At 61.0% G+C, this 56,145-nt stretch carries 56 protein-coding genes and 1 pseudogene (1 of these 57 only partly in view); 35 read left to right on the top strand and 22 right to left on the bottom strand.

Annotated elements, in window-relative coordinates; translation table 11 throughout:
* Window positions 1-303: the start of a methyltransferase domain-containing protein gene (locus tag CAL20_RS24750; RefSeq protein WP_094839322.1), read on the bottom strand. It extends 630 nt beyond the left edge of the window; only the first 303 of its 933 coding nucleotides appear in the window; the start codon lies at window positions 301-303; its stop codon lies beyond the left edge, outside the window.
* A gap of 312 nt (window positions 304-615) precedes the next feature.
* Here CAL20_RS24750 and CAL20_RS24745 point away from each other — a divergent pair, with 312 nt between their 5' ends.
* Both CAL20_RS24745 and CAL20_RS24740 read left to right on the top strand, forming a co-directional pair.
* Complete coding sequence (locus CAL20_RS24745) at window positions 616-1,209, top strand: ComF family protein (protein WP_256981762.1); 594 nt, start codon at window positions 616-618, stop codon at window positions 1,207-1,209.
* A gap of 105 nt (window positions 1,210-1,314) precedes the next feature.
* Window positions 1,315-1,785, top strand: a complete 471-nt coding sequence (locus CAL20_RS24740) for a tRNA (cytidine(34)-2'-O)-methyltransferase (RefSeq protein ID WP_094839320.1) — start codon at window positions 1,315-1,317, stop codon at window positions 1,783-1,785.
* 117 nt (window positions 1,786-1,902) lie between these two features.
* On the opposite strand, the gene CAL20_RS24735 is transcribed toward CAL20_RS24740, so the two are convergent.
* From CAL20_RS24735 to CAL20_RS24715, 5 genes are read right to left on the bottom strand one after another with little or no spacing between them, the layout of a single operon-like run.
* A complete protein-coding gene (locus tag CAL20_RS24735) occupies window positions 1,903-2,898 on the bottom strand; it encodes a Bug family tripartite tricarboxylate transporter substrate binding protein (RefSeq protein ID WP_094839319.1) in 996 nt (331 codons plus the stop codon).
* Between the two features lie 60 nt (window positions 2,899-2,958).
* The gene (locus tag CAL20_RS24730; protein WP_094824229.1) at window positions 2,959-3,999 is read right to left on the bottom strand and encodes an NAD(P)H-dependent glycerol-3-phosphate dehydrogenase; all 1,041 of its coding nucleotides are present in this window, start codon (window positions 3,997-3,999) and stop codon (window positions 2,959-2,961) included.
* An 18-nt stretch (window positions 4,000-4,017) separates the two neighbouring features.
* On the bottom strand, window positions 4,018-4,545 hold the full coding sequence (gene secB / locus CAL20_RS24725; RefSeq protein ID WP_094839318.1) for a protein-export chaperone SecB: 528 nt from the start codon (window positions 4,543-4,545) through the stop codon (window positions 4,018-4,020).
* Window positions 4,546-4,600: 55 nt separating this feature from the next.
* The gene (gene grxC / locus CAL20_RS24720; RefSeq protein ID WP_094824231.1) at window positions 4,601-4,858 is read right to left on the bottom strand and encodes a glutaredoxin 3; all 258 of its coding nucleotides are present in this window, start codon (window positions 4,856-4,858) and stop codon (window positions 4,601-4,603) included.
* 13 nt (window positions 4,859-4,871) lie between these two features.
* The gene (locus CAL20_RS24715) at window positions 4,872-5,294 is read right to left on the bottom strand and encodes a rhodanese-like domain-containing protein (RefSeq protein WP_179266738.1); all 423 of its coding nucleotides are present in this window, start codon (window positions 5,292-5,294) and stop codon (window positions 4,872-4,874) included.
* Between the two features lie 227 nt (window positions 5,295-5,521).
* Between CAL20_RS24715 and gpmA the strand changes: the two genes are divergently transcribed.
* From gpmA to CAL20_RS24685, 6 genes are all read left to right on the top strand, one after another.
* On the top strand, window positions 5,522-6,274 hold the full coding sequence (gpmA, locus tag CAL20_RS24710) for a 2,3-diphosphoglycerate-dependent phosphoglycerate mutase (RefSeq protein WP_094824302.1): 753 nt from the start codon (window positions 5,522-5,524) through the stop codon (window positions 6,272-6,274).
* Window positions 6,275-6,277: 3 nt separating this feature from the next.
* The gene (locus tag CAL20_RS24705) at window positions 6,278-7,936 is read left to right on the top strand and encodes a murein hydrolase activator EnvC family protein (protein ID WP_094839317.1); all 1,659 of its coding nucleotides are present in this window, start codon (window positions 6,278-6,280) and stop codon (window positions 7,934-7,936) included.
* A gap of 27 nt (window positions 7,937-7,963) precedes the next feature.
* Complete coding sequence (locus tag CAL20_RS24700; protein WP_094824233.1) at window positions 7,964-9,409, top strand: S41 family peptidase; 1,446 nt, start codon at window positions 7,964-7,966, stop codon at window positions 9,407-9,409.
* Window positions 9,406-10,179, top strand: a complete 774-nt coding sequence (locus CAL20_RS24695) for a HesA/MoeB/ThiF family protein (RefSeq protein ID WP_094824234.1) — start codon at window positions 9,406-9,408, stop codon at window positions 10,177-10,179. The genes CAL20_RS24700 and CAL20_RS24695 overlap by 4 nt, the downstream gene beginning before the upstream one ends.
* A 103-nt stretch (window positions 10,180-10,282) precedes the next feature.
* Window positions 10,283-11,062 carry a FadR/GntR family transcriptional regulator gene (locus CAL20_RS24690; RefSeq protein WP_094824235.1) on the top strand — a complete coding sequence of 260 codons (780 nt, stop codon included), beginning with the start codon at window positions 10,283-10,285 and terminating at the stop codon, window positions 11,060-11,062.
* 46 nt (window positions 11,063-11,108) lie between these two features.
* Complete coding sequence (locus CAL20_RS24685) at window positions 11,109-12,521, top strand: FAD-binding oxidoreductase (RefSeq protein WP_094824236.1); 1,413 nt, start codon at window positions 11,109-11,111, stop codon at window positions 12,519-12,521.
* A 580-nt stretch (window positions 12,522-13,101) separates the two neighbouring features.
* On the opposite strand, the gene thiC is transcribed toward CAL20_RS24685, so the two are convergent.
* Window positions 13,102-15,015 (bottom strand): phosphomethylpyrimidine synthase ThiC, encoded by a 1,914-nt coding sequence (thiC, locus tag CAL20_RS24680; RefSeq protein ID WP_094824237.1) that lies wholly within the window; start codon window positions 15,013-15,015, stop codon window positions 13,102-13,104.
* A gap of 354 nt (window positions 15,016-15,369) precedes the next feature.
* Here thiC and CAL20_RS24675 point away from each other — a divergent pair, with 354 nt between their 5' ends.
* Window positions 15,370-15,969, top strand: coding sequence for a SecDF P1 head subdomain-containing protein (locus CAL20_RS24675; protein ID WP_094824238.1), 600 nt, complete (start codon window positions 15,370-15,372; stop codon window positions 15,967-15,969).
* Between the two features lie 188 nt (window positions 15,970-16,157).
* On the opposite strand, the gene CAL20_RS24670 is transcribed toward CAL20_RS24675, so the two are convergent.
* Complete coding sequence (locus CAL20_RS24670) at window positions 16,158-17,663, bottom strand: tripartite tricarboxylate transporter permease (protein ID WP_094839316.1); 1,506 nt, start codon at window positions 17,661-17,663, stop codon at window positions 16,158-16,160.
* Between the two features lie 18 nt (window positions 17,664-17,681).
* Complete coding sequence (locus CAL20_RS24665) at window positions 17,682-18,146, bottom strand: tripartite tricarboxylate transporter TctB family protein (RefSeq protein WP_094839315.1); 465 nt, start codon at window positions 18,144-18,146, stop codon at window positions 17,682-17,684.
* A 222-nt stretch (window positions 18,147-18,368) separates the two neighbouring features.
* Between CAL20_RS24665 and CAL20_RS24660 the strand changes: the two genes are divergently transcribed.
* A complete protein-coding gene (locus CAL20_RS24660) occupies window positions 18,369-18,818 on the top strand; it encodes a MarR family winged helix-turn-helix transcriptional regulator (protein WP_254924462.1) in 450 nt (149 codons plus the stop codon).
* 15 nt (window positions 18,819-18,833) lie between these two features.
* Window positions 18,834-19,574: an ABC transporter substrate-binding protein gene (locus tag CAL20_RS24655; RefSeq protein ID WP_094824241.1), complete on the top strand. Its 741-nt coding sequence runs from the start codon at window positions 18,834-18,836 to the stop codon at window positions 19,572-19,574.
* Window positions 19,575-19,734: 160 nt separating this feature from the next.
* Here CAL20_RS24655 and CAL20_RS24650 read toward each other — a convergent pair whose 3' ends face one another.
* On the bottom strand, window positions 19,735-20,244 hold the full coding sequence (locus CAL20_RS24650) for an acyl-CoA thioesterase (RefSeq protein ID WP_094839388.1): 510 nt from the start codon (window positions 20,242-20,244) through the stop codon (window positions 19,735-19,737).
* Window positions 20,245-20,368: 124 nt separating this feature from the next.
* Here CAL20_RS24650 and aqpZ point away from each other — a divergent pair, with 124 nt between their 5' ends.
* Both aqpZ and CAL20_RS24640 read left to right on the top strand, forming a co-directional pair.
* Window positions 20,369-21,076, top strand: a complete 708-nt coding sequence (aqpZ, locus tag CAL20_RS24645) for an aquaporin Z (RefSeq protein ID WP_094824242.1) — start codon at window positions 20,369-20,371, stop codon at window positions 21,074-21,076.
* 52 nt (window positions 21,077-21,128) lie between these two features.
* The gene (locus CAL20_RS24640; RefSeq protein WP_094824243.1) at window positions 21,129-21,863 is read left to right on the top strand and encodes an SDR family oxidoreductase; all 735 of its coding nucleotides are present in this window, start codon (window positions 21,129-21,131) and stop codon (window positions 21,861-21,863) included.
* Between the two features lie 499 nt (window positions 21,864-22,362).
* On the opposite strand, the gene CAL20_RS24635 is transcribed toward CAL20_RS24640, so the two are convergent.
* The 7 genes from CAL20_RS24635 to rpe form a co-directional block, all read right to left on the bottom strand.
* Entirely contained in the window at window positions 22,363-22,548 is a 186-nt protein-coding gene (locus CAL20_RS24635) for a hypothetical protein (RefSeq protein WP_094839314.1), read from the bottom strand.
* A 53-nt stretch (window positions 22,549-22,601) separates the two neighbouring features.
* Window positions 22,602-23,390, bottom strand: coding sequence for an indole-3-glycerol phosphate synthase TrpC (gene trpC, locus CAL20_RS24630; protein WP_094824245.1), 789 nt, complete (start codon window positions 23,388-23,390; stop codon window positions 22,602-22,604).
* On the bottom strand, window positions 23,387-24,418 hold the full coding sequence (trpD, locus tag CAL20_RS24625) for an anthranilate phosphoribosyltransferase (RefSeq protein ID WP_094839313.1): 1,032 nt from the start codon (window positions 24,416-24,418) through the stop codon (window positions 23,387-23,389). Before trpD ends, trpC begins: the two co-directional genes overlap by 4 nt.
* A gap of 19 nt (window positions 24,419-24,437) precedes the next feature.
* Window positions 24,438-25,001: an aminodeoxychorismate/anthranilate synthase component II gene (locus CAL20_RS24620; protein WP_094824247.1), complete on the bottom strand. Its 564-nt coding sequence runs from the start codon at window positions 24,999-25,001 to the stop codon at window positions 24,438-24,440.
* 134 nt (window positions 25,002-25,135) lie between these two features.
* Window positions 25,136-26,656, bottom strand: a complete 1,521-nt coding sequence (gene trpE / locus CAL20_RS24615) for an anthranilate synthase component I (RefSeq protein ID WP_094824248.1) — start codon at window positions 26,654-26,656, stop codon at window positions 25,136-25,138.
* Between the two features lie 226 nt (window positions 26,657-26,882).
* Window positions 26,883-27,578: a phosphoglycolate phosphatase gene (locus tag CAL20_RS24610; protein ID WP_094824249.1), complete on the bottom strand. Its 696-nt coding sequence runs from the start codon at window positions 27,576-27,578 to the stop codon at window positions 26,883-26,885.
* 415 nt (window positions 27,579-27,993) lie between these two features.
* Window positions 27,994-28,701 carry a ribulose-phosphate 3-epimerase gene (rpe, locus tag CAL20_RS24605; RefSeq protein ID WP_094824305.1) on the bottom strand — a complete coding sequence of 236 codons (708 nt, stop codon included), beginning with the start codon at window positions 28,699-28,701 and terminating at the stop codon, window positions 27,994-27,996.
* A 126-nt stretch (window positions 28,702-28,827) separates the two neighbouring features.
* On the opposite strand from rpe, the gene apaG reads away from it, so the two are divergent.
* Genes apaG through CAL20_RS24580 form a run of 5 tightly spaced genes read left to right on the top strand, consistent with a single transcriptional unit; the run spans window position 28,828 to window position 33,481 of the window.
* Complete coding sequence (gene apaG, locus CAL20_RS24600; RefSeq protein WP_094824250.1) at window positions 28,828-29,202, top strand: Co2+/Mg2+ efflux protein ApaG; 375 nt, start codon at window positions 28,828-28,830, stop codon at window positions 29,200-29,202.
* 27 nt (window positions 29,203-29,229) lie between these two features.
* Complete coding sequence (mltA, locus tag CAL20_RS24595; RefSeq protein ID WP_094824251.1) at window positions 29,230-30,528, top strand: murein transglycosylase A; 1,299 nt, start codon at window positions 29,230-29,232, stop codon at window positions 30,526-30,528.
* Window positions 30,525-31,694, top strand: a complete 1,170-nt coding sequence (locus CAL20_RS24590) for a UbiH/UbiF family hydroxylase (RefSeq protein ID WP_094824306.1) — start codon at window positions 30,525-30,527, stop codon at window positions 31,692-31,694. The genes mltA and CAL20_RS24590 overlap by 4 nt, the downstream gene beginning before the upstream one ends.
* A 19-nt stretch (window positions 31,695-31,713) precedes the next feature.
* Complete coding sequence (locus tag CAL20_RS24585) at window positions 31,714-32,496, top strand: DsbC family protein (protein WP_094824252.1); 783 nt, start codon at window positions 31,714-31,716, stop codon at window positions 32,494-32,496.
* Window positions 32,497-32,524: 28 nt separating this feature from the next.
* Window positions 32,525-33,481: a D-2-hydroxyacid dehydrogenase family protein gene (locus tag CAL20_RS24580; RefSeq protein WP_094824307.1), complete on the top strand. Its 957-nt coding sequence runs from the start codon at window positions 32,525-32,527 to the stop codon at window positions 33,479-33,481.
* Window positions 33,482-33,670: 189 nt separating this feature from the next.
* Here the strand turns inward: CAL20_RS24580 and ttcA are convergent, their stop codons facing one another.
* Complete coding sequence (ttcA, locus tag CAL20_RS24575; RefSeq protein WP_094839312.1) at window positions 33,671-34,675, bottom strand: tRNA 2-thiocytidine(32) synthetase TtcA; 1,005 nt, start codon at window positions 34,673-34,675, stop codon at window positions 33,671-33,673.
* A 24-nt stretch (window positions 34,676-34,699) separates the two neighbouring features.
* The gene (gene folB / locus CAL20_RS24570; protein WP_094824254.1) at window positions 34,700-35,059 is read right to left on the bottom strand and encodes a dihydroneopterin aldolase; all 360 of its coding nucleotides are present in this window, start codon (window positions 35,057-35,059) and stop codon (window positions 34,700-34,702) included.
* Between the two features lie 125 nt (window positions 35,060-35,184).
* On the opposite strand from folB, the gene CAL20_RS24565 reads away from it, so the two are divergent.
* The gene (locus tag CAL20_RS24565) at window positions 35,185-36,084 is read left to right on the top strand and encodes an NAD(P)/FAD-dependent oxidoreductase (RefSeq protein ID WP_094839311.1); all 900 of its coding nucleotides are present in this window, start codon (window positions 35,185-35,187) and stop codon (window positions 36,082-36,084) included.
* Between the two features lie 92 nt (window positions 36,085-36,176).
* Here CAL20_RS24565 and CAL20_RS24560 read toward each other — a convergent pair whose 3' ends face one another.
* Entirely contained in the window at window positions 36,177-36,938 is a 762-nt protein-coding gene (locus CAL20_RS24560) for a maleate cis-trans isomerase family protein (RefSeq protein WP_094824256.1), read from the bottom strand.
* 103 nt (window positions 36,939-37,041) lie between these two features.
* Complete coding sequence (locus CAL20_RS24555; RefSeq protein ID WP_094824257.1) at window positions 37,042-38,004, bottom strand: Bug family tripartite tricarboxylate transporter substrate binding protein; 963 nt, start codon at window positions 38,002-38,004, stop codon at window positions 37,042-37,044.
* Window positions 38,005-38,133: 129 nt separating this feature from the next.
* Here CAL20_RS24555 and CAL20_RS24550 point away from each other — a divergent pair, with 129 nt between their 5' ends.
* Window positions 38,134-39,093 (top strand): LysR substrate-binding domain-containing protein, encoded by a 960-nt coding sequence (locus tag CAL20_RS24550; RefSeq protein ID WP_256981755.1) that lies wholly within the window; start codon window positions 38,134-38,136, stop codon window positions 39,091-39,093.
* 41 nt (window positions 39,094-39,134) lie between these two features.
* On the opposite strand, the gene CAL20_RS24545 is transcribed toward CAL20_RS24550, so the two are convergent.
* The gene (locus CAL20_RS24545) at window positions 39,135-40,901 is read right to left on the bottom strand and encodes a M61 family metallopeptidase (protein WP_094839310.1); all 1,767 of its coding nucleotides are present in this window, start codon (window positions 40,899-40,901) and stop codon (window positions 39,135-39,137) included.
* A 37-nt stretch (window positions 40,902-40,938) separates the two neighbouring features.
* On the opposite strand from CAL20_RS24545, the gene CAL20_RS24540 reads away from it, so the two are divergent.
* The 15 genes and pseudogenes from CAL20_RS24540 to CAL20_RS25810 form a co-directional block, all read left to right on the top strand.
* On the top strand, window positions 40,939-41,715 hold the full coding sequence (locus CAL20_RS24540) for an enoyl-CoA hydratase (RefSeq protein ID WP_094824259.1): 777 nt from the start codon (window positions 40,939-40,941) through the stop codon (window positions 41,713-41,715).
* 148 nt (window positions 41,716-41,863) lie between these two features.
* Window positions 41,864-43,432 carry a DUF1254 domain-containing protein gene (locus CAL20_RS24535; RefSeq protein ID WP_094824260.1) on the top strand — a complete coding sequence of 523 codons (1,569 nt, stop codon included), beginning with the start codon at window positions 41,864-41,866 and terminating at the stop codon, window positions 43,430-43,432.
* Window positions 43,433-43,612: 180 nt separating this feature from the next.
* Entirely contained in the window at window positions 43,613-44,044 is a 432-nt protein-coding gene (locus CAL20_RS24530) for an ATP synthase subunit I (RefSeq protein WP_094824261.1), read from the top strand.
* Between the two features lie 68 nt (window positions 44,045-44,112).
* Window positions 44,113-44,994, top strand: coding sequence for a F0F1 ATP synthase subunit A (gene atpB / locus CAL20_RS24525; protein WP_094824262.1), 882 nt, complete (start codon window positions 44,113-44,115; stop codon window positions 44,992-44,994).
* Window positions 44,995-45,110: 116 nt separating this feature from the next.
* Complete coding sequence (atpE, locus tag CAL20_RS24520; RefSeq protein ID WP_003815363.1) at window positions 45,111-45,353, top strand: F0F1 ATP synthase subunit C; 243 nt, start codon at window positions 45,111-45,113, stop codon at window positions 45,351-45,353.
* 149 nt (window positions 45,354-45,502) lie between these two features.
* Window positions 45,503-45,973 carry a F0F1 ATP synthase subunit B gene (locus CAL20_RS24515; RefSeq protein WP_094824263.1) on the top strand — a complete coding sequence of 157 codons (471 nt, stop codon included), beginning with the start codon at window positions 45,503-45,505 and terminating at the stop codon, window positions 45,971-45,973.
* 12 nt (window positions 45,974-45,985) lie between these two features.
* Window positions 45,986-46,525, top strand: coding sequence for a F0F1 ATP synthase subunit delta (locus CAL20_RS24510; RefSeq protein ID WP_094824264.1), 540 nt, complete (start codon window positions 45,986-45,988; stop codon window positions 46,523-46,525).
* A 39-nt stretch (window positions 46,526-46,564) separates the two neighbouring features.
* Entirely contained in the window at window positions 46,565-48,106 is a 1,542-nt protein-coding gene (atpA, locus tag CAL20_RS24505) for a F0F1 ATP synthase subunit alpha (protein ID WP_094824265.1), read from the top strand.
* A 100-nt stretch (window positions 48,107-48,206) separates the two neighbouring features.
* Window positions 48,207-49,112 (top strand): F0F1 ATP synthase subunit gamma, encoded by a 906-nt coding sequence (atpG, locus tag CAL20_RS24500; protein WP_094824266.1) that lies wholly within the window; start codon window positions 48,207-48,209, stop codon window positions 49,110-49,112.
* 43 nt (window positions 49,113-49,155) lie between these two features.
* Window positions 49,156-50,556 (top strand): F0F1 ATP synthase subunit beta, encoded by a 1,401-nt coding sequence (gene atpD, locus CAL20_RS24495; protein ID WP_094824267.1) that lies wholly within the window; start codon window positions 49,156-49,158, stop codon window positions 50,554-50,556.
* Window positions 50,557-50,565: 9 nt separating this feature from the next.
* Window positions 50,566-50,991, top strand: coding sequence for a F0F1 ATP synthase subunit epsilon (locus CAL20_RS24490; RefSeq protein WP_094824268.1), 426 nt, complete (start codon window positions 50,566-50,568; stop codon window positions 50,989-50,991).
* A 252-nt stretch (window positions 50,992-51,243) separates the two neighbouring features.
* Window positions 51,244-51,954, top strand: coding sequence for a response regulator (locus tag CAL20_RS24485; RefSeq protein ID WP_303396045.1), 711 nt, complete (start codon window positions 51,244-51,246; stop codon window positions 51,952-51,954).
* Window positions 51,951-53,336, top strand: a complete 1,386-nt coding sequence (locus tag CAL20_RS24480) for an ATP-binding protein (protein ID WP_094824270.1) — start codon at window positions 51,951-51,953, stop codon at window positions 53,334-53,336. Before CAL20_RS24485 ends, CAL20_RS24480 begins: the two co-directional genes overlap by 4 nt.
* A gap of 163 nt (window positions 53,337-53,499) precedes the next feature.
* On the top strand, window positions 53,500-55,272 hold the full coding sequence (dld, locus tag CAL20_RS24475) for a D-lactate dehydrogenase (RefSeq protein ID WP_094839309.1): 1,773 nt from the start codon (window positions 53,500-53,502) through the stop codon (window positions 55,270-55,272).
* Window positions 55,273-56,036: 764 nt separating this feature from the next.
* Window positions 56,037-56,145 (top strand): annotated as a pseudogene (locus CAL20_RS25810) (IS110 family transposase); the annotation flags it as partial.

The following is a 56,145-nucleotide window of genomic DNA, read 5'->3' as shown; positions in this document are numbered from 1 at the left end:
GCCTGCCGCGGCATAGCGCTCACGCGCATGGGTGAGCAGTGTTTCGCTGATGTCGAGGCCCTGGTACGCGGCATCGGGATAGCGTTCCCGCAGCAGAGGCAAATTGTCCCCGGCACCGCAGCCGGCATCGAGCAGGGCCTCGGGTTGCAGGCGAATGTATTGCAAGCGGCCAAGCATGCGGCGGGCGACTTCGCCATAGAGAAATTGTGCGTCGGCCAGGTCGCCGCGGCGTGAAAACTGTCGTGCGACGTGCGCGGGGTTCAGCGGCAAGCTCGGAGGGGCGGCGGATGTGGGGTGTGACATGAATGTCGCGCTGCTGCGTGGCAGCGCAGGAAAAGCATGGTGTGATAGCGGCTCTTGCGACTTGCATGAGCCCGAATGCTATCCATTATGGCCGATTCGCGTTTTCTCTTCCGTCTGCGGGGTGTTGCCCGGCGGATGTTCTCCCTGGTGGCGACGGATTGTCCTCTATGCGAGGGCCGGGCGGCCGGAGGCGGCCTATGCCTCGGTTGTCGCGATGACATTACGCATACGATGCGAAACAAAGCATCCCGTTGCACGCGCTGTGCACAGCGCATGACGTTCGGCGGGCAGGCATGTCGGGGCTGCCCCGATATGCGCCCGGCTTTTACACAGGCCATCGCTGCGTTCGATTATGAGCCGCCGTTCGACAGCTTGATCGGCCGTTACAAGGCAGAGCATCGTTTTGGGTTGAGTACGACCCTGGCGCAACTGCTGGCCGAGGCTGTTGCACGCGCAGGTGGCATAGCGCAGACTGGGCCGGGATCGGCGCCTTGTCAGCCAGAGCAGAGGGAAGGCAGCGGGTCGTACGCACTAAAGGCGAGTACGGTCCTGATCCCGATTCCCTCCAGCGGCGCCTCATTGCGTCGGCGAGGCTTCAATCCCGCCGCCGAGTTGGCTGCCAGCTTGGGCGATTATCTGCAATTACCGGTGCGGCGCGGGGTGTTGCGCCGGCTGCGCGAGGGGCCGCGCCAGGCATACAGCGGCCGTCTGGCGCGCCAGCGAGGGGCTCAAGGCTTGTTCGCCTGCATCGCGCCAGTTCATGGCCTGTCTATCGGTCTGGTCGATGACGTGATGACGACGGGCAGTACTGTCAACGCTGCAGCACATGCGCTGCTACACGCCGGGGCCGCGGACGTCACGGTGCTGGTGGCGGCGCGCACGCCGGTGCGGGATCGCCACGGCTAGTGCTTTGAGGCGGCTGGTTTTCCGCATTTTTCGCAGGGTGGATGAGCTCCCTGGCAAAATAGCGTCTTCGCGTGCCGCGTGTGCGGGTGCGCCAGGATGATATTCATGTTTCACGTCGTACTCGTTTGCCCTGAGATTCCTCCCAATACCGGTAACGTCATTCGGTTGTGCGCCAATACCGGGGCGCAACTGCACTTGGTGCGGCCGCTGGGATTTGAGCTGGACGACACGCGTCTGCGGCGCGCGGGGCTGGATTATCACGAGTGGCAGCCCGTGCAGGTCCACGACACCTTGGCGCAGGCGCTGGCTGCTACGGGCGCTCCGCCCGACCATTGTTATGCCATGACCACGCGTGCGACGCGCAAGGTGTCAGAGGTGGCGTTCGTGCCGGGCGATGTGTTTGTGTTTGGGCGCGAGACGGCAGGGTTGTCGGCCGAGCACATGGCCATGTTTGCGCCATCGCAGCAGATCCGCTTGCCCATGCGCGAGGGGCAGCGCAGCTTGAATCTGTCCAACTCGGTGGCGATTACGGTGTTCGAGGCATGGCGGCAGAACGGCTACGCTGGCGGATCATAGTGCCCACGCGATGCCGTATAGTCTTTCGGCATTGAGCGATGCCTGCCAGGGTTGGCGGCATGAGGGGGTGCCGCCATGTGCCGTGTTTCGTCGCGACTCGCCTTCGCGGCTTGTCTGTCAATCCAGCGATAGTCCCAGCCGTTTGATCACCGCATTCCAGCGCGTCTGGTCTTTTTGAATGCGATCGGTCAATTCCGCCGGGGTGGATGGAGCGGGCGTGAAATATTGCTGCGCCAGTTGTTTGCGCACGGCGTCGCTGTTGATGATCTGCGCCAATTCCTTGTTCAGGCGATCCACAATCGGAGCCGGCGTGCCCGCCGGAGCGAAGATAGCATTCCAGGAGATGGCTTCAAAGCCCGGATAGCCTTGTTTGTCCATGGTGGGGATACCCGCCAGGGACTCGCTGGGCTGCAGGCTGGTGATGGCCAGGGCTTTGACTTTGCCGCTTTGGACTTGCGGCATCGTGATGGCAGGCACCATGAATCCAGCTTGGACATCGCCGGCGATGATGGCGCTGATGACCTGCGGAAAGCCCGAATACGGAATCTGCACGAGGTCGATGTTTGCCTCGCTTTTGAACATTTCCATGGCCAGATGCGCAGAGCTGCCGGGGCCGACGGAACCGTAATTCAGCGCGCCCTTGCGTTCGCGCGCGAGTTTGACGAAATCCTCGACGTTTTCGACGGGTAACGCCGCCGGAACCGTCAGCACATTGGGGCTGGTGGCGACCAATGTAATGGGCTGCAGGTCTTTGAGCGGGTCGTAGCCCAGGGTTTTCTTGTACAGCTCGGGGGCGGTGACCATCGGGCCGTTGATGGTGTAGACCAAGGTATAGCCATCGGGCGTGGCCTTGGCGACCATGCGGGTACCGATGTTGCCGCCTGCGCCGGGTTTGTTGTCGATGACGACGGGCTGGCCCAGTGCTTGCGACAGCGGTTCGGAAATGGTCCGCGCCAGCAGGTCCGGCGACGAGCCCGGCGGAAAGGGCACCACCATATGAATGGGCCGCTCAGGCCAATCGGCCATGGCAGTTGCGGGCAGCAGGGCGGCAGTCAATAGCAGGGGCAGGCAGCGCAGCAGAGCGCCTGCGCGAAATGGGCGGGCAAATGACATGGTGAACTCGTTGGCTTGTCTCGATGTTGATATGGTTTTGTGGAGCGTATTGTGAGGGGGCTAGATTTCCAGTCGCGCCTCGCGAGCCAGGAGGGCAGAAACCGCGGTCACCGGAGCGACACCTTCGAACAGTACGGCGCAGACCGCCTCGGTAATAGGCAATTCCACACCCAGTGTGCGAGCGCGTTGCAACGCTGCGCGCGCACAGCGTACGCCCTCTGCGGTGACGCCGCTGGCCAGGATATCGGCCAATTTACGCCCTGCGCCAATTTCCAGGCCGACACGGCGGTTACGCGATAGCTCGCCGGTGGCGGTCAGGACCAAGTCTCCCAGTCCGGTTAGGCCGGCAAAGGTTTCGGCCTGAGCGCCCAGCGCAACACCAAAACGGCTCATTTCCGCCAGGCCGCGCGTGATCAGCGCCGCACGGGCATTGGTGCCCAGGGCCAGGCCATCGGAAATACCGCAGGCGACCGCGATCACATTCTTCAAGGCGCCGCCGACCTCCACGCCTGCAACGTCGGTGCTGGCGTAGACGCGTACGGCGCCGCCATGCAGGGCGGTGGTCGTGGCGGTACGCACACTCTCGTATTTGCTGGCGATGGTGAGGGCAACCGGCAGACCTTGCGCGACTTCGCGCGCGAACGACGGGCCGGACAGGACGCCACCGGGGATGGTCGTACCGTTCAAGGCTTCGGCCACGATCTCATGCGGCAGGCGAGCCGTGTCGGCTTCAAAGCCTTTACAAGTCCAGACGACGGGGGTGTGCGCCAAGCCCAATGCGGGCAGGCGGGTGGCCAAATCGCGGCAAATCGCATCCAGGCCCGCGACAGGCACGCCCAGAATGATCAAGGTCTGCGACGGCGCAGCGGCCAAAGGCGCAAGAGCCTCTGCCAGATCACTGGTGATGCCCAGGGTATTGGGCAATGCGATGTCTGGCAGATAGCGTGTGTTCTCGTGGGATTTTGCCATCGCAGCGGCCTGGGCGGCATCTCGTGCCCACAGCATTGTGCGATGGCGGCGGCTGGCCGCGGCGGCCAGCGCCGTGCCCCAGCTGCCCGCGCCGAGAACGGCAATGTTCAAAGGTGCGGGCGCTCGGGTCATACGTGCGAACGCAGTCGATTACTGGCGAGTCGCGCCGGGCGGCAGGATGATGCCCGAGTCTGCGCCGTTGGCGTTGCCTTCCTGCTGCTGGGCCAGCTCGGCCAGGCGTTGTTCGTACAGCGCCTGGAAGTTGACTTCGGCCAAATGCAGCGCCGGCAGCGAAGTGCGCGTGATCGCATCGGCGATGTTGGCGCGCAGGTACGGATACAGCATCGTGGGGCAGACGATGCCCAACAGCGGGTCCATTTGTTCAGCGGGAATGTTGGCCAGTTCGAAAATGCCGGCTTGCGTGCCTTCGACCAGATACAGGACCTTGTCGTTGACGCGGGTCGTCACGGTGGCCGTCACGGTGGATTCGAAAATCGATTCGGCCAGGCGCTGGCCGCCGACGTTGATGCTGACTTCGACTTGCGGCTGCTCTTGTTCCAGGAACACGTGAGGCGCATTGGGCATTTCCAGCGACAGGTCTTTCAGGTAGACGCGTTGCAGATTGAACGCAGGCGATTCGCCGCCTGCCTGCTGGTTGTTTTGATCCTGTTCAGCCATGAGAATTTCCGGGTTGTAGGTGGGCAAAAATAAAAAGCGGGCGGCGCGCGCACCGTCAGCCGTTGAGCAGCGGCAACAAGCCGCCTGAACGATCCAGCGCGATCAGGTCGTCGCAGCCGCCAACGTGTTTGTCGCCGATAAAGATCTGCGGCACGGTGCGACGGCCGGTGCGTTCAATCATGACGTCGCGCTGGGCCGGATCTTGATCGATGCGGATGATGTCCAGATCAGTCACGCCACGCTCGGTCAACAGCGCCTTTGCGCGCGCGCAATAGGGACAATAATCCTTTGAGTACATGACAACTTTATTCATGCCGGGCTCCAGATCAGGGTTTCTGAGTGATGGGCAGGCCAGCCGAGGACCAGGCACGCATGCCGCCTTCGAGCACGGAGACTTCGGCAAAGCCCTGCGTGCGCAGGCGTGCGGCGATGCGATTGGAGTCGCGGCCGGTCTCGCAAACCAGCAACAGCGGCTTGTTTTTGGGCAGCGCGCTGGCTTTTTGCTCGACTTCGGCGGCCGGCAAGCTGCGTGCCTGGGCGATGTGGCCCGCACGGAACTGTTCGGTCGGGCGAACATCCACCCAGACGCCTTGGCGCTGGTTGATCAGTTGGATGGCTTCGGCGGTGCTGAGGCCTTTGCCGCCTCGGCCCTTGCGCAGCGCCGGGACGGCGAGCATGATGCCCGACACCACCACCACGGCGACGATGAAGATGTTTTCTTTAGCTACCAAGAATTGCAGAAGATCCACAGAGGTTCCTGAAAGGGGGACAAGCCTGCACAATACGCATCGCTCGTCTGGACACGGCGGCCTGATTCGGACCCGCATCATACTGGGTTAGCCTGCGGTCGGGTCGAAATGCCCGCCGCTTACGGTAAGAAACCCAGAGTTGCCGGGAAAAACCAGGAGCAAAATCGCTCAATTATAAAATGAGCGCATTCGTCAACTTCAAGCCAGCCCTCGGGCGGCCAAAAACCATGTACAAACTCGTTCTGATGCGTCACGGCGAAAGCCAATGGAATCTGGAAAACCGCTTCACAGGATGGACCGATGTCGACCTGACCGACACCGGCCGCGAACAGGCCCGCAAGGCAGGCGAGCTGCTCAAAAAAGAGGGCTACGAATTTGATCTGGCGTACACCTCGGTGCTCAAGCGCGCAATCCGCACGCTCTGGATTGCACTGGACGCCATGGACGCGATGTACACCCCGGTGGGAATCAGCTGGCGCCTGAACGAACGCCACTACGGCAACCTGCAAGGCTTGAACAAGGCCGAAACCGCCGCCAAATACGGCGATGAGCAAGTCCTGATCTGGCGCCGTGCCTACGCGATCGCTCCCGAGCCCCTGGCGCTGGACGACAAGCGTCATCCTCGTTTCGACGATCGTTATGCCAAAATCCCGGCTGATCAATTGCCCGCGACCGAATGCCTGCAAGACACCGTCGCCCGCGTGCTGCCTTTCTGGAATGATTCCATCGCACCGGCGATCCGCGCCGGCCGCCGAGTGCTGGTGGCGGCCCACGGCAACAGCCTGCGTGCCTTGATCAAGCACCTGGATAATATCTCTGATGACGACATCGTGAGCCTGAATATTCCGACGGGTCAGCCTCTCGTTTACGAGTTGGATGCAGACCTGCGCCCGATCCGCCATTATTATCTGGGCGATGCAGCGGAAATCGAAGCCGCGATGGCCGCGGTTGCCGCCCAAGGCAAGGCGAAAAAGGACTGATTCATGCGGTTTGTGGCAGGTTTGCTGTTGACGGTGGCTGTGGCGGCGACGCCATGGCCCGGCGTTGCGGCGTCGTCGGATCTGGCAGACCGCCAGTCCGATGCCGAGCGGCAGCAAGCCGAGCTGCGTGAGCGTATCGATTCCTTGCAGAAATCGCTCGAGGATCGAGAAGCCGCACGCAGCGAAGCCGCCGACGCGCTAAAGGCGTCGGAATCGGCGATCTCGCGCATCAACCGCCGGCTGCGCGACTTGGCGGCAGACAATGACCGGGCCGAAGCCGATCTGGCCAGCCTGGAAAAACAGATCGCTGCGCAACAGCAGATGCTGCAGAAAAAACGCACCGAGCTGGCCGATCAATTGCGCACTCAGTACACCAGCGGCCTATCTCCGTGGACGGCGTTGCTATCGGGCGATGACCCGCAGCAACTGGGCCGTAATCTCGGTTATTTGGGTTATGTGTCGCGCGACCGGGCCGAGGCGGTACAGGCGTTGCGGCGTGATCTGGACCGTTTGGCAGAACTGCAAGGCCAGGCCGATGCGCGCCGCGCAGAGATCCAGCGCACGGTCGCCGAAACGACCGAGCAAAAGGCCGAATTGGTCAAACAGCAATCTGAGCGAGCGACGTTGTTGGCTCAGTTGGAAGGGCAGATCGCTGCGCAGCGCGCTGAGGCGCGCAAATTAGGGCGCGACGACAGCCGCTTGTCAACGCTGATTGTCGACCTGGAAAAAGCGATCGCCGAGCAGGCCGAGGCCGCGCGTCGTGCCGAAGAGGCTCGCTTGCGAGCCGAAGCCGTTCGTCGCGCGCAAGAGGCGCGTCTGGCCGAGGAAGCACGGGTCAAAGCCGAAGCCGCACGCGCCAAGGCCGAGGCCGAACGTCAAGCTGCCATGGCGCGCGCAGCCGAAGCCGCAAAAGCCGAACAAGCCGCCAAAACGGAACAGGCACGGGCCGCTGCTCAAGCCAAACGCGATGAAGCAGCGCGTGACGCAGCGCGGGCGCGTGAGCAAGTCGAGGCCGCTCGCGAACGCGAACGTGCGGCCAACGAACGTCAACGCGGCACGGTCGCATTGGGTGATTGGGATGCGTTGAGCCCCTTAAACCAAGGGGACGTGCGGGTGAGCCAACCACAATCTGTACGGCCAGCGGAATCGCCGGCACGTGCAGCGGCCCCTGCATCACCGCCTTCGAATCGTCAGGGGCAGGATGAGGCCGACAATGATGAGGCGCCCGCGCAACAGACTGCCCGTCGCGCCGCACCACCGCCGCCCAGCACGGGCAATGGCTTGCGTCACGGGTTGACTGCGCCTGTCCGTGGTACGGTACAGGGGCGTTTCGGGGTGGATCGCCCCGATGGCGGCGTCTGGCGGGGTATTGTGCTGCGTACGGCCGCAGGGACTCCGGTCAAGGTCGTCGCCCCCGGCACGGTGGTTTACGCCAGCTGGCTACGGGGTTTCGGTAACTTGATCATTGTTGATCACGGCAAGCAATATATGACGGTATATGCCTACAACCAGAGTCTGCTCAAGCAGGTCGGAGACACCGTGGCGGCGGGCGAGGCCATCGCTACGGTAGGTTCCACCGGCGGGCAGGTGGAATCGGGCCTATACTTTGAGATTCGATATCGAGGCACCCCGGTGGACCCGGCCCAGTGGTTGGCCTTATAACCTCCGGCTCAAAATCAGGAAGTGTGCATGGGCACTCGCAAGTTTCGCGGTTTAGGTTTGATGGCTACCGGTGTGGTGGCGGGCGTTTTGCTCAGCGTAGGTGTGACAGCACTGGCGCAGCGAGGCAGCCCCCTGCCGCTGGACGAGCTCCGCCAGCTCAGCAATGTGTTTGCCGCCATCAAAAACAACTACGTCGAGGCGGTCGACGACAAGACGCTGATTGATAACGCCATATCGGGCATGGTGTCCAATCTGGACCCTCATTCTGCCTATCTGGATGCGGATGCATTTAAAGAAATGCAGAGCACCACGCAAGGCGAGTTTGGCGGTCTCGGCATCGAGGTCGGGGCGGAAGACGGTTTCGTCAAAGTCATCTCGCCCATCGAAGACACTCCCGCCGCGCGTGCCGGTGTGATGGCTGGCGACCTGATTATCAAGATCGATGATACGCCTACCAAAGGCATGACCTTGAACGACGCGGTCAAGCTCATGCGCGGTGCGCCGAAAACGCCTATCACGCTGACTTTGGTGCGGGCTGACAATCCACAGCCCATCGTGGTGAAGATCATTCGCGACATCATCAAGGTGCGCAGCGTGCGCAGCAAGATGCTCGACGGCGGTGTGGGCTACGTCCGTATCGCTCAGTTCCAGGAAAAAACCGGCGCCGATCTCGCGCGTCATCTGAAAGACCTGGGCGCGAAAGGCGCACCCAAGGGCTTGGTGCTGGATCTGCGTAACGATCCGGGCGGACTGCTGACCAGCGCGATTGGCGTGGCGGCTGCGTTCCTGCCGCCCGATGTGCTCGTGGTATCCACCGACGGCCGCACGCCGGATTCCAAGCATAAATATCTGGCGACGCCGGCAGAGTACGCGCGTGGCGAGGGCAACTATCTGGCCGATCTGCCCGGCTGGGTCAAGACCGTTCCTATGGTCGTGCTGGTAAACGTAGGCTCGGCCTCGGCGTCGGAAATCGTGGCGGGCGCGCTGCAAGACTACAAGCGTGCGAAGGTATTGGGCAATCGTACGTTCGGCAAGGGCTCGGTGCAGATCATTCTGCCGCTCAGCCAGGACACAGGCGTCAAACTCACGACCTCGCGTTATTTCACGCCCAAGGGACGCTCCATCCAGGCAACCGGTATCGAGCCTGATTACGTCGTGGCCGATACGGCCGACGGTGATCTGTTCCGCCTGCCGCGCGAGGCCGATCTGCAGCGCCATCTGTCGAACAACCAGAGCGACGAAATCAAATCGCTGCCTGGCGCCGACGAGTCTACGCCGGTCGGCAAGGTGTTCGAGTTCGGCGGCAAAGACGACTTCCAGCTGCAACAGGCGCAAAATGTATTGGCAGGCAAGCCCGTACAAAAAGGCTCGGCCCGCGCGCAAGCGCAAGCCAACGCCAAGCCGACCGTCAATGGCGAAACGGAACGCCTGACGATCACGCCGTCTGGAGTGCAACCCGCCAAAAACAAATGAACGACCAGCAGTTATTGCGTTACGCCCGGCATATCTTGCTAGATGAGCTGGGCATCGAGGGCCAGGAAAAATTCCTGGCGGCTCGAGTGCTGGTGGTGGGCGCGGGAGGGCTCGGCTCTCCTGCGGCGTTGTATTTGACGACGGCCGGGGTGGGCGACATTACGCTGGCTGACGACGACATCGTCGAGCTGAGCAATCTGCAACGCCAGATCCTGCACGGCGAGGCGAGCGTCGGCCGGCCCAAAGCCGAATCGGGCCGCGATACGCTGGCGGCCTTCAATCCCGAGACGCACGTGACCGCGCGCGTCGAGCGGCTGGATGGACTGGCCCTGGACGAGGCCGTCGCGGCTGTGGATCTGGTGCTGGACTGCACCGACAATTTCAGCACACGGCACGCGATCAATCGCGCCTGTGTGCATCATCGCAAGCCGCTGGTCTCTGGGGCGGCGATCCGTTTCGACGGTCAGGTCAGCGTGTACGATCTGCGCCGCGACGATGCGCCGTGCTATCACTGCCTGTTTCCCGAGGCCGATGATGTCGAGGCCGTGAATTGCGCAACCACAGGAGTTTTCGCCCCGCTGGTTGGCATCATAGGCGCCATGCAGGCGGCCGAAGCCCTGAAGCTCCTGGCCGGCATCGGCGAGAGCCTCTCGGGCCGATTGCTTTGGCTGGATGTGCGCACTATGCAGTGGCGCAGTGTCAATGTGCATCGTGATCCCGAGTGCGCGGTCTGCGGCCATCGTGATCATCAGGCCAAACACGCCGCTTGATCGTCATTCCCTGACTTCCTGAGGCTGCTCGGCAGCCTTCTGGTGCAGGTGTGAATCCCTTAAAAGTTTTCATATAACCTGATAAATCATCTACAATGATCACATGCTGACCAAGTCCACCACCCTCACAGAGCAAGTCGCCGGCCAATTGTCGGCCGATATTGCCGCGGGCGTTTACCCCGTAGGGGCCAAGCTGCCGACGGGAAAGGCGCTCGCACAGCTGTACGGGGTCAGTGCTGCAGTGATTCGCGAGGCGACCGAGCGGTTGCGGGCGCAGGGGTTGGTCGAAAGCCGCCAGGGCGCGGGCTGTACGGTGATATCGCGCACAGTCAGCCGGGGGTTTCAGGTGCCCGGCCGCTCATCGCTCAGCCGCGACGAGTTGGCCAGTGTCTACGAACTGCGTATGGAGCTCGAAGGCGGCGCTGCGGCCTTGGCCGCGATGCGGCGCACGGACGACGATCTGGCAGAGATGTCGCGTTGTCTGGAGCACCTGCAAAACCATCTGCATCATCCCGAGCTGGCTGTAGAGCAAGACATTGCTTTTCACGCGGCGATTGCCGTGGCCACGCATAACGCCTATTACCAGCAACTGCTGCAGTATCTGAATCTGCAAGTGCGCGAGGCGGTACGCATGGCACGCGATAACACACTGCAGTATCAATCCGAACGGATTGTCGATGTGCATCAAGAACACGTCGACGTATATGAAGCTATTGCGGCCCGGGATGCTGTTGCTGCCCGACAGGCAGCCGTGCGGCATTTGCAACGCGCGGCTGCGCGTTTGCAGTTGGATTTTTTGACCATTGATGACGCATCAGCGCCGATGGCCACTGCACCTGCCGAGCTGGTCGCGCGCACTACGAAATCTGCACGGGCTACCTAGCCCATTCTCCGATTCCTCGATCTTTGCTCCTTCTGTCTGAACACCTATGACTACTTCCGATTTTGCGCAGCGCCTGGTCCAAGCCCTGGGCCCCGATACGGTATTGACTGCAGCCGATGACATTGCGCCGTGGTTGTCAGACTGGCGTGGCCTTTATAACGGGCAGGCCCAAGCTGTCGTACGTCCACGTACCACTGAAGAGGTCGCGCGGTGCCTCGCGTTGTGCCAAGAAGCCGGTGTACCCGTTGTGCCGCGCGGTGGTAATACCGGGTTGTGCGGAGGCGCCACGCCGGATCAGGCGCCAGCCAATGTGGTGCTCTCGCTGGATCGCATGAATGCCGTGCGGTCGATCGATACGATTGCCAATACCATGGTGGCCGAGGCGGGATGCATTCTGGGTAATCTGCGCCGCGCTGCCGAGGATGCGAATCGCATGCTGCCTCTCAGTTTGGCTGCGGAAGACTCTTGCCAGATCGGCGGCAATGTTTCGACCAACGCGGGTGGCGTCAACGTCGTGCGCTATGGCATGACGCGCGAGCTGGTGCTGGGCATTGAGGCGGTGTTGCCGACAGGGGAGATTTTTCATGGCCTGCGTACGCTGCGTAAAGACAATACGGGTTATGACCTCAAGCAATTGTTGATCGGCGCCGAGGGCACGCTCGGCGTGATCACCGCTGTGGCATTACGTTTGTTTCCGCGCAATAGTGTGCGTTCCGTGGTGTTGGCGGCGGTGCAGTCTCCTGAGCAGGCCTTGCAATTGGCCGAGTTGGTGAACGAGCAATGTGGTCCGCGTCTGCAGGCCTACGAGTTTTTCACGGGCGATTGCGTGGACTTGGTGTTGACGCATGCACAAGGCGTGCAAGAGCCTTTTGCGCAGCGTTATCCCGGCTATGTGTTGATGGAGCTGGCTGACACGGCCGATGAGGATGCGCTGAATGCACTGTTGGAAAACGTGATGGGTGCCGCGTTGGAGCGCGAGTTGTGCCTGGATGCTGCTGTCTCGACGTCGTTGGCGCAGTTGCAGGCGCTCTGGAAATTGCGCGAGGAAATCTCCGAGGCCCAGCGTGCCGACGGGCCGCATCTCAAACACGATATTTCATTGCCTATCGAACAGATTCCGGCATTCATGCAGTCTGCCGAGCAGCGTGTGCGTGCGGCTTATCCGGATATTCGGCCGTTTATCTTCGGGCATTTCGGAGACGGCAATCTGCACTACAACCTCTCGCGTCCGGCAGGTGCGCCGCGCGAATGGGCGGCTCAACAGGGCGATGCCGTGACGGATATCGTGCTGGACGAAGTGAACCGGTACGGGGGCAGCATCAGTGCCGAACATGGTATCGGTCAGCTCAAGCGGGATCATTTCCTGCATAGCAAGGATCCGCTGGAGCTGCGGTTGATGAGGGATATCAAGCGGATTTTTGATCCGGCGGGGATTTTGAATCCTGGGAAGTTGCTGTAGACCCGATTTGGGTGCGGGTCGTGCGGAATTGACGGTGTTTCGTGGGTCGTCTTTGTTGAGCGCTGGATGTGGCTGTCGAGAGGCTGGAGTTCTTTTGGCGTCGTGGCGGGGCGGTAAGCGTGTGGGGGCTTCGCGTGGTCGGTCGGACGCCTTCGCGTCCGACACCGCTTCGTCAACCTCGTCGCTGCGCTCCTTCGGTTTCCCTCGCTCGACCACGAGGCGCCCCCACACGCTTACCGCCCCGCCACGACTCACAGCATCTCAAGCCTGCTGCATCGTTATCCATTTTTTGTCAGCAGTATCGGCAGGTGTTGGCACTGTGGACGTTAACCCGTCCCGCAACGACATCGATCGTTTAAAGCCCTGACGTTCGCATTCCCGGCATCGGCGGCCAGCCTCTACTGTGAGTCCGTGTCGCGAGCCAGGAGTGTCATGCGGGGCCGTAGAGCACGGATTCAGTCCGCGCAGCGGACCGAGCCCCCTGCTCATGGGGCGAGTCCGTGCGATAGGCCCCGCATGACACTCCTGGCTCGCGGCACGGACGTCTAAATAGAGACGCCCGATGCAATCAAACAAACGATCAAGTCTGCTGATAAATCTCAGCCCCCTTGCGTACAAACTCGACCGCCTTCTCGCGCATTCCTTGCTGCAACGCGTCTTTCTCACTAACCCCCTGTGACGCCGCGTAATCACGCACGTCCTGCGTGATCTTCATGCTGCAGAAATGCGGCCCGCACATCGAGCAGAAGTGTGCGACTTTCATTGAGTCCTTGGGCAAGGTCTCATCGTGAAACTCCTTGGCCGTATCGGGATCCAGACCCAGGTTGAACTGGTCATCCCACCTGAACTCGAACCGCGCCTTCGATAGCGCATTGTCACGAATCGCTGCGCCTGGATGGCCTTTGGCCAGGTCTGCTGCATGCGCAGCGATCTTGTAGGTGATGATGCCGTCCTTGACGTCTTTCTTGTTCGGCAAGCCCAAGTGCTCTTTAGGCGTGACATAGCAGAGCATTGCCGTGCCATACCAGCCGATCAATGCGGCGCCGATGCCTGAGGTGATGTGATCGTAGCCAGGGGCGATGTCGGTCGTCAGCGGCCCCAGGGTATAGAACGGCGCCTCGTGGCAATGCTCGAGCTGCAGCTCCATGTTTTCCTTGATCATCTGCATCGGCACATGGCCCGGTCCCTCGATCATGACTTGCACGTCGTGTTTCCAGGCGACTTGAGTCAGCTCGCCCAACGTCTTGAGCTCGGCGAATTGGGCCTCGTCATTGGCGTCGTAGCCTGAGCCAGGCCGCAGGCCGTCGCCCAGCGAAAAGCTGACGTCATAGGCCTTCATGATCTCGCAGATGTCCTCGAAGCGTTCGTACAGAAAGCTTTCTTTGTGATGCGCCAGACACCACTTTGCCATGATGGAGCCGCCGCGTGACACGATGCCTGTCATGCGGTCTGCGGTCATGGGAATGAACGGCAGGCGCACGCCCGCGTGTATCGTGAAATAGTCCACGCCCTGTTCGGCTTGCTCGATCAAGGTGTCGCGGAAAATTTCCCACGTCAGTTCCTCGGCCTTGCCGTCTACCTTTTCCAGCGCCTGATAGATCGGCACGGTGCCGATGGGCACCGGCGAATTCCGGATGATCCATTCACGGGTTTCATGAATATGTTTGCCGGTAGAGAGATCCATGACCGTATCGCCGCCCCAACGGATAGCCCAGGTCATTTTTTCGACTTCTTCGCCTATGCCCGAGCTGACGGCGGAATTGCCGATGTTGGCGTTGATCTTGACCAGGAAATTCCGCCCGATCGCCATGGGTTCGACTTCGGGGTGATTGATGTTGGCCGGGATGATGGCGCGGCCACGGGCCAGTTCCTCGCGGACGAATTCGGGTGTGATCACGGCGGGAATAGCGGCGCCGAAAGATTGGCCAGGATGCTGGCGCAGCAGACGGCGGGCCATTTTCTCGCCATCCGGGCCGCTGGCGCGCAGCGTTTCCAGATAGTGTTCACGGCGCAGATTCTCGCGGATCGCGACAAATTCCATTTCAGGCGTGACGATGCCGCGCCGCGCGTAATGCATCTGCGAGACGTTGGCGCCGGATTTGGCTCGGCGCGGAGGGCGTTGCAGGTCAAAGCGCATGGCCGTCAATTTGGGATCCGTCAGGCGCGACTGGCCGTATTCGCTGGTGGGGCCGCTCAGCAGCTCGGTGTCGCTGCGCTCTTCGATCCAGGCCTTGCGCAGCGCAGGCAGGCCGCGGCGGATGTCGATGCGAACATCGGGATCGGTGTAGGGGCCGCTGGTGTCGTACACCGTCAAGGGAGGATTGCTTTCGCCACCGAACATGGTGGGCGTGGTGTCCTGCGAAATCTCCCGAAAAGGCACGCGGATGTCCGGCCTGGAGCCGATTTCGTAGACTTTACGGGATTTGGGCAGCGGTGCGACGGCCGCGGCATCGACTTGCGCCGTAGCGGCGAGGAACTTGGGATTGGCGTTCATGGAAAGCTCCAATAATGAGGTTGGAGCCGATTGGGGATGGATTCCGGGCCAGATAGGACGAACCCGGCCCTGGGAGACAGGCCTGGCGCGGAATACGCTCCCAGCATCGGCATTATCCGTACTGGTACGAAGGGACTCTCTCAACACGCCGCCCCGGAAAAGGCGACGAGTACCCCTGCGTGAAACCGAAGTATAGGTGGTATCGTGGTTGTATGGTCGTATTTCGTCGCTTTACATCTGCATACGGTTGGGGCTATCGGGACACGCAACGGCCCTGTACACTTTTTGTAAGCTGGGTGGCGGTCAATGACCCGGCATGCAGCTCCCTCAGTCATTGAAAAAGGAATAACCATCATGCAACTCACTATGCGCAAACTGGCTCCCGCGCTGGCTGTCCTCACGCTTGCACTGGCCGGCTGCCAAACTCCGCCAAAGCAAGGGACAGACGGTGCTGCCAGCGGTACCACCGCGCCCCAGACGCCGGCTCAGCCCGCGACGGCTTCCGCAGTTGAGTTCTATGTGGCTCAAGCGACGACGGCGCCCGGCCTGACGGAAGTCAAGATTCCCGATGGATCGTTGTTCATCCAGCGTCAGCCTGTGCTGACGCGTGCCGATCTGAGCGAAGCCGCCGCCCTGGTTGATCGTCAAGGACAGAATTTCGTCGGCCTGCGCTTTACAGAGGCCGGTGCCCGTAAATTGAACGAGGTGAGCAGCCAGAACATCGGCAACATGCTGGCGCTGGTCATCGATCGTGAGCTGGTCGCCGCTCCGCGTATTGCCGAGCCGCTGAACCGTGGCGTGCTGGCCTTTGGCGTGCCATCGGCCCAGGCTGCATCCGACATTGCGGCCAAGATCCGTGGCGATCAAGGGCAAGCCGCTCCGGCTAATGGCGCAGCACCTGCCGCGCCCGCCAAGCCGGCTCCCGCCGCTCCGGCTCCGGCCGCTCCGCGTTAAACGATTCGAGTGAGGGCGGCGTCAGCCGCCTTTGCATACGTCTCACGAGACGCTTTACCGCCCCCTCGGGGGCGTTTGTATTTTCGAAGCGGCTCACCGAACGGCAAAAAGGCCTGAGATGAAAATCATCTCAGGCCTTTTTTATTGATGCACAGCAGACGATCCGATTTAACGGACCGTCTCTGAAATCAATCCTCTTCGACGAAGGTTTCCTGGCGTTTCTTGCGGATGGAGGGCAGCGCCACCAACACCACGAGAATCAACGCCGCCGCCAGCAAGGACGCCGACAAGGGGCGCTCGATAAAGGTGAAGAAGTCACCGCGCGACAGCAGCAGGGCGCGACGGAAGTTTTCTTCCATCATGGGGCCCAGCACCAGACCCAGCAGCAGCGGGGCACCTTCGCACTTCAGTTTCGACCAGAAATAGCCGATGACCCCGAAGATCGCCGTGGTGAAAATGTCGAACGTGTTGTAGTTCAACGAATACACCCCGATCGTGCAGAACACGAGGATCGCCGGGAACAGAATGCGATAGGGCACTTTCAGCAGCTTGACCCAGACGCCGATCAACGGCAGGTTCAGCACCACCAGCATCAGGTTTCCGATCCACATCGAGGCGATCAGACCCCAGAACAATTCCGGGTGGCTGGTCATGACCTGCGGGCCCGGTTGAATGTTGTGGATGGTCATTGCGCCAACCATCAGCGCCATCACGGCGTTACCCGGGATACCCAGGGTCAGCAGCGGGATGAACGAGGCTTGCGCACCTGCGTTGTTGGCCGATTCGGGGCCAGCCAGGCCTGCAGGGTGGCCTTTGCCGAAACGCTCCGGTTCTTTGGAGAGTTTTTTCTCCAGGGTGTAGGACGCGAAGGCCGACAACACGGAACCGCCGCCAGGCAAAATACCCAGAATCGAACCCAGAGCGGTGCCACGGATGATGGCGGGCGCTGCTTCGCGGATTTCCTGTTTGTTGGGGTACAGCGAACCGATCTTGTCCTGGAGTTCGACGCGGTTTTCTTTTTGCTCGAGGTTGGACAGGATTTCGGCAAAACCGAAAACACCCATGGCCACGATGGCAAAGTCGATGCCGTCTTGCAGTTCGGGGATGCCGAAGTCATAGCGGGCCACACCCGAGTTGACGTCCGTACCCACCATGCCCAGCAACAGGCCCAACAAGATCATGCAGATGGCTTTAGGCAGTGAGCCGGAAGCCAGCACCACTGCACCGATCAGACCCAGGGTCATCAACGAGAAGTATTCGGCCGGACCGAATTTGAACGCGATTTCGGACAATGGGGGCGCGAAAGCGGCGATCAACAGCGTTGCCACGCAGCCAGCAAAGAACGACCCGATAGCTGCCAGCGACAGTGCCGCGCCCGCGCGCCCATTACGTGCCATTTGGTGGCCGTCCAGCACGGTCACCACTGCCGAAGTCTCACCCGGCAAGTTAACCAGAATTGCGGTGGTTGACCCACCATATTGCGTGCCGTAGTAGATGCCCGCCAGCATGATCAAGCCAGCAACAGGGGGCAGCACATATGTGATCGGCAGCAACATGGCGATCGTGGGTACGGGGCCCAGACCCGGAAGCACGCCGACCAATGTGCCGAGGATGCAGCCTAGCAGGGCGTACAGTAGGTTTTCAGGTGTGAACGCAACCGAAAATCCGATCGCCAAGTGTTCCATCAATTCCATGATTGTGTCTTCCCCTTATTAGTTCATGCCTAGAAACGACGGCCATAGCGGGAAAATCAATCCCAGACCCTTGATGAACGCCAGCCAGCAGAACACAACAAGGAAGATGGCGTTGAGCAAGGCGACGCGCCAGCTAAATTCATGGCTGGCGATACTGCTGCCCACGACGAGCAAGAACAGCGACAGATAGAGACCCAGCGGACGCAGCAGCACGCCGAATAGAACGACGGAGCCGATGATGATGAACAGGATTTTGAAATCGAACTTGTCGATTTTGGTTTCCGTGGCTTTGGGGGACATCGCTCCCAATGCCACCACGGCTCCCAGAATGGCCAGGCATATCCCTAGCCAAAAAGGAAAATAACCGGGGCCCATCCGGGCGGATGTCCCCATGGAATACTGCGTGGCGCCATACGCAAATCCCAGGCCGATTAGGGTAAACATCACCCCCGACCAGAAATCTTGCTTATTCCTTAGCTGCATAAAAGGTCTCCGTATTGTGTCGTGCCATACTGCTCGAGCATGGGTGGCGGAGACCTAATGTCTAAGGACGCATGAAGCTTGGACAAAAAAACGTATAAAAAAATATGGCACGGCGGCGCGAGCCATATCAGGGTTGCCAAGCGTCCGGACACTAAGCGCACCGCCAGCACGCAAAGTCCAAGTCGAACGGATCGTATCACGATGTAGTTTAGAATTCTGTTGGTGAATCCTCTAACTTTTCAGGGGGCAAAGATCGACACGCAGGAATTGCAACCGGCGGATTTTGCAACCTTGGCCGAGTTTCGTTATGCCTTGCGTTGCTTCACGATTTTCAGTGAGGCCGAGGCGCATGAGCAGGGGCTGTCCCCGCAGCAACATCAAGCGTTGCTGGCCATCAAGGGCAGTGAGGCACAAGCCCTGACCATTGGCGAGCTCGCAAACAAGCTCTGTATAAAGCACCACAGCACCGTCGAACTCATCAGCCGATTAGTGCGCATGGGCATGGTGTCACGTTCGGTCGACCCCCATGATGGCCGGCGTGTGCGGGTGACGTTGACTGCCTTGGCCGAAGCAAAATTGCAGGCGCTGTCGGCGGTGCATCTCGAACAACTGAGGCGCATCGGGCCTTTGTTGATTAAATTATTGGACCAATTCGGTTCTTCAACTCGCTGAAAAAACGACCACCAGATGGACACTACCCCTGAATTACGTGCTGTTTTCACCCCTGCTGGGCGCCTGCGTGCGTCGATCAACCTGGGCAATCCCATCTTGGCCGGACGCAATGCTGCCGGTGAACCTGCAGGCGTATCGATCGACCTGGCACGCGAATTCGCCCGCCGTCTAGGGGTCGAGCTCGAATTGGTGGTGTTTGATACGGCCGGTAAATCCGTTGATGCTGTGACGGCTGAAGAGGCCGATATCGGCTTTTTTGCCGTGGATCCGGTGCGAGGCGCCGGTATTGCGTTTACGGCCCCCTATGTGCTGATCGAGGGTGCGTATCTCGTCAAGGACGACTCGCCGCTGCAATCCAACGACGAGGTGGACCGGCCCGCGCACCGCGTCGCGGTCGGTAAAGGCAGCGCCTACGATTTGTACCTGACGCGTGAGCTCAAGCACGCCGAAATCGTTCGAGCCCCGAGTTCTCCAGCTGTGGTCGATACTTTTCTTGAGCAGGGGCTGGAGGTAGCTGCAGGCGTACGCCAGCAACTGGAGTCGGATGCGCAGCGTCTGAGTGGCCTGCGCTTGCTGCCCGGGCGTTTCATGGTGATTCGCCAGGCGATGGGCCTGCCCAAAGGACGTGATGCCAGGGCAGCGGCGCTGCTCAGCGCCTTTGTCGAGGACATGAAAGCCAGCGGTTTCGTCGCTGACGCGCTCGCACGTCATGGCATTCAAGGGGCCTCTGTAGCACCGGCAGAACCCCGAGATTAAATTCTCATATTAGGGAAAATCCTAGGGATTTTGTGGCTCAATCCGTTGCGTTCGTGCAACGGTTTGGCTGTGTGTTTGCCATGCGTCAGGTACTGTTAAAAGATTTTTCGCGTGGCAACATAATCTACGGCGCGGTGCAAGCCAGAAGCAGAGCGATCCCTTAATCCGCCGAGCCGGGTGCTGGATCCTGCACGCGTTGTTTGATTTCTTCGTGGTGTCTTTCCATCTCTTGGCGCAACGCGCGGCGTTCGCTTGCCGCTTCGTAGCGTTGACGCTGCTCCAGGGTATGCAGGACCAACGGCGGGACGGCCGTCGGCTGACCGTTATCGTCAACCGCCACCATCGTGAAATAACAGCTGTTGGCGTGGCGCACGATTTGTTTGCGGATGTCTTCGGTGATCACCTTGATGCCGATTTCCATCGAGGTCCGGCCCGTGTAGTTCACGGACGCCAGAAAGGTGACCAGTTCTCCGACGTGGATCGGTTGCCGGAACACGACCTGATCGACGGACAGCGTGACGACGTAGTGGCCCGCATAACGGCTGGCGCAGGCGTACGCGACCTGATCCAGGTACTTCAAAATCGTGCCGCCGTGGACGTTGCCTGCAAAATTCGCCATGTCTGGCGTCATCAGGATAGTCATCGACAGTTGGTGATTGGTTTCTTGCATGGCAGACCGCGCGAGTGAAAAATGCCATGGTAATCGCTGGGCTTGTTGTTTTTGCAAAACTTGACGATACGCTGCCATTAAATAGGGGTACGATCACAAGCTCCATCCTTGGGAGAAGCCCATCATGTCATCATTATCCAAACGTTGCATGGCCGAGTTGATCGGTACTTTTTGGTTGGTGTTAGGCGGTTGCGGTAGCGCGGTGCTGGCGGCAGGTTTTCCCGAACTGGGCATTGGTTTTGCCGGGGTCGCCCTGGCATTCGGATTGACGGTGTTGACCATGGCTTATGCGGTAGGCCATATCTCGGGCGGGCATTTCAATCCGGCAGTCACCGTGGGGCTCGCGGTAGGGGGGCGGTTCCCGATGCGCGAAATTCTGCCTTACGTGGTGGTGCAAGTGATTGGAGCAATACTGGCGGCTGCCGTGCTGTATTGCATTGCGAGCGGCAAGCCGGGCTTTGATCTGGTGGCGAGCGGTTTTGCTGCGAACGGTTATGGCGATCATTCTCCGGGCAAATATGCCTTGGGGGCTGCACTGACATGCGAAATCGTTCTGACCTTCGGTTTTCTGTTTGTGATTTTGGGGGCGACTGATAAGCGCGCGCCGGCCGGCTTTGCTCCGATCCCGATTGGCCTGGCTCTGACGCTGATTCATTTGATCAGTATTCCTGTGACGAATACGTCGGTGAACCCGGCGCGCTCTACCGGCCCGGCGCTGTTCGTCGGAGGATGGGCGGTGGAACAACTATGGTTGTTCTGGGTGGCGCCGATTGTGGGCGCGATTCTGGCCGCATTGGTGTACCGTTTCGTAGCGGGGCGCCAAGACTCATGAGAAACCGTCGCCCCATTTGAGGGAGCGACACGTGTCTCAATCTGAAAAAATCATGTTGGTCACCGGCGGCGGCCGCGGAATCGGCGCCGCGGTGGCGCGTCTGGCTGCCCGCCGGGGGTATGCCGTTTGCGTGAATTATCGTCATCGTCGCGAGGATGCCGATGCGGTGGTGCGAGAGATCCTGACCGAAGGCGGGCGAGCCATTGCCGTCGGTGCGGATGTTGCCGACGAGGCGCAGGTCGTGCGGCTGTTTCAAACCGTGGACCGGGAGTTGGGCAGGGTGGACGCCCTGGTCAACAATGCCGGCATACTCGAGACGCAATGCCGGCTCGAGGACCTGGATGCTGCCCGTGTGACGCGTATTCTGATGACGAATGTTGTCGGCGCGGTGGTGTGCTGCCGCGAGGCGGTGCGGCGCATGAGCCCGCGTCATGGTGGACGGGGCGGCGCTATCGTGAATGTGTCTTCGGTCGCGTCTCGCTTGGGTTCGCCCGGGGAATATATCGATTACGCGGCGTCAAAAGGGGCGCTCGATACGTTGACGATCGGGCTGTCTAAAGAGGTGGCTGCTGATCAGATTCGCGTGAATGCGGTTCGGCCGGGAACGATTTATACCGAGATGCACGCCAGTGGCGGAGAGCCTGGGCGGGTGGATCGATTGGCTAGTGCGATTCCATTGCAGCGGGGCGGGACCGTTGAGGAGGTTGCGGGGGCGGTGATGTGGTTTTTTTCCGATGAGGCGGGGTATACGACGGGGTCGTTTATCGAGGTTTCCGGGGGGAAATAGGCTCGGTTTAGTTAGTTATTAGGTTAGGCGTTCGTTTGCTGGCACAGGGATGTGCTCATTAGGGATGTGCTCATTAGGCGTCCCTGCCGGGTGCGTGGGCGCCGTGCTGGCCCTATCGCTCGGTCTGGCCGCCTGCGCGGCCAGACTTCCCTTCACCAGCCTCGCCAGGCGGGGCGGCTGGGCAAACTCACTCCGCTACGCTCCGTTCAAACATGCCCAGCCGACTGCCCCCCGCCTGACAAGGCTGGTTCGGCGAACTCTACGGGCCAGCACGGCGCCCACGCACCCGGCAGGGACTCACAGTGGTGGCATGCCGAGGAGTGTTCAGATTTGTTTTGGCTGCTGCGGCGTGCTTCGTGGCCACGGCCAGTGCGGAGTGCGGCTGCGTGCATTGGAAGATCAGATGCCGAGGTGTTGTGCCGCCGTGATCAGATGTCCATTGGATGGCATACTTTGGCGTTCCATCGCGAGAGCCGATCAATGCTGCGTATTCGGGCGTTCAGATGCCGGTATTGGGGTAATTGGGCCCGGCGTCATGGAAGCCGCCGTTGCTGTACGGGTTGACTGCGCCGGGGTGTGGCGGGCCTGGGTCGTTGAGCGGTGCGCAACCGGCGAGGAGTGCGGTGAGGGCGATCAGCGCGAAGGTGGTGCGCAGGGCTGGCACGGTTGCACGAGAGGATTTCATGGCGGGTCTCCGGGAGTTGCGGTGCGCAGGGTCTGCCACCGCAAATCTGGGGGTTAGCGCATCAGGCGCGCCAATTCGGCGCCAGGGTCTTCGGCGCGCATGAAGGCTTCGCCTACGAGGAAGGCGTCAACTTTGTGGCTGCGCATGAGTTTGACGTCGTCGGGCGTCAGGATGCCGCTCTCGGTGACGACGCGCTTGCCGGCCGGGATGTGCGGCAGCAGATCCAGGGTGTTTTGCAGGCTCGTTTCGAAGGTGCGCAGGTTGCGATTGTTGATGCCCAGCAAGGTAGTTTTAAGGCTGAGGGCGATGTCGAGTTCTTTGGCGTCGTGCACCTCGACCAGGACGTCCATGCCGAGCTCCATCGCCAACGTTTCCAGATCGCGTAGCTGGTTCGGTGCCAGGGCGGCTACGATCAGCAGGACGCAGTCGGCGCCCATGGCGCGGGCCGAGATGACCTGATAGGGATCAATGACGAAATCCTTGCGCAGCACGGGCAGCGGGCAGGCCGCGCGGGCGCGGCGCAGGTTGTCGTGCGAACCCTGGAAAAATTGCACATCTGTCAGTACGGACAGGCAGGCGGCACCGTGCACCGCATAGGTGGCGGCGATCGCGGCGGGGTCGAAGTTTTCGCGCAAGACGCCTTTGGAGGGCGAGGCCTTTTTCACTTCGGCAATGACGCCGGCATGGCCCTGGGCGATCTTGTCTTCGATGGCTTGGGCAAAGCCGCGTACGTCCTGGCGAGCCTGCGCTTCGCGCAATAGCTCCGCTTCGCTGCGCAACTGGCGTGCCGTGGCGATCTCCTCAGCCTTGACGGCCAGGATCTTCGCGAGAATGTCGTTCATTTTTGAAATTTCCGGGTATAGGCGCAGAATTCTTCCAGCTTGGCGCGGGCCGAGCCGTTCGCAATTGTTTCAAAGGCCATCGATAGTGCCTGGCCGATGGTATCGGCTTTGTTGCCGGCGTAGATCGCCAACCCTGCGTTCAGGGCGACGATGTCGCGGGCAACGCCTTCGACATTGTCTAGGGCCTGAATGACAAGCTCGCGAGACTCCTCGCGGTTGGTCACTTTGATTCCTCGATTAGACACCATTGCCAGCCCATAGTCTTCTGGATGGATCTCGTATTCGCGGACTTCCCCGTCTTTGAGTTCGCCGACCAGGGTGGCGCCGCCGAGTGAGGCCTCGTCCATGCCGTCTCTGCCGTGCACGATCAGGACATGCCGTGAGCCCAGACGCTGCAAGACGCGTACCTGGATGCCGACCAGATCGGGGTGGAACACACCCATCAGCTGGTTGGCGGCGCCGGCGGGGTTGGTCAGCGGTCCCAGGATGTTGAAAATCGTGCGTACGCCCAGCTCTTTGCGGATGGGGGCGACGTTTTTCATGGCGCTATGGTGTGCGGGAGCGAACATGAAACCGATGCCGGTCGCCTGCAGGCATTCGGCGACCTGTTCGGGGCTGAGGACCAGATTGGCGCCCAAGGCCTCCAGCACGTCGGCGCTGCCCGATGACGATGAAGCACTGCGGCCGCCGTGCTTGGCGATGGGCACGCCAGCGGCAGCGGCGACAAACATGGCTGTGGTCGAGATGTTGAACGTGTGGCTGCCGTCACCGCCCGTGCCGCACATGTCCAGCAGGTCTTCGGGGTTAGGGGTGACGACCGGCGTGGCGAATTCGCGCATGACCTGCGCCGCTGCGGTGATTTCCCCTACGGTTTCTTTTTTGACGCGCAGGCCCATGATGAGTGCGCTGGCGATTTGCGGCGACATGTCGCCACGCATCAACATGCGCATCAGGTGCAGCATTTCGTCGTGGAAAATTTCACGATGTTCGATGCATCGGGTCAGTGCTTCGGTGCAGGTGATGGTCATGATGATTGTCCCCTCGTTATTAGATGTTCAGAAAATTGCGCAGCATGTCATGCCCGTGCTCGCTCAATACCGATTCAGGATGGAACTGTACTCCGTACAGCGGCAGCGTTTTGTGGCGGACGCCCATGATGTCGCCATCGGGGGCGGTCGCCGTGACTTCCAGGCAGTCTGGGAGGGTCTTGGGGTCGATGGTCAGCGAGTTGTAGCGGATCACGGTATACGGGCTCGGCAGACCGGCGAATATATCGGTGCCGGTATGCGAGACCTGTATCGTTTTGCCATGCATGATTTGCTGCGCACGCACAATATCGCCGCCGTAGGCCGCGCCGATAGCCTGATGGCCCAGGCATACGCCCAGAATCGGGACTTGGCCGGCAAAGCGCTGGATGAGCGGGACGGATACGCCGGCTTCGGCTGGTGAGCAAGGGCCCGGCGATACGCAGATGCGATCGGGCTTCATGGCCGCGATTTCGTCGAGCGTGATCTGGTCATTGCGGACAACCTGTACGTCTTCGCCGAGTTCGCCGAAGTACTGCACGAGGTTGTAGGTAAAGGAATCGTAGTTGTCTAGCATCAACAGCATGGGGCACCTGCGAGGATGAGTGGCGCGGTCGCTTGGAATCCGTGCATTGTTCTTTAAGAGGCGGCTTCAGATATAGGGTTCAGAGATGACCTTCGACCGCGGCGTATTTGGTTCGATATCGATAGTGGCTGGCCTCAGATCGGCTCGTCCAATCCGTGTTGCACTTGTTCAGCTGCACGCAATACCGCGCGCGCTTTGGCCTCGGTTTCGGCCCACTCCATCTCGGGGTTGGAATCGGCGACGATGCCGGCGGCAGCCTGGACGTACAGCATGCCGTTTTTGATGACGCCGGTACGGATGGCGATGGCCACGTCCATTTCACCACCGTAGCTCAAGTAGCCGGCTGCACCGCCATAAATGCCGCGGCGCACAGGTTCGAGCTCGTCGATGATTTCCATGGCGCGGACTTTGGGGGCGCCGGTCAAGGTGCCCGCAGGGAACGCTGCGCGCAGCACATCCATGCTGCTCATGCCGGGATTCAGATTGCCGGTCACGTTAGACACGAGATGCATCACATGCGAGTAGCGTTCGATGGTCATGGTGTCGGTGACTTTGACGGAGCCGACTTCGGCGACGCGGCCTACGTCATTGCGGGCCAGGTCGATCAGCATGACGTGTTCTGCGATTTCCTTGGGGTCGGCCTGCAGTTCAGCGGCGAGGGCCAGATCCTGCTCGGGCGTTGTGCCGCGTTTGCGGGTGCCTGCCAACGGGCGGATGGTGACTTGGGATTTGGCGACGCCGTTGTCCTGGATCTGCTCTTGGCGCACCAGGATTTCCGGAGATGACCCGACCACTTGAAAGTCGCCGAAATTCCAGTAGTACATGTAGGGCGAGGGGTTCAGCGAACGCAAGGCGCGATAGAGCGAGAGTGGCGAGTCGCGAAATGGTTTGGAGATGACCTGACCGATCTGGACTTGCATGAGGTCGCCGGCCGCGATGTATTCCTTGGCGCGATGGACAGCGGCGAGATAGTCTTCTTTTTTGAAGTCACGCTGCTCGTCGGTCAGCATGCTGGGGTGGCTGTAGGGAATGTCGACGGGGCGGCGCAGGCGGGTGCGCAAATCGAGCAGGCGGCGTTGGGCGCGGCTGTAGGCTTCGGGCTGATGTGGATCGGCGTACACCATCAGATAGGTGCGGCCCGCCAGGTTGTCGACGATGACTAGCTCGTCGACGTGCATCAGCATGATGTCGGGGGTGCCGCCGTCCATGCCGTCGGGAAACGGCTTGACTGCGGGTCCGAGGCGCGGCTCGATGTGACGGACGGTGTCGTAGCCGAAATAACCGGCCAGGCCGCCGCAGAAACGCGGCATGCCGGGGGGCAGGGCAACTTTGAAGCGGGCCTGGTACTGTTCAATGAACGCCAGCGGGTCGCCCTCGTGGGTTTCGACGATCTGGCCGTTGTGCAGGACTTCGGTGGTGGTGCCGCTGGCGCGGATCACGGTATGAGCAGGCAGGCCGATGAATGAATAACGCCCAAAACGCTCGCCGCCTACGACGGATTCCATCAGGCAGCTCATGTGGCCGTTTTGCGGGCCGCTATGGGCGAGTTTGAGGTAAATCGCCAGCGGGGTGTCCAGGTCGGCGTAGGTTTCCGAGATGAGAGGGATTCGGTTGTATCCCTGGGCCGCCAGAGCTTTGAATTCGATTTCGGTCATTTCAGATTTCTCGTTGGTGACCGGGCGCATCAACAAAAAAGCCCGGTCCAGTGTGTGGGTCCGGGCTTTGGCGCTGTTTTTATGCAGCTGCGGCGCTGGGATGCTGACGCGTCCAGGGCCGGGAAGGAACTATCGCCACCCGGAAGACAAACGCCACCAACGCCACGAGGCGTTGCGCATTTGGTTCGAGAGGCGAGCGTTCATATGAATCGGGTCGAGGTAAAAATCAAGTCTGTTGCTGCTCGGCGTTTTTGCGGGCGATCCACGCGGCCGCTTCAGCAATGCTGGCAACTATACCATCGACATCCAATCCGTGCACGTCCTGGCCTTCGTTGTAGCCATACGGTACTGCCAGCACCTGGATGCCGGCGGCGCGGCCGGCTTGGGCGTCGTTGACCGAGTCGCCGATGGCGAGCGCTTGGTCAGGGGTGACGCCCAGGCGTTCGCAGGCGTAGAACATCTGGTCGGGGTCGGGTTTGCGGCGCTCGCAGGTGTCGCCGCAGACGATTTCCTGGAAGAAGCCCGCCAGGCCGGTGCGTTGCAACAACGGGATGGTGAATTCGGTGGGCTTGTTGGTGACGACGGCCAGCTTGAGGCCCTGCTCGCGCATGGCTTTCAGGCCCTCGATGACGCCGTTGAAAATGGTGGCCTTGTCGCCGTTGACCAGGTGATAGTGCCGGTAGAACGATTCGCGGGCACGCTCGAACTCGGCGGGTGCCGGGTCGGCTGCGTGCAAGGATCCGGCCAGGGCGCGGCGTACCAGGTTGTCTACGCCTTTACCTACGAAGGTCGCCACGATGTCTTCGTGCAAGGCGGGCATGCCCAGCTCGATGCGCATGGCGTTGGCGGCGTGGGCTAGATCGGGGATGGAGTCTAGCAGGGTGCCATCTAGGTCTAGGAGGACGGCTTGGAAGGTGGTCATGAAAGGGTCCGTCGTAAATAAGGTTGGGCTTTTAGAAGGGGCCACAGGTGGGTTCTTTAGGCGTTTGTCCCAGCCGGTGAGCGGTGGCGGGCGGGCCTGGTCGGCTGACTCGTCCCCTCAACGGGGACTCGGCCTTCGTCCGTGTTCCATCGGCGGGCCGGGGGCCAAACTCGCTTCGCTCAGACATGGCCCCCGGACTGCCCCCGCCGATGGAACACGGACTCGGCAGCCTCCGACAGGCCCACCCACCACCGCTCACCGGCTGGGACAAACTCACGTCAGAGGCACATTGATGGGGTGGCATTTTTTTGTTGCCGGATCGTCTCAACAAAAATGGTTCCCTGGTGAGAGCGGCACGCCGAAGGCGTGGCGTGGCGGCTGTTGTTGCGCCCGGAGAGGTGCAAAGGCACGGGTTTTAAACCGTCAGTGTTCCGGCTTTGGCGATTTCATCGCGCAGGTCCTGGATGACTTTGGTGTAATCGGGTTTGCCGAAAATGGCGGAGCCGGCGACAAAGGTGTCCGCGCCAGCGGCGCGGATTTGCGCGATGTTGTCGACTTTGACGCCGCCGTCCACCTCCAGCAGGATGGGCTGGCCGCCGGCCTGGACCCAGCGGTCGATGCGCTGGCGGGCGTCGCGCAGTTTGTCCAGCGTGGAGGGGATGAAGCTCTGTCCCCCAAAACCAGGGTTGACCGACATCAGCAGGACGACGTCCAGCAAGTCCATCACGTGATCCATGGCGTCGAGCGAGCTGGCCGGGTTGAATACCAGGCCGGCCTGACAGCCGTGGTCGCGGATCAACGACAGGGTCCGGTGCACGTGGCGCGAGGCTTCGGGGTGAAAGGTGATGATGTTGGCGCCGGCCTTGGCGAACTGAGGGATCAGTTCGTCCACGGGTTCGACCATCAGGTGCACGTCGATCGGCACCTGGACGTGCGGCCGGATGGCGGCGCACACCATGGGGCCGATGGTCAGGTTGGGCACGTAATGGTTGTCCATCACGTCGAAATGGATCCAGTCGGCGCCAGCGGCAACGACGTTGCGGACTTCCTCGCCCAGGCGGGCGAAGTCTGCGGACAGGATACTGGGGGCGATACGGGTGAGGGCCGAGGATGAGGCGGGCATGATGATCAGGTTTCCACGGGCATAATGTGCCATTATTGTAATTTGCCGCGCGTGACGGTCGCCTGACAGGGCAATTTGTCGCTCGGCGCGTTGTCTAACCGCCTTTGTGCTCCTCGGAAAAGGCCCGTGAAACCGTACGACCTGACCGTCTCCGTTGCTCCGCGATTTGTGCCCGAGCAATCTGATCCCGCCGAACAGCAGTATGTGTTCGCCTATACCATCCGCATCACCAATACCGGCGAGCATCCCGCGCAGGTCATCAGCCGTCACTGGATCATCACCGACGGCAACCAGCACGTCGAAGAAGTCCGCGGGCTGGGGGTGGTGGGCCAACAGCCCTTGCTGGCTCCCGGCGAAACGTTTGAATACACCAGCGGCTGTCCGCTGCCTACGCCTGTCGGTACCATGCGAGGGACTTACCACTGCGTGGGCGAAAACGGCATCCCGTTTGAGGTGCCGATTGCCGAATTCCTGCTGGCCATGCCGCGTACCTTGCATTGACGGATTGACCGTCCCACTAGATTGCCCATGAATCGTTTTCTGAAATTGTTGTGCCTGCCGCCCTTGTTGGCGGCATTGGCTGCATGCACCACGCCACCGCCTTCCGGAGGCGGCCAGCCTGGCCAGCCCGGCTCGGTTAATGTGTCTGATACGGGGCCCTTGGTGGTGCCGCCGTTGACCGCCTTGCGGGATACGCCTGCGCGGAAGCTGGCCGGCCGTTTTCAACGCGCCGCCTGGGCCGAACTGCCAGGCTGGAGCAATGATGATCTGTCGCGTTTCTGGCCGCTGTTTTTGCGTAATTGCCAGGGGTTGATGCGGCAGACGACCGGCAATCTGGCTGCCCCGGCGCGTGCGACGCCGCGTGCGTGGCAGCCCGTGTGCGCGGCTGCCGTCAACCTCGGCAACACGGCCCCGGATGCGGCGACGGTGCGCCAGTTCTTGCAGACTCAGTTGCAGCCTTGGCGCTTGAATGGCGCCGATAACCGGCCTGCGTCCAATACGGTGACCGGATACTACGAGCCCCTCGTGACCGGCTCTCGCACGCAAGGTGGCCCGTATCAATGGCCGTTGTACGCGGTGCCGGACGATTTGCTGACGATTGATCTGGGGGCGGTGTATCCCGATCTGGCCGGCAAACGGGTGCGCGGCAAACTGGTGGGCAAGCGCGTTGTGCCTTATGACACGCGTGCGGCGATCGAGTCTTCGGGCACCCGTCCGCCAGTGATTGTCTGGGTGGACGATCCGGTCGATAACTTCTTCTTGCAGGTGCAGGGCTCCGGCCGTGTTTTGCTCAAAGACGGCCCCGACGCTGGTACGACGATACGTGTCGCGTATGCGGATCACAACGGTCAACCGTATGCGTCGATTGGCCGCTGGCTGATCGACAAGGGCGAACTGCGCGCCAACGAGGCGTCGATGCAGAATATCCGCGCCTGGGCGCAGCGTAATCCCGCACGTGTCCAGGAAATGCTGAACGCCAATCCTGCCGTGGTGTTTTTCCGCGAAGAGGCAGTGGTCGACCCCGAACTCGGACCCAAGGGCGCTTATGGCATCGCGCTCGCGGCACATCGTTCCATTGCAGTCGACACCAGTTTCGTGCCCCTGGGTACGCCGGTGTATCTCGCGACCACCTGGCCGGCGTCCGATCGTCCGTTGCAGGGGCTGGTCTTCGCCCAGGACACGGGGGCTGCGATCAAGGGCGCAGCGCGTGCCGACTTCTACTGGGGATTCGGCGATGAGGCCGGCGCCCAGGCCGGCCGCATGAAACAGCGCGGCCAGATGTGGGTATTGTGGCCGAAGCAGGCCGGGGAGCCCTCAGCACGATGACCAGCCCGATTGTGATTTGCGGTGCAGGGATTGTGGGTCTGGCCAGCGCGTTGGCGCTGGCACGGCGTGGTCAGCGCGTGACGTTGTTGGCGCCGCCTGCAACGGTGCCGGCCGCCAGCCCCGATGTCTATCATCCGCGGGTCTATGCGATCTCTCCGGCCAGCCAGCGCTTTTTGGCCGAGCTTGGCGTGTGGGACGCCATGCCTGCCTCGCGCATCACGCCGGTAGAGGCGATGGAAATTCATGGTGACGCAGATGGACGGGTAGAACTGAACGCCTGGCAGGCGGCACAGCCGCAGTTGGCGTGGATCGTCGAGTCTGGTGAAATCGAGCGGGTGTTGCTGCAGGCTGTGCGCATGTTCGGAATCCCCTGGTTGACCGAGCGTTGCGTCGATTACCGCCACGGTGCTGTGCAAACCAGCGCCGGCGATTGGATCAAAGCCGAGTTGTTCGTGGGCGCCGATGGCGCCTCGTCGCCGCTGCGTACCGCCGCAGGCATGCCGCACACATCGGTGCCGTATAACGACACGGGCCTGGTGGTGCATCTGAATGCCGAGCGGCCGCATCTCGGCACGGCATTTCAATGGTTCCGCGACGACGGTGTGTTGGCGTTGCTGCCCTTGCCCGATACGGCCGATGGACCTCAGGTATCGATGGTGTGGTCCATGCATGACGCGCAGGCAGAAACCCTGCTGGCCTTGGGCCCGGATGCGCAGGCGGCTCAGTTGGAGCAAATGCTCTTGCATGCGACCCATGGCCGGCTGGGCCGGTTGCAGGTGCGCAGCAAACTGCACGGATTCCCGCTGACGTTGGATCAAGGGCGCATGACGGCGCCCGGAATTGCCTTGGCGGGCGACGCGGCGCATCGCGTGCATCCGCTGGCCGGGCAAGGCCTGAATCTGGGCTTGGGCGACGTCGAGGCATTGGCTCGTGTCGTGGCCGAGCGCGAGCCTTATCGCCAGGCAGGCGATGAGCGCGTGTTGCGCCGTTATCAGCGTGCCCGTGCGGAATCGGTATTGGCGATGCGTGTGGCCACTGACGGCCTGCATCGTTTGTTTGGTGCGCGCAATGCGCCGCTGGCATGGTTGCGCAATGCGGGAATGCGTTGGGTGGATGCGGCGCCGCTGGTGAAACGTTATTTGATCGATGGCGCCTCGCGTAATTGAGACGCCCGAAGGAGCATGAATGAGTTTCCGTTTTTCGTCTTGCCTGGCTAAGGTCCTGTGTGCCGCCGGGTTGGTATGGTCAGTGGGCGCCTGGGCACAGGCTGCATCATCGGCGCCGGCCGGCTCGGCCTCCGAACAGTCGGCCAAGAGCGACACCTCCGCGTCGGATCCCGCCGCCCAGGCGGTCGCCAAACGTTTTGGCGAGTTGTTTACCGACTTGGAGGTCACTGCGGCGCGCCGTACGCCGTACGGGATTTACGAGGTGCAGATCGGTAGCGACCTGATCTACACCGACGAAAAGGTCACGTGGGTCATGGAAGGCCCGCTCATCGACGCTGCTACGCGTCGTGACGTGACGCGAGAGAGCCTGGAAAAGCTGGGCTCTGTGTCGTTCGATCAATTGCCGCTGGACTTGGCCGTCAAGCAGGTGCGAGGCAATGGGACCCGCAAAATGGCGATTTTCGAGGACCCTAACTGCGGCTACTGCAAGCAGCTGCACAAGACACTGAAAGACGAAGACAACGTCACGATTTATACGTTCCTCTATCCCATTCTGGCGCCGGATTCGACCATCAAGTCGCGTGATGTGTGGTGCGCTAAAGACCCTGCCAAAACGTGGCAGGATTGGATGCTCGACGGCAAAAAGCCGCCGACCGCCGAGTGCGATGCCCCGATTCAGCAGGTCCTGGCCTTGGGCCAAAAACTGATGGTGCGCGGCACGCCCGCGATATTTTTCCAGGACGGCAGCCGGCTTAATGGCGCCGCGCCGTTAGAGATGGTTCGGAGCCATTTGGGCAAATAACCGGAGACTTACCGTGAGTGCGGATACGATCAGCATTGCGTTACTCGATGACTATCATGGCGTGGCCGAGCGTTACGCCGACTGGACGACGTTAGGGCCGAATGTGCGGGTTCAGACGTTTCGCGATTATTTGCCCGAGGGGGATCGAATCGCGGCGTTGCAGTCGTTTGATGTGATCGTTGCGATGCGCGAGCGCACGCCGTTTCCGGCAGCGTTGATCGAATCCTTGCCCAAGCTGCGCCTCTTGGTCACCACCGGCATGCGTAATCTGGCGATCGATCTGGACGCCTGCACGCGTCGCGGCATCGTCGTGTGCGGTGCACCGGGTAGTCCGGATGCCAACACCGCGACGTCGGAACTGGCGTGGACGCATATTCTCGCTTTGTTCAAGAACCTGACCGTCGAGGACGCCAATATGCGCCGCGGCCTGTGGCAAACCGGGATGCCGCGGCCTATCGCGGGCAAGCGGCTCGGCGTGGTCGGCCTCGGCAAACTCGGTACCGCAGTGGCTCAGGTGGGCAAAGCGTTCGGCATGAGCGTGCAAGCCTGGAGCCCCAATCTCACGCCCGAACGGGCGGAGCAGGCAGGTGTCGAGTATGCGTCCAAGCAGACCTTGTTTGCCGAAGCCGACGTGATCAGTTTGCATCTGATCCTGAGCGATCGTACGCGCCATGTGGTGGACGCGGCCGCGTTGTCGGCAATGAAGCCCTCGGCATTCCTGGTCAATACCTCGCGTGCGGGGCTGGTGGATCAGGAGGCTTTGCTGGACGCTTTGCGCAAGGGGCGTATTGCAGGAGCCGGGCTGGACGTCTTCGAAGAAGAACCGCTGCCGCCCACCGATGCATTGCGTGCGTTGGACAACGTCGTCCTGACGCCGCACCTCGGATATGTCAGCCCCGAAAATTTCACTGCGTTCTATCGCAGTGCGGTCGAGTCGGTGCAGGCGTGGTTGGCAGGCAAGCCGGTACGCGTGTTGAACGCTTGAGTGAGACGAGGCCGGCGCTCGATATCGGTCAGTCGTGGGATCCGGCGGGACCGACCAAGGCGAGGCCCCGGCGACGCCACGGTCTTAGGCCCGCGCTGCCGCGCCGGATGCCGTCGATGTCTTATTGACCGCAGAGCATGGGCACGTGCCAGCGTGATGCTCGTGCCCCGCCTTTTCCTGCCAGCATTTTTATCTGCGCGTAAATACGATTTTTTGCTCGGCCATCGGCTCGTCTGCGGAGCGGTGGCTGTGCGTCGTGTTGCGATCGTCACCATCGTCATGACAGCCCTGATCCGCGTTTGATGCGGCATCATTCGCGGGGTCTACCGTGTCAAATGCGGTGTCGCCATTCACGTCCGGCACGCCTGTGGGTTTCAGTCCCACGAAATCAAACAAGTCACGATCCATCAAGTGCGACGGCACGACGCTGGACAGCGCGCTGAACACGTTCCATGAACGTCCCGGATGTTGGCGATCCCAATCGCGGATCATGCGCGAGACTTCCTGGCGTTTCAGGTTTTCCTGCGAGCCGCAGAGATTGCAAGGAATGATGGGGAACTGCTTGAGTTTCGCGTACGCGATCAAATCGCTTTCGGGCACATAGGCCAACGGCCGGATGACGGTATGGCGGCCGTCGTCCGAGACGAGTTTCGGCGGCATGGCCTTGGTCTTGCCGCCGTAGAACAGATTCAGGAAGAACGTGGCGAGAATATCGTCGCGATGGTGGCCCAGCGCGATTTTGGTTGCGCCCAGTTCGTCGGCCACGCGATACAGAATGCCGCGCCGCAGGCGCGAGCACAGCGAACACATGGTCTTGCCCTCGGGAATGACCCGGGTCACGATCGAATACGTATCCTGTGTTTCGATATGAAAGGGCACGCCGAGCGAGGTCAAATAGGTGGGCAGCACGTCGGGCGGAAAACCCGGCTGTTTCTGATCCAGATTGACCGCGACGATATCGAACGGAAACGGCGCGCGTTTACGCAGGCTGATCAGGATGTCGAGCAGTGCGTAGGAGTCTTTGCCGCCGGACAGGCACACCATGACGCGGTCGCCCGCTTCGATCATGTTGTAGTCGCTGAGTGCGCGCGTCGTTTCGCGCGCCAGGCGCTTGGTGAGTTTGTTGCCTTCGTGGCGGATTTTTTCTTCTGCACGTGTGCGGAAGGCCGCCGGGGTATCGCTGATAGCTTGCATGAGAGTTACGCCGTCACAGGCGGCTTAACGATTGATCTGAATTTCTACGCCGACAGCGGCGCAGTCCGAAAACGCCATCGGTTTGCTGATACGCAGTTTCACGGCACGTACCTCGGCAAAGTCGCGCAGCAGCCGGCGGGCGACTTGTTCGGACAGGGTTTCGATCAGGTTCACATGAGCCTGAGTGCATTCTTCGACGATGGCCTCGCGCAGGCGGCGGTAATCCAGCACGCTGTGGATGTCGTGGTCGTCGACGTCACGGGTGATATCGACGTCGAATTCCGCATCGATGTGCAGCGGCTGTGTGGCCCGGCGTTCGTGTTCCAGAATGCCAATGCGGGCATCCAGGGCCAGCCCGGAAAGAAAAATGCGGCGTGTAGGCATGATGTCTACCTGGTAGAGAGAACCGGAATTGTAAGGCGACCGGCGCCTATCGCTACAATTCCGCCCATATGCCCCTCGGTTTGGCCGGGTGGGCGCGGGATATCGACACACGGAATACGACAACCATGCAGCAATATGACGCGATCATCGTGGGCGGCGGTCCGGCCGGCGCCTCGTGCGCGATTTGGCTGGCTCGCCTGGGTTTGTCCCCTTTGCTGATCGAGGCGAGTTCACGCCTGGGAGGATTGGGTAACGATAACCCCTTTGCCGACGATTGGATCGCGGTTTTGCCGGGGGTGACCGGCCAGCAGACGGCGGCCAATATCGCCGAAAGCGTGCGGGCAGCCCAGGTGCCTGTGCGGTTGACGGCTCGCGCGCAGCAAGCTCACCGCGTCGAGAGCGGTTTCGAGGTGGACATTGGTATGGCAGGCGGTGGCACGGAAACCGTGTCCGGCCGGTCTTTGGTGATAGCCTCTGGCGTGCGGGCGCGTGGCTTGCCCGGACATCCGGCCGGCGCTACCTGGCCCGGCGTATTTATCGGTCCGGGCTCATCCATCGTGGCGCAAGACTACACGGGCCTGTCCGTCGCTGTGCTCGGCGGGGGCGACAACGCCTACGAGAACTTTGTCTATGTGCGCAACCGGGGCGCGCGCGACGTACATCTGTATGCGCGCAGCGTGCGCGCGCAGCAGCAGTGGGTCGCCCGAGCGGGCGAAGACGGCGTGCGCGTCGGCCCCTATCAAGTCGACCCCGTGGCACGCACCGTTGACGGGCGCGCCTATGACCTTATCCTCGTCTTTTACGGCTGGGAGCCGCAGGCGGCGTTCGCCGAAGGGCTGGGTCTGCAGTATGGCGAGCGTGGTTATATCCAGACCCACAGCGCTACGGCCGAGACCACCGTGCCCGACGCCTACGCCATCGGAGAAGTCGCCAACCGCATGCATCCCTGCGTCGTGACCTCGATGGCCGACGGCGTGGTCGCCGCCAAGGCAATTCAACGCCGCTGGGAACGCGGCACACAGTGATGAGGCGGGTAGATGAGGCTGTCTACCCGTTCATCGCGCGAAGACGTAGGCGGGCGCCATGCGCCTGCCCACCGGGCTGTCCAACTCGCGCCTCAGTATTTGCCGGTCAGCAGTTCACCCGCGTCCGGAACGCGCGTCTCCAGCTGCAGTACCTGCAACATGCGATAGACCGTTGCAGCAGCGGCCGTGATCACCGGCAGGCCCAGCCGGTCCTGCACCGGCTGAATCGAGGCCAGCGAGGGCATCTGTACGCAGGCTGAAAGAACGACAGCGTCCACGCCACGCGTGTTCAGGCGGTTGACGTGCTCGGCTGGCGCCAAGGGGTTTTGTGCGCCGACCTGCAGATTGTCGGGGATTTCCAGCGATACGCTGTCGTGCACTTCGATGCCTTCATTTTCGATGTAGTCCACGACCAACTTGGTCAGGGGCTTCATGTAGGGGGTCAAAATCGCGACCTTGCGCGCGCCGATGGCATGCAGGCCTTCGACCAGCGCGCCTGCGCTGGAGATGACCGGAGCAGGCCCGCCATTGTCTACGGTTGCCTGATGCAAACGTTCCTGGGAGACTCGGTGATATCCCAGGCCTTGGCTCATGATGGCCACCAGGCAGGCATAGCCCAGCACATCGACACGCGCATCAGACAGCTCTTGTGCGCAGCGGTCGGACTCTTTATCCATCGAGGCCAGTTCGGCAGCCGTGACCTGCTTCATCCGCATACGGCTGGAGTGAAAGGTATAGCGCTCGGGGGCAAAGGCTTCGCGTCGGCGCAGCATTGCCGGGATTTCCGTTTCCATGGTGGTATTGGAGCTCGGAACGATTTGGCCGATCCGAATGGTACGGGGCGATGAAGTCATATGAAATCTCCAGAAAAAAGGCGCAAGGCGCCCTGCCGCCCAGCAGGGCGGGACATAGAAGTCGTGATGTCAAAACAGTGGAAAGGGGCTGATCGCCAGCGTGTTATTCAGCGGTAATGCCAGCCTCTGCCACGGTACGTTTCCAATAAGCCAGTTCGGTATCGACCCGTTTTTGCAGTGTCGCTGGCCCTTCGAAACGGGCCTCGATACCGGCCGCTTGCGCGTTTTGCTGAGTAGATGCTTGTTTGAGTGCGGCCTCGACGCTGGCCGCCAGCTTGTCGATGACCGGCTGGGGTGTGCCGGCCGGCGCGAACAATGCGACCCACGACTCCAACTGATAGCCGGGCAAGCCGGCTTCGGCGGTTGTCGGTACGTCGGGCAACATGGGGTGGCGCTTGTCGCTGGTGACGGCCAGCGCTCGCAGTTTGCCGGTTTGCACATGGCCCATGACAGACGGGGGCGTCGTGATGAAAACCTGGACATTGCCCGCCAATACGTCCTTGATCGCGGCGCCAGAGCCGCGATAGGGAACGTGCGTCATGTTCGCCCCGGTCTGTTGCTTGAAGACCTCGGTTCCCAGGTGAGACACCGAGCCTACGCCCTGCGAGGCATAGTTGATTGCGCCTGGTGACTGTTTCACCTCATTGATAAAGTCTGTCAGCGTGGCGGCCTTGATTTTGGCAGGATTGACCGCGATCACGTTGCTCGAAATCGTAATGAGACCCACCGGCACAAAGTCTTTCGGCGCCCAAGGCAGATTGTTGCTCAGATTGGGGTTGCCCACGTGATAGGCGGAATACGAGACCAGCAGCGTATAGCCATCGGGCTGGGATCTGGCCACGGCTTGATAGGCGATATTGCCGCTGCCGCCGTCCTTGTTTTCCACGACCACGGGTTTACCCAACGCGGTGCCCAGAGGTTCGGCGACGATGCGTGCCGAGGTATCGACGAGCCCGCCGGGAGGGTTGGGAACGACCATTGTCACCGTGCGGGCAGGGAAATCGTCCGCCGCCTGGGCTGTGAGGGTCATCGCAACGAGGAGGGTGGCTGCAAATAGCTTTTGCATCGGCGTCTCGTAGTGTTTTTCTGCGTCTTACAGGGAGGGGTCGGGTCCATTTTGAACCTGTAGAACAATAGTTTCCAATATCGTTTTTGTCTTATTTGATATCTTTGGCAAATTATTCGACGTGATCACGTGGGACGTTCCGCGGCGATCTTGTTCGATATCACCTCTTTGACGGTTCATCTCATGGAACTACGCCAACTCCGTTACTTCGCCGTATTGGCAGAAGAGCTGAACTTCACCCGTGCCGCCGCGCGGTTGCATATTTCGCAGCCGCCGTTGAGCCTGCAGATTGCGCAGCTGGAACGAGAGCTGGATGTGCGTCTGTTTGATCGGAACAACCGGCGGGTGGCTTTGACCGAGGCGGGCGCGGCCTTCCTGAATGATGTGCGTCTCACGCTGGGCCGTCTTGCCGATGCGACGCTGCGGGCGCGCGATGTGGAGCAGGGGATGGCCGGCCGCATCGAGATCGGCCTGTCCGGTTCCCACTTCATGGGGCCGGTGCCGGCGTTGATTGCGCGTTACACGCAGAGGCATCCTCAGGTTTCGGTGTTGCTGAACGAGATGAATCCGGCCGCGCAGCTTGAGGCCTTGCGAGGGCATCGCATCGACGTCAGCATCTCTCGGACCAAAGTCGATGATGATGTGTTGCAGTCCATGCCCTTGTGGTCAGATCCGGTGATGGCGGCACTGCCACGCGGGCACGCCTTGTCAAACCGTAGGCGCCTGAAGCTTGCGGATCTGGCCGATGAGACGTTTGTGATGTTGCGCCAGGAGACCTCGGGGTTCGCGCGTGCGCTGGCGCAGGCTTGCGCACAGGCAGGGGTAGCGCTTCGGGTGGCCCAGACCGTTGCCGAGGTGCCGGCGCAATTGGCACTGGTTGAAGCGGGCCTGGGCGTGGCCCTGGTGCCGCGTTCGGCCTGCCAGCAATTTGGCGATCGTATTGCGGCGTGTGCCTTGCCCGCCAATGTGGTCAACGGCATGGTCTATGCCGTGACCCATAGGCAAGGCGGGCGGCGGGCGCTGGCGCCCTTTTTACGTGCCGCCGTAGAAATCGGGCAAGAGCAGCGCCCCGTGTCGAGCCCAGGTTAAGTCTCGCACGGCGCCTGTTTCCATTGCCCTCTGGCGAGGCTTTACGCCGCCGTCGTCAATACACAATCCAGCGGTTCGGGCGCGGCCAGCCTGACCTGGAATGCGCGCAATTCGTCGCGCCGGAACACGTGAACCGTCACGCGTTCTCCGGGCCGGTATTGGGCGAGCAACTGATCCAGCCCCGCAGGCGCGTCGACACGCAGGCCGTCAACAGCGACCAGCACATCGCCTGCGGACAAGCCGCCTTTATGGCCAGCCCCGCCCTCCAGCACCGTTGCCAGCGTCAACGTGTCGCCTTGCTTGCGCGTGCGCACGTCCAGCGATGGGATGTTGAGCGCGGCTTTCCAGTTCATGGCGATGCCGTGAGGTTCGAGCAGTTCGGCCAGCGGCACGTCGGCGGTGCCGTAGGCATAGCGCGTGATAAAGCGGCGGGTATCGACGCCCGTGGCTTCGCGGATCAGGGCAGGCAAGTCATCCTCGCCCAGACCTTGAGCCTGACCTTGATAAAAGGCCCGGCCATAACGTTGCCACAGTAGCCGCATGACATCGTCCAACGAGTGCGTCCCGGCGCTGTCGCGGCGGATGAGCAGATCCAGGCCCAGAGCAACCAATGAGCCCTTGGTGTAATAGCTGACCAGCGCGTTCGGCGAGTTCTCGTCCTGCTTGTAATAGCGGGTCCAGGCGTCGAACGAGCTCTCCGCCACGGATTGTTTGTGCCGTCCTGGCGAGCGCGCCACGCCGGTGATGGTCTTGCCCAGCAGACGCAGATAGTCGGGCAAGCCTATCGTTCCCGAGCGCAACAGCATCAGGTCGTCGTAATACGAGGTGAACCCTTCGAACACCCACAACAGCCTTGTCAGGTCCGGTTGCTGCAGACCGTAGGGCACAAAGGCGGCCGGTTTGATCCGTTTGACATTCCAGGTGTGGAAATACTCGTGGCTGACCAAGCCCAGAAACGTACGATAGCCTTCGCCTTGGCCCTGTTGGCCGATGACAGGCAGATCCTTGCGCGAGGCCATCAACGCCGTGCTGGCGCGATGCTCCAGGCCGCCGTAGCCATCGCCGACGACCATGGTCATGAACACATAGCGATCGCTGCTGTCCAGGAATGGCGCACGTTTGGTGCGAGGTTCGAAAAACGCGATCTGCGTTTCGCAGATGCGGCGGGCGTCTTCGGTGATGCGGGCCAGGTCCAGTTTCGGGATCACGCCCGTAAAGACCAATTCGTGCTCGGCGCCGTGGGCGGTAAAGCGGGCAACCTGGGGTGTGCCCATTTCCACCGGATGGTCAATCAGGGCATCGTAATCGGGCGCGCGGTACAGGCCGAATCCGTGCCGACGTGCCGCGCCGCGATAGCCTCGCGCCTCGGGCAGGCTGGTATAGACCTTCCAGCCGTCGATGCCGCGGGGCGGCGCCAGGTCCAGCAAGCACGGTTTGTGATCCTGGCCCTCTACGCGCAGGAAAACACTGGTCCCATTGAAAAAACCGTGGCTTTCATCCAGATGCGCGCCGCGCACGGATAAGTCCCAGGCATAGACAATGTAGTCCACTTGCAGCGGCCCCGTACACGGAGCGACTTGCCAAGTATGGTTGTCCGATTTGGTCACAGCGATCGGCCGGCCGCCGGCGCGGGCGCGCAGGGTTTCGATCTGGCGTGAAAAATCGCGGATCAGATAGCTGCCCGGGATCCAGGCCGGCAGGGCCAGGCGCTGGCCGGCCGGATCGGGCTCCGGTATCGTCAGGGTAATCCGATAGCGATGGCCGGCGGGATCGTGGGGCTCGAGGCGGTAAATTACGGGTGTGTCCATTGCATTATCTTACTTGCACTTATTCAGGAGACAGTTGATGAGCGAGTCGTTTGTGTTGGTAGAGACCCGTGGCCGGGTGGGTTTGTTGACGTTGAACCGCCCCAAGGCGCTCAACGCACTCAACGACCAATTGATGAATGAGCTGGGCGCCGCCCTGCTGGCGTTCGAGGCTGACGAGGGCATAGGCGCGATCGTCATCACCGGCAGCGAAAAGGCGTTTGCCGCCGGCGCGGATATCGGCGCCATGAAAGACTGGTCGTACATGGATGTCTACGGCAGCGAATACATTACCCGCAATTGGGAAACCCTCAAGCGTATCCGCAAACCCGTCATCGCCGCAGTCTCGGGCTACGCCCTGGGTGGCGGCTGCGAGCTGGCCATGATGTGCGACATCCTCATTGCCGCTGACACGGCCAAATTCGGCCAGCCGGAAATCAAGCTGGGTGTCATTCCCGGGGCCGGCGGGACGCAGCGCCTGCCGCGCGCCGTGGGCAAGGCCAAGGCCATGGATCTGGCGCTGACGGCCCGCATGATGGGCGCCGAGGAAGCCGAGCGCGCCGGGCTGGTGTCCCGCATTGTGCCGGCGGACAAACTGCTGGACGAGGCGATCGAGGCGGCGACGGTGATCGCCTCGATGTCGTTGCCCTCGGTCATGATGGCCAAGGAATGCGTCAACCGCGCGTTCGAATCCTCGCTGAACGAGGGCCTTTTGTTCGAGCGCCGCGTGTTCCATTCGCTGTTCGGCACCGAAGACCAAAAAGAAGGCATGGCTGCCTTCGTGGAAAAGCGTCCGCCCGTCTTCAAGCATCGCTGATGGCACCTCACGGGAGTTGCGGCCTGTAACCTTTGTGTTACCCCGGGCGATCCTATCCGGGCCTATTCTGTTAACGCGTGATGCCGAAGAGGCCATCCTGGAGACGGGATGGCCGGCTCGTTTTCCAATAACGAACAAGGAGCCCTCCATGCCTTACTGCCGTGCCTCCCGGTCTACTCGCCGGTCCAAAGCCATACTCACCGTTGCACTGAGCGCCGGTTTTGCATGCGCCGCATGGGCGCAGTCGCCGCAGCCTTCGATGCGGATGGTGTCTCAAACACCGGTTGTCAGTCCCGCCGTGTCGGCCCAAGAGCTGCATGAAATCGCCGTTGACGCCTATCTCTACGCCTATCCCATGGTGTTGATGGAGGCGACCCGACGTGCCTCGACGCAAGTGCAGAATCCGCTGGCGGGCAGGGCGCCGATGAACCGGTTTGGCCATCGAACCGCTTTCCCGGAGCCCGGCGCCACCGATGTCGGTTGGCCGAGCGCCGATATGTTGTATTCCAACCTGTGGTACGACGTCACCTATCAGCCTCTGCTCATTCGAGTGCCCGCCTCGGGTGGCCGCTACTACGCGCTATCCCTGCTGGACATGTGGTCGGATGAATATGCGTCCCGGGGCACCCGCGTGACCGGCAATGGCGAGCAGGCCTTCATGATCGTGGGTCCGAACTGGCAGGGGCACGTGCCATTTGGCACCGATGTCGTGCGCAGCCCTACCGGCACTGGCTGGCTGATTGCGCGCATCCAGACCGGTGGTCCGGCTGAGTACGGGGCAGTGAATCAGTTTCAGGCGAGCATGACAGCGACGCCTGTGGCGACTGCGGCGCCCACGCCGAACCTGGTGACGCCGTACAGGCGCGGCGCTGCCAAGCCGGCGACCTGGCCGCAGCAGCAAATCCCTGGTACGGGCCACACCTTGACGGGTTCCGCGTCGCCCTCCATGACATCCACGTCCTATGTGACATGGGAGCCCCAGGGGTCTGCCGGGCAGCAAGTCGCGTCGATGTCTCCCGCCACGTTCTTCACCCTGTTTTCCGAGTTGTTGCGCACGAACCCGCCGCACGATAACGACAACGCCATTCTGACCCGCATGCAACGCATCGGCCTGGTGGGGCCGCAGCCCTTTTCTTACGACCGGCTCGATCCCGCCGTGAAGCAGGCGCTGGAGGAGGCCCGCACCGTAGCAGGCCGCCGTATCGCCGATACGGTGACCCGATTGGGCACGCCCCTGAATGGCTGGAATACCGTGTTGTCGGGTATCGGCACGTATGGCACCGACTATGTCCGCCGCGCGGCCATTGCCTATGCCGGGTTGGGCGCAACTACGCCGAACGAGGCGCTGTATCCGGTCACAGCCGTCGACGACGACGGCAGGCGGCTGCGCAGCGACGATGATTACATTCTCCACTTTGACAAGGGACAATTGCCGCCGGTCAATGCTTCGTGGTCGCTGACCTTATATAACGAGAGTAATAATCTGGCACCCAATCGCGCGGGCCGATATACGGTACGCAGTACGGATCCGTTGAAATACAACGCGGATGGGTCCCTGGATATCTACATTTCGCCAGATGACCCGGGGCGGGGCAAGACGGCGAACTGGCTGCCGACGCCGGCGCAGGGGCATTTCAGCCTCAGTATGCGTCTGTATTGGCCTGAAGCTCTGGCCTTGGATGGCCACTGGGCGCCTCCGCCTGTAGAGCGCGATTGAGCGTTCTGGACGCAGCGGTGTTGTATCGTTGCGTCCGACACAAAATCCCTGGCCGCCGGCGATCTTTTGATTTGCCCGACTAGGGAAAAACCCGCTATACTTTACGGGTTTGACGCTTGCGGGATAACACGTGTGGTGAACCACCGCGCACGTCTTTAAGCGCAAGAGCGGGGAATCCTGATGCAACAAAGCCTGGTAGAACAAAATCCGGTGCTTACTGATGCCGATCGCGCGGCACTTGATGCTCAGGCTTGCCGAGGGCTCTTGAGAGTATTGGCGGCGCAGGGAGCCATGGGGCTCGCAGCAGCGGCAATTGCGGGGATCATTGCGGGGACGGCGGCTGGTTGGTCAGCGCTGGCGGGAGCAGGGGCGTATTTTGTACCCAACGCATTGTTTGCGTTGCGGTTACTCGTGAACGTGCTCAAATCGGGCCGGGCTAGTCCTGTTACCTTTTTCCTCGGTGAGATGCTCAAGCTGCTCATGACGGCATTGCTGTTGTGGCTGCTGGCTCGAGTTGCGCACGACTGGCTGGTCTGGCCGGCGGTGCTGCTGGGTCTGGCTTTCACGCTCAAGGGCTATCTTCTGCTGTTGATGTTCCGCAAGTTGTCGTAGTTGCTTAGAAATCATGCAAACGGTTGGTTCGCGAGAGCCGGCCACACAGCAAACAGGGTAGGGTTCAAATGGCAGCCGCCAGCGACGTATCGCCTCAGTCCGCGTATATACAGCACCATCTGGTGCATCTGAACAATATTGGCGAAAAACAATCCGTTATCGCCCAGTTCGACGTCATCAACTACGACTCGATATTCTGGTCTGTGCTGATGGGGCTGTGTGCCGTTCTATTCCTCTGGATGGCTGCCCGCCGTGCGACCTCTGGCGTGCCAGGCCGCTTCCAGGCTTTTGTCGAAATGATCGTCGACATGGTTGACGAACAGGCCAAGGGCATCGTCCATAACGCCAAGAGCCGTTTGTTCATCGCCCCGTTGGCGCTGACCGTCTTCATCTGGATCGTCCTGATGAACGCGCTCGATTTGATCCCGGTTGACCTGCTGCCCTCCATCATGCGCTGGACGGGTCTGGGCGCGCATCACGGCGATCCCATTTACTACCACCGTATTCTCCCGACCGCCGACTTGAACGTGCCTATGGGCATGGCGCTGGGCGTGCTGCTGCTGATGTTCTACTACGGCATCAAGATCAAGCACCCGGGCGGTTTCGTCAAAGAACTCTTCACCGCGCCGTTCCATGCTCATGGCATCGGTGCGCTGCTGCTGGCGCCTGCCAACCTCCTGCTCAACCTGATCGAATACGCCGCGAAATCGGTGTCGTTGGGGATGCGGTTGTTCGGCAACATGTTCGCCGGCGAACTCGTGTTCATGCTCATCGCTCTCTTGGGCGGTGCCTGGACGGGCCTGAACGCTGCCAGCGTTGGTTTCGGTATTGGCCATGTGCTGGCCGGTTCGGTGTGGGCCATCTTCCACATCATGATCGTGCTGTTGCAGGCTTTTATCTTCATGATGCTGACGCTGGTTTACCTCGGCCAGGCTCACGAAGGGCATTGACCCCTTTTTCCCGGCACGGGCAACCTTGTCCGTGCCGGGGCGCAAGGTTTTCTTGCATTCCAAGCAGTATCCGTTTTCTTACAATTTGACTTCAGATTTCTAACCAAGGAGTTGTCATGACCAACGTCGCTTTCGTTGCTCTCGCTTGCGGTCTTATCATCGGTTTGGGTGCTATCGGCGCTTGCATCGGCATCGCATTGATGGGCGGCAAATACCTGGAAGCTTCGGCTCGTCAGCCTGAACTGATGAACGCCCTGCAAACCAAGATGTTCCTGTTGGCAGGCCTGATCGACGCGGCGTTCCTGATCGGTGTGGGTATCGCCATGCTGTTCGCTTTCGCCAACCCGTTCGTAGGCTAAGCCCAACGGCTCATGGCAACGCCCGTCGCTGCGGTGACGGGCATGACGCCGGCGGTGCGCGGAATCCTCCGCTGCAGGTCGGCAAAGTATCGAGTGCTCCGCGACGCCACTAGTGCGCCCGGGGCCGTAAGGTGTTAAAGGGAACGACCGTGAATCTGAACGCGACGATCTTTTTCCAGATGCTCGTGTTCTTCGTTCTGGGTTGGTTCACGATGAAATTCGTGTGGCCCCCCCTGACGAAGGCGATGGACGAGCGCCGCCAAAAAATCGCCGACGGCTTGGCCGCCGCCGAGAAGGGCAAGGCCGATCTGGCCCAAGCCCAAGCGCGCGTCAGTCTGATCGAGGCCTCTGCCAAATCCGAAAACCATGCCCGCATCATCGAGGCTGAAAAGCAGGCTGCTGCGCTGATCGAACAGGCTCGCCGCGAAGCCGAGGCTGAGCGCGCCCGCATTATCGCCCAAGCGGCGCAGGATGCCGCGCAGGAAGTCCAGCGTGCTCGTGATGCATTGCGCGACGATGTTGCCGCGCTGGCTGTCAAAGGTGCTGAACAGATCCTCAAGCGCGAGGTTGATGCCCGCGCTCACGCCGAGCTGCTGACCCAGCTCAAGGCGCAGCTTTAATCCGGGAACGCCATGGCTGAACTTTCCACTGTCGCCAGGCCGTACGCCGAAGCGCTATTCAGCGCAGCACGCGACGACAAGGCTGGCTTGCCGGCCTGGGCCGATCTGATCGGCGAACTGGCCCAAGTGGCCGAGAACGCCGACGTGCGCGAAGCAATGTCCGATCCTCGATTGGAAGACGCGCAGCGCGTCGAGCTGTTTACCGGCTTGATCAAAACCCAGCTGCCTCAGGCGGTTCGCAATTTTGTCGAACTGCTGGTAGCGAACGATCGTCTGCTGTTGCTGCCCATCATCGCCAAGCAATTCGTCGCGTTGAAAAATCGCCACGAAGGCACGGCGCAGGCGGAAATCACCAGCGCGTTCGAACTCAGCGATGCCCAGGTCAAAGAACTGGTCGATGCGCTCGAAACCAAATTCGGTCTCAAGCTCAGTCCCAGCGTCACCGTCGACAAGTCGCTCATCGGCGGCGTGCGGGTGGCAGTCGGCGACCAGGTGCTCGATACTTCCGTACAAGCCCAATTGGCCCGCTTGCGGGATACGCTGGCCGCTTGACGCGCGCACGGCCAGATAAACAGGATTCCAGGAGTCAATATGCAACTCAATCCCTCCGAGATCAGCGAACTGCTCAAGAGCCGCATCGAGGGCCTGGGCGCTTCGGCTGACATTCGCACCCAGGGCACCGTCGTGTCCGTGACCGACGGTATTACCCGCATTCATGGTCTGTCCGACGTGATGCAGGGCGAAATGCTCGAGTTCCCCAACAACGTCTTCGGCGTGGCGCTCAACCTCGAGCGCGACTCCGTCGGCGCCGTGATTCTGGGCGACTACACCGGTGTGTCCGAAGGCGACCAGGTCAAGACGACCGGCCGCATTCTCGAAGTCCCCGTGGGCCCCGAGCTGAAAGGCCGTGTGGTCAACACGCTGGGCGTCGCGATCGACGGCAAAGGCCCGGTCAACACCAAAGAAACCGACATCATCGAAAAAGTGGCTCCCGGCGTGATCGCCCGCCGCTCGGTGTCGCAACCGCTGCAAACCGGTATCAAGGCTATCGACTCGATGGTTCCTATCGGCCGCGGCCAGCGCGAACTGATCATCGGTGACCGTCAAACCGGCAAGACCGCTGTTGCCGTCGATACCATCATCAGCCAAAAGGGCAAGGGCGTCACCTGCGTGTACGTCGCCATTGGCCAAAAGGCATCGACCATCAACAACGTGGTGCGCAAGCTCGAAGAGCACGGCGCCATGGAATACACCATCGTCGTGGCCGCTTCGGCCTCCGACTCGGCTGCCATGCAGTACCTGGCTGCCTACGCCGGCTGCACGATGGGCGAATACTTCCGTGATCGCGGCGAAGACGCCCTGATCATTTATGACGACCTGACCAAGCAAGCCTGGGCCTACCGCCAAGTCTCGCTGCTGCTGCGTCGTCCTCCCGGCCGTGAAGCCTACCCGGGTGACGTGTTTTACCTGCACTCGCGTCTGCTCGAGCGTGCTGCTCGCGTCAACGAAGAGTACGTCGAGAAATTCACCAACGGCGCCGTCAAGGGCAAGACCGGCTCGCTCACCGCGCTGCCGATCATCGAAACCCAGGCAGGCGACGTGTCGGCTTTCGTGCCGACCAACGTGATCTCGATTACCGACGGTCAGATCTTCCTGGAAACCGACCTGTTCAACGCTGGTGTCCGCCCCGCTATCAACGCCGGTATCTCGGTGTCGCGTGTGGGTGGTGCTGCTCAGACCAAGGTCGTCAAGAAACTGTCCGGCGGTATCCGTACCGACTTGGCACAGTATCGTGAACTGGCCGCCTTCGCGCAGTTCGCTTCCGACCTGGACGACGCGACCCGCCGTCAGCTCGAACGCGGCAAGCGCGTGGTCGAACTGCTCAAGCAGCCGCAATACCAGCCGCTGCAAGTGTGGGAATTGGCCGTGACGCTGTACACCGTCAACAACGGTTACCTGGATGACGTCGACGTGGCACAGGTTCTGCCCTTCGAAAAAGCGCTCAAGGATCAACTCAAGGCCAAGCATGCCGGCCTGATTCAGCGTGTCGAAGACACCAAGGAACTGTCCAAGGACGACGAAGCCGAATTGGCTGCCGCCATCCAGGATTTCAAGAAGCACGGTGCTTTTTAAGGCAATGTCTGGCGTAGCGGCGGGGCTCGTCCCCGCCCTACGGTAGGGCGGGGACGAGCCCCGGCCGCATCCCGCCAAGCCGTTACAACAGGAAAGCGCAATGCCCGGAATCAAGGAAATCCGAACCAAGATCAAGAGCGTGCAAAACACGCGCAAGATCACCAAGGCCATGGAAATGGTCGCTGCATCCAAAATGCGCAAGGCGCAGGAACGGATGCGCGCGGGCCGTCCGTACGCCAACAAAGTGCGTGAAATTGCTGCGCACTTGATGCAGGCCAACCCCGAATACAGCCATCCGTACCTGATCGAACGTGAAGTCAAAGCGGTCGGCGTGGTGCTGGTCACCACCGATAAGGGGCTGTGCGGCGGTTTGAACACCAACATCAGCCGCGTCACGCTGGCCAAGCTGAAAGAATTCGAACAGCGCGGCATTGCCGTGCAGACGACGGCTTTCGGCAACAAGGGCCTGGGTCTGTTGACTCGTATCGGCGCCAAACTGGTCTCGAACGAAGTCCAACTGGGTGACAAGCCCGATCTCGACCGTCTGCTGGGTGCGATCAAGATCCAGCTCGATGCTTACCTGAACGGCGAGATCGACGCGTTGTATGTGGCGGCTACCCGCTTCGTGAACACCATGAAGCAAGAGCCGGTGTTCCTGCGTCTGCTGCCTCTGGCCAGTGGCTTGGAAGACCCATTCCAGACGGGCGCCGAGACTTTGGAGGCCATCTCCGAAGTCAAATCGAACTACAGCTGGGACTACATCTACGAACCCGATGCCAAGGGCGTGATCGACGATCTGTTGCAGCGTTACGTCGAAGGCCTGCTGTACCAAGCCGTGGCGGAGAACATGGCTTCGGAGCAGTCGGCCCGGATGGTTGCCATGAAGGCCGCATCGGACAACGCTAAGAAGGTTATCGGCGATCTGCAACTGGTCTACAACAAGACCCGTCAGGCGGCGATCACCAAGGAAATTTCGGAAATCGTAGGGGGCGCGGCCGCTGTGTAAGCAGGCTGCATCCCGTCAAAAAGCTATCAAGCAAGGAATCGACATGAGCAACGGAACCATCGTTCAGTGCATCGGCGCCGTGGTGGATATTCAGTTCCCCCGCGATCACATGCCCAAGATTTACGAAGCCCTCACGCTGACCGACGACTCGTCGCCGTTCGCTGAAAAGGGTCTCACCCTCGAAGTCCAGCAACAGCTGGGTGACGGCGTGGTACGCACCATCGCCCTGGGCTCCAGCGACGGCCTGCGCCGTGGCATGACCGTCGTGGGCACCGGCGCACCGATCTCGGTGCCCGTGGGTCACGGCACGCTGGGCCGCATCATGGATGTGCTGGGCCGTCCCATCGACGAAGCCGGCCCCATCGCTTCGGAAGAAAAGCGCGCCATTCACCAGGCTGCGCCGCGTTTCGACGAACTGTCGCCTTCGGTCGAACTGCTCGAAACCGGCATCAAGGTTATTGACTTGGTCTGCCCGTTCGCCAAGGGCGGTAAGGTCGGTCTGTTCGGCGGCGCCGGTGTGGGCAAGACCGTCAACATGATGGAACTGATCAACAACATCGCCAAGCAGCACAGCGGTTTGTCGGTGTTTGCCGGCGTGGGCGAGCGTACCCGCGAAGGCAACGACTTCTACCACGAAATGGAAGAGTCCAACGTGCTGGACAAGGTCGCCATGGTGTTCGGTCAGATGAACGAACCTCCGGGCAACCGTCTGCGCGTGGCGCTGACCGGCCTGACGATGGCCGAGAAGTTCCGTGACGAAGGCCGTGACATCCTGTTCTTCGTGGACAACATCTACCGTTACACCCTGGCCGGTACCGAGGTTTCGGCACTGCTGGGCCGTATGCCTTCCGCCGTGGGTTACCAACCGACGCTGGCCGAGGAAATGGGCGTGCTGCAAGAGCGCATCACCTCGACCAAGACTGGCTCGATCACCTCGATCCAGGCCGTGTACGTGCCTGCAGATGACTTGACCGACCCGTCGCCTGCTACGACCTTCCAGCATTTGGACTCGACCGTCGTGCTGTCGCGTGACATCGCCGCACTGGGTATCTACCCCGCCGTGGACCCGCTGGATTCTTCCAGCCGTCAGCTCGACCCGCAAGTCGTGGGCGAAGAGCACTACGCCGTGGCTCGTGGCGTGCAGCAAACCCTGCAGCGCTACAAAGAACTGCGTGACATCATCGCGATTCTGGGCATGGACGAACTGTCGCCCGAAGACAAACAGGCCGTGGCCCGTGCGCGTAAGATCCAGCGTTTCCTGTCGCAGCCGTTCCACGTGGCCGAAGTCTTCACCGGCTCGCCCGGTAAATACGTGCCGCTGGCCGAAACCATCCGTGGTTTCAAGATGATCGTCAACGGCGAATGCGATTCGCTGCCCGAGCAGGCCTTCTACATGGTCGGCACGATCGACGAAGCCTTCGAGAAGGCCAAGAAACTGCAATAAGGATCTGATATGGCTACCCTGCATGTGGATGTCGTCAGCGCAGAAGAAGCGATCTTTGCCGGCGAGGCAAAGTTCGTGGCCCTGCCTGGCGAGGCGGGTGAGCTGGGCATCTTGCCCGGCCACACCCCGCTGATTTCGCGCATACGCCCTGGCACGGTCAAGATTGTCCGTCCCGATGGCGCCGAGGAAAACATCTTCGTCGCCGGGGGCATCTTGGAAGTGCAGCCGGGTTCGGTGACCGTGTTGGCCGATACGGCCATCCGCGCCGCCGATCTGGACGAAGCCCGTGCCGTCGAGGCACGTGCCAAGGCCGAAGAAGCCCTGCGCAACGCCAAGGACAAGGCCGATATCGCCGTTGTCGAAGCCGAGCTGGCCATGTTGGCCGCCCAGGCTGTGGCAGCACGCAAATTGCGCCAGACCCGCAGTACGCACTGAGGGAACGGCCCTGGCGCGACCATACGCCAGCGGCAATCTCTCCGAGCAAACAAAAAGGCAGCTACGGCTGCCTTTTTGTTTGAGACGACAACTGCGATACTCTCGAAGTGTGTCGTTCTTTGTCAAAGCAGCTCGGGGCTATGTCGTAACATATCAGCCGCATAGAGAGCCTGATATACCTCGACAAAAAAAATCGCGTGCAAACCAAGTGAATAAAATGGATGCTCTCGATCCATGAACGAGGAATATTGCGTGCACCGCTTACTCATCGTCGATGACGATGTGGACATCCGGACCCTGCTGGCCGAACAACTAGGCCGCGCAGGCTATCGGGTGGTTACCGCCAGTCAGGGCACTGAAATGCGCTCTGTCCTGGACCGTGAACACATCGATCTGATTGTGTTGGACCTGAACTTGCCCGGCGAGGACGGCTTGACGCTCTGCCGGGACCTGCGGGCCAAATCCAGAACGCCCGTCATCATGCTGACAGCGCGGGGCGAGGCCATCGACCGGGTGCTGGGCCTGGAGATGGGTGCCGACGATTATCTGGCCAAACCTTTCGAGCCGCGTGAATTGCTGGCGCGCATCCGTAATGTGTTGCGCCGCACCGAGGCGCTGCCCGTCAATCTCGAACCGCTCGCGATCCGCCGAGCTCATTTTCTGGGCTGGATGTTCGATCTGGAGCGTCGCCATCTGGTGGATCCGGGCGGACGCGTCATCATGTTGTCCGGGGCGGAATTCCGTTTGCTACGCGTATTTGTGGGGCATGCCAACAAGATCCTGTCGCGCGAGCAACTGGCCTCGTTGACCTCGCGCCGCGAATATGAGGGTCAAGAGCGCGCCATCGATCTGCAGGTCAGCCGCTTGCGCCATAAATTCGGCACAGCGGGAGGCAGTATCGGCCCGATCAAAACTGTGCGCAACGAAGGTTACGTCCTGGCCGCAGCGGTCACCTTGGAATGAAGCGCCTACGCCGGTTCTTCGGCACGATGGCCGGCCGGCTGTTTCTGATCTTGCTGTTGGGGATGTCGGCCGCAGCATTGCTGGCGACCGTCCTGGCCGAAGCTCGCCGCCAACAAGACGAAGCGCACCAGAACATGGTGCGTGCAGCCGATCGTTTGCATGGTTACGTCAACATGCTGGACAACAGTCCGGCGGAACTGCGGCAGCGGTTGATCGAGTTGGGCGGACCCGGTATCCATCGGGCGCCTTCCGATGTCCGGGCCGAGGAATCGGACACGACGTTCGCCCACGTATTGGCGTCGCAGTACTCGCGTTTTGCCCGGGCCCGTGTGCAGACGGCCGACGAGGCGGCATGCCGGCCCAGGCTGCGTGAGTTCTTGCCTCAGTCCGAGGGCGATGACAATTTCGATCCTGACATGCCAGAGCCGACGTGCCGCATTGTTCACATCCAACTGCAGGACGGCACGCCCCTAGTTCTGGCCATGGGCGGCCCGCCCATCATGCATGTCAAGGCGCTAGCGGCAGACCCCGTTTATATTTCGTTGCTCACCTTATGTATCGGATTGCTGGCATTTACCGTGGCGCGTCTGGCCAGCCGGCCTCTGCGTCAGCTCGCGGATGCGGCCGATGAACTGGGGCAGAATCTGGAGCGGCCACCGTTGGTATTACGCGGTCCGCTGGAAGTCCGCCGTGCAGCCGATGCGTTCAACGCCATGCAGCGCCGTGTGCAACGGCACCTGGAAGAACGCACGCATATGTTGGCCGCTATCACGCACGATCTGCAAACGCCCATGACACGTTTGCGCCTGCGTTTCGAGGACGTAACCGACGAGGCGCTGCGCGAGCGCCTGATTGCCGATTTGGGGGCGATGCGGGCGCTGGTCCGAGAGGGCCTGGATCTTGCTCGCAGCGCCACCACGTCAGAAGCGCCCGTGGCGCTGGATCTGGACTCATTACTGGAAAGCATCATTGAGGATGCGGCAGAGACCGGCCACGACGCGGTTTTTGAGCAGGGCTGCGGCGCAGTGTTGATGCTGCGGCCTTTGGCCATGCAGCGGCTTTTTTCGAATCTTGTGGACAATGCCTTGAAGTATGGGCATCAGGTTCGAGTCGCTGCCCACGCGAACGAGCATGGGGTGGCTGTCGAGGTGTGCGATGCTGGACCGGGCATGCCTGCGGATATGTTCGAGGCCGTATTCCAGCCCTTTGTCAGGCTGGAGACCTCGCGTTCTCGCGAGACGGGGGGCGTAGGTCTAGGGCTGACCATCGCGCGCACGCTGGCTGCCAACGATGGCGCCACCGTAACGTTGAGCAACCGGGCAGAAGGAGGATTGCAGGCGACGGTACATTGGTCTCGTCCGCGTTATGCGGATAAGTCCTAATCGTAGCCCCTCAAAGCCCCTCAATTTCCCGGATAGGCGGTACGTTGGCGCCGCCCCTATCATTTGGTGTCAAATAGATGGCGTTCTCGCGTGAGCGATTCAACGCCAAACTGGCTCGGTCCAGTCAATAAAAAGAACGACATGCCAAATGTAGAGAGGATTCATGTCTGATGTCATCTTGCCGGCGGTCACCGCGGCGCGAACGCCTGAGGCGCGCCAACGATTGCTGTCGTCCCTATCGACTATTGTGGGCGCCTCGCAGGTGCTTACTGATGATCGGGCGATGCGCCGCTATTGCACCGGATTTCGTTTCGGCCGCGGCAAGGCCCTTGCGGTCGTGCGCCCAGGCTCGCTGGTCGAACAATGGAAAGTCCTGCAGCAATGCGTCGCGGCAGGTGTGGCCATCATCGCCCAGGCCTCGAATACCGGCCTGACGGGCGGCTCTACGCCGCATGGCGAGGACTACGATCGCGATATCGTCATCATCAGCACCAGCCGCATCAAGAAAGTGCACGTGATCGAGGACGGCCGTCAGGTGGTGTGTCTGCCGGGCTCGACGCTCGATCAATTAGAGCGCTTGCTCAAGCCGTTGGGGCGTGAGCCGCACTCGGTCATCGGTTCCTCGTGCATCGGCGCTTCGGTCATTGGCGGCGTGTGCAACAACTCGGGTGGTTCCCTCGTCAATCGCGGGCCGGCCTATACTGAGATGGCGCTGTACGGGGCTGTCGACGCAGACGGAAAACTGCATCTAGTCAATCATCTGGGTATCGAGCTTGGGGCCGATCCGGAAGCGATCCTGGCCAAGCTGGAGAATCGCGGGTTTTCGGATCAGGACGTGATACGTGACGCTGGCGCTGCCTCGGATCATGGCTACGCCAAGCATGTCCGCGACATCGATGCGCCCACACCTGCTCGCTACAACGCCGACCCGCTGCGTTTGCGCGAGGCCTCGGGCTCTGCGGGCAAGGTCATGGTCTTCGCCGTCAGGCTCGATACCTTTCCCGCGGCGCGTGGCGCCAAGGTGTTCTACATCGGTACGAACGACACCAATGTATTGACCGACATCCGCCGTCATGCGTTGGGTACATTCGAGCATCTGCCTATTGCTGGCGAATACGTGCACCGCGATGCTTTTGATGTGGCCGCGCGTTATGGCAAAGACCTCTTTTGGATCATCGAGCATTTCGGCACGGATCGATTGCCGGCATTCTTCAATCTGAAGAATCGGTGTGATGCGTTCTTTGAGCGGCTTGGCATTTTTCCTGCCAATCTCAGCGACCGTCTGATGCAATTTTTCAGCCGATTGCTACCCAATCATCTACCGGATCGTCTGCTGGCTTATCGCAATGAGTATGAGCATCACTTGATGCTCAAGATCCCGGCCGAAGGTGTTGCCGAGGCACAGGCTTTTTTATCCCAGTATTTTGCGCAAGGTAGAGGCGGCTATTTCGAGTGCACCGAGGAGGAAGGCAGAAAGGCTTTCCTGCATCGCTTTGCTGCCGCCAGTGCGGCGGTCCGCTATCGGGCCGTGCATGGTTCGACGGTAGAAGACATTGTCGCGTTGGACATTGCATTGCGACGGGACGACCGCGATTGGTTCGAGCGTCTACCGGCCAAGTTCGATGACGCGATCGAGATGAAGCTGTACTACGGTCATTTCCTGTGCCATGTCTTTCATCAGGACTACATCATCCGCAAAGGGCACGATTGCATGGCGATCGAGCACCAGATGCTGGAGCTGCTGGATGCCAGAGGCGCCGAATATCCCGCCGAGCACAATGTAGGCCATCTGTATCAGGCCAAGCCGCAGTTGCAGGCTTTTTATAAGAAGCTGGATCCTTGCAACTGCTTTAATCCCGGTATTGGATTTCTGTCCAAGTATGTGAATTATCGGGAGCCGGAGGCGTCTGGAGGTTTTCATGAGGAGCGGTTGTAAGTGAGGTTGGAGTGCTTATTGGACGTCGAGCCGAGGCAATCGGGCCGTGCGGGCTTCACAAAGCCGGTCCGGCGCGCGGGCGCCGGACATCGTGTTCGCTCGTCTCGTCCGGCCCGTTCGGGCCTACCTTCGACGTCCGCTCCACTCGGCTTTGAGGCGCCCGCACGGCCCGATTGCCTCGGCTCGACTCGCAGTAATTCAAGCTCATCACATCGCTGGCACGGCTGTCTTGCTTGGCGTTTTTTTGTAGCCCTGTTGGCAAAGAGAAAGATCTTACGGTGCTGCTATTCGCGCGTGCCCTGCACACGCGCGAATAGCGATCGGTCCGGGCATGCGGCGGGGTGGCGTGGTGCCAGTTTGGAAGATCTGCTTGGCTAGAGTTGATGCATGCGGCGATGATGCGTAGCGCATCTCTGGGTATAACGAAATCGTAGCTCGAGAGATCTTCTGTTCATCCCCGATGCCAAAGCCTTCGCATGCCAATCACGAACGCTATTCATGGCCGCGCCCGTAGGCGGCCATGAATAGCAGCCCTGCAAGATCTTCCTCCTTGCAAACGCCCGTGCTACGAAGCCTACGAAGACCAGTCGTGCCAGCGGCGAGGGAATCAGAGATTCTGCGAGTCGAGGCGGGGCAGTGACCGTGTTGGCGCGCCTCGTGGCCGAGCGAGTGGATGTCAATGGGATGGACGCCCCTACCTGAAACGGCATCAATGTGCCAAAGTGGGAGTGCGTACAACCACTTGAACGGAAGGAGCGTCCGCTATGGAGATTACGACAGTTGCGATCGATTTGGCAAAGAGTGTCTTTCAGATCCACGGTGCCGACAAACGCGGTAAGCCATTGGTGCGTAAGCAGCTCAAGCGCGATCAAA

Source organism: Bordetella genomosp. 4 (assembly GCF_002261185.1).
GTDB lineage: Bacteria > Pseudomonadota > Gammaproteobacteria > Burkholderiales > Burkholderiaceae_B > Bordetella_A.
Note: the sequence above shows the minus strand (reverse complement) of the source record. Positions and strands in the feature narration are given on the sequence as shown.

Excerpts from the sequence above, each read along its gene's own strand:
- CAL20_RS24745 (WP_256981762.1), top strand. The coding sequence starts at position 616 with ATGCGCCCGGCTTTTACACAGGCCATCGCTGCGTTCGATTATGAGCCG.
- CAL20_RS24740 (WP_094839320.1), top strand. The coding sequence starts at position 1,315 with ATGTTTCACGTCGTACTCGTTTGCCCTGAGATTCCTCCCAATACCGGT.
- CAL20_RS24735 (WP_094839319.1), bottom strand. The coding sequence starts at position 2,898 with ATGTCATTTGCCCGCCCATTTCGCGCAGGCGCTCTGCTGCGCTGCCTG.
- CAL20_RS24730 (WP_094824229.1), bottom strand. The coding sequence starts at position 3,999 with ATGACCCGAGCGCCCGCACCTTTGAACATTGCCGTTCTCGGCGCGGGC.
- secB (WP_094839318.1), bottom strand. The coding sequence starts at position 4,545 with ATGGCTGAACAGGATCAAAACAACCAGCAGGCAGGCGGCGAATCGCCT.
- grxC (WP_094824231.1), bottom strand. The coding sequence starts at position 4,858 with ATGAATAAAGTTGTCATGTACTCAAAGGATTATTGTCCCTATTGCGCG.
- gpmA (WP_094824302.1), top strand. The coding sequence starts at position 5,522 with ATGTACAAACTCGTTCTGATGCGTCACGGCGAAAGCCAATGGAATCTG.
- CAL20_RS24705 (WP_094839317.1), top strand. The coding sequence starts at position 6,278 with ATGCGGTTTGTGGCAGGTTTGCTGTTGACGGTGGCTGTGGCGGCGACG.
- CAL20_RS24700 (WP_094824233.1), top strand. The coding sequence starts at position 7,964 with ATGGGCACTCGCAAGTTTCGCGGTTTAGGTTTGATGGCTACCGGTGTG.
- CAL20_RS24695 (WP_094824234.1), top strand. The coding sequence starts at position 9,406 with ATGAACGACCAGCAGTTATTGCGTTACGCCCGGCATATCTTGCTAGAT.
- CAL20_RS24690 (WP_094824235.1), top strand. The coding sequence starts at position 10,283 with ATGCTGACCAAGTCCACCACCCTCACAGAGCAAGTCGCCGGCCAATTG.
- CAL20_RS24685 (WP_094824236.1), top strand. The coding sequence starts at position 11,109 with ATGACTACTTCCGATTTTGCGCAGCGCCTGGTCCAAGCCCTGGGCCCC.
- thiC (WP_094824237.1), bottom strand. The coding sequence starts at position 15,015 with ATGAACGCCAATCCCAAGTTCCTCGCCGCTACGGCGCAAGTCGATGCC.
- CAL20_RS24675 (WP_094824238.1), top strand. The coding sequence starts at position 15,370 with ATGCAACTCACTATGCGCAAACTGGCTCCCGCGCTGGCTGTCCTCACG.
- CAL20_RS24670 (WP_094839316.1), bottom strand. The coding sequence starts at position 17,663 with ATGGAATTGATGGAACACTTGGCGATCGGATTTTCGGTTGCGTTCACA.
- CAL20_RS24665 (WP_094839315.1), bottom strand. The coding sequence starts at position 18,146 with ATGCAGCTAAGGAATAAGCAAGATTTCTGGTCGGGGGTGATGTTTACC.
- CAL20_RS24655 (WP_094824241.1), top strand. The coding sequence starts at position 18,834 with ATGGACACTACCCCTGAATTACGTGCTGTTTTCACCCCTGCTGGGCGC.
- CAL20_RS24650 (WP_094839388.1), bottom strand. The coding sequence starts at position 20,244 with ATGCAAGAAACCAATCACCAACTGTCGATGACTATCCTGATGACGCCA.
- aqpZ (WP_094824242.1), top strand. The coding sequence starts at position 20,369 with ATGTCATCATTATCCAAACGTTGCATGGCCGAGTTGATCGGTACTTTT.
- CAL20_RS24640 (WP_094824243.1), top strand. The coding sequence starts at position 21,129 with ATGTTGGTCACCGGCGGCGGCCGCGGAATCGGCGCCGCGGTGGCGCGT.
- CAL20_RS24635 (WP_094839314.1), bottom strand. The coding sequence starts at position 22,548 with ATGAAATCCTCTCGTGCAACCGTGCCAGCCCTGCGCACCACCTTCGCG.
- trpC (WP_094824245.1), bottom strand. The coding sequence starts at position 23,390 with ATGAACGACATTCTCGCGAAGATCCTGGCCGTCAAGGCTGAGGAGATC.
- trpD (WP_094839313.1), bottom strand. The coding sequence starts at position 24,418 with ATGACCATCACCTGCACCGAAGCACTGACCCGATGCATCGAACATCGT.
- CAL20_RS24620 (WP_094824247.1), bottom strand. The coding sequence starts at position 25,001 with ATGCTGTTGATGCTAGACAACTACGATTCCTTTACCTACAACCTCGTG.
- trpE (WP_094824248.1), bottom strand. The coding sequence starts at position 26,656 with ATGACCGAAATCGAATTCAAAGCTCTGGCGGCCCAGGGATACAACCGA.
- CAL20_RS24610 (WP_094824249.1), bottom strand. The coding sequence starts at position 27,578 with ATGACCACCTTCCAAGCCGTCCTCCTAGACCTAGATGGCACCCTGCTA.
- rpe (WP_094824305.1), bottom strand. The coding sequence starts at position 28,701 with ATGCCCGCCTCATCCTCGGCCCTCACCCGTATCGCCCCCAGTATCCTG.
- mltA (WP_094824251.1), top strand. The coding sequence starts at position 29,230 with ATGAATCGTTTTCTGAAATTGTTGTGCCTGCCGCCCTTGTTGGCGGCA.
- CAL20_RS24590 (WP_094824306.1), top strand. The coding sequence starts at position 30,525 with ATGACCAGCCCGATTGTGATTTGCGGTGCAGGGATTGTGGGTCTGGCC.
- CAL20_RS24585 (WP_094824252.1), top strand. The coding sequence starts at position 31,714 with ATGAGTTTCCGTTTTTCGTCTTGCCTGGCTAAGGTCCTGTGTGCCGCC.
- ttcA (WP_094839312.1), bottom strand. The coding sequence starts at position 34,675 with ATGCAAGCTATCAGCGATACCCCGGCGGCCTTCCGCACACGTGCAGAA.
- folB (WP_094824254.1), bottom strand. The coding sequence starts at position 35,059 with ATGCCTACACGCCGCATTTTTCTTTCCGGGCTGGCCCTGGATGCCCGC.
- CAL20_RS24565 (WP_094839311.1), top strand. The coding sequence starts at position 35,185 with ATGCAGCAATATGACGCGATCATCGTGGGCGGCGGTCCGGCCGGCGCC.
- CAL20_RS24560 (WP_094824256.1), bottom strand. The coding sequence starts at position 36,938 with ATGACTTCATCGCCCCGTACCATTCGGATCGGCCAAATCGTTCCGAGC.
- CAL20_RS24555 (WP_094824257.1), bottom strand. The coding sequence starts at position 38,004 with ATGCAAAAGCTATTTGCAGCCACCCTCCTCGTTGCGATGACCCTCACA.
- CAL20_RS24545 (WP_094839310.1), bottom strand. The coding sequence starts at position 40,901 with ATGGACACACCCGTAATTTACCGCCTCGAGCCCCACGATCCCGCCGGC.
- CAL20_RS24540 (WP_094824259.1), top strand. The coding sequence starts at position 40,939 with ATGAGCGAGTCGTTTGTGTTGGTAGAGACCCGTGGCCGGGTGGGTTTG.
- CAL20_RS24535 (WP_094824260.1), top strand. The coding sequence starts at position 41,864 with ATGCCTTACTGCCGTGCCTCCCGGTCTACTCGCCGGTCCAAAGCCATA.
- CAL20_RS24530 (WP_094824261.1), top strand. The coding sequence starts at position 43,613 with ATGCAACAAAGCCTGGTAGAACAAAATCCGGTGCTTACTGATGCCGAT.
- atpB (WP_094824262.1), top strand. The coding sequence starts at position 44,113 with ATGGCAGCCGCCAGCGACGTATCGCCTCAGTCCGCGTATATACAGCAC.
- atpE (WP_003815363.1), top strand. The coding sequence starts at position 45,111 with ATGACCAACGTCGCTTTCGTTGCTCTCGCTTGCGGTCTTATCATCGGT.
- CAL20_RS24510 (WP_094824264.1), top strand. The coding sequence starts at position 45,986 with ATGGCTGAACTTTCCACTGTCGCCAGGCCGTACGCCGAAGCGCTATTC.
- atpA (WP_094824265.1), top strand. The coding sequence starts at position 46,565 with ATGCAACTCAATCCCTCCGAGATCAGCGAACTGCTCAAGAGCCGCATC.
- atpG (WP_094824266.1), top strand. The coding sequence starts at position 48,207 with ATGCCCGGAATCAAGGAAATCCGAACCAAGATCAAGAGCGTGCAAAAC.
- atpD (WP_094824267.1), top strand. The coding sequence starts at position 49,156 with ATGAGCAACGGAACCATCGTTCAGTGCATCGGCGCCGTGGTGGATATT.
- CAL20_RS24490 (WP_094824268.1), top strand. The coding sequence starts at position 50,566 with ATGGCTACCCTGCATGTGGATGTCGTCAGCGCAGAAGAAGCGATCTTT.
- CAL20_RS24480 (WP_094824270.1), top strand. The coding sequence starts at position 51,951 with ATGAAGCGCCTACGCCGGTTCTTCGGCACGATGGCCGGCCGGCTGTTT.
- dld (WP_094839309.1), top strand. The coding sequence starts at position 53,500 with ATGTCTGATGTCATCTTGCCGGCGGTCACCGCGGCGCGAACGCCTGAG.